Source organism: Psychroserpens sp. AS72 (assembly GCF_038900375.1).
Lineage (GTDB): Bacteria > Bacteroidota > Bacteroidia > Flavobacteriales > Flavobacteriaceae > Psychroserpens.
In genome coordinates, this window is sequence record NZ_JBBMRC010000002.1 from 346,028 (window position 1) to 403,698 (window position 57,671).

General features: G+C 31.9%; 44 protein-coding genes (2 of these 44 running past the window's edge). 27 read left to right on the forward strand and 17 right to left on the reverse strand.

The genetic code is table 11. The features are described 5' to 3' along the window. The 8 genes from WNY78_RS05080 to WNY78_RS05115 form a co-directional block, all read right to left on the reverse strand. On the reverse strand, positions 1–563 hold the 5' portion of the coding sequence (locus WNY78_RS05080; protein WP_342872105.1) for a YHYH protein. The gene continues 544 nt to the left of window position 1, outside the view; only the first 563 of its 1,107 coding nucleotides appear in the window; the start codon lies at positions 561–563; the stop codon falls past the left edge of the window. Positions 564–584: 21 nt separating this feature from the next. Next, entirely contained in the window at positions 585–1,121 is a 537-nt protein-coding gene (locus WNY78_RS05085) for an EF-hand domain-containing protein (RefSeq protein WP_342872106.1), read from the reverse strand. Between the two features lie 63 nt (positions 1,122–1,184). Next, positions 1,185–1,934: a hypothetical protein gene (locus WNY78_RS05090; protein WP_342872107.1), complete on the reverse strand. Its 750-nt coding sequence runs from the start codon at positions 1,932–1,934 to the stop codon at positions 1,185–1,187. Between the two features lie 109 nt (positions 1,935–2,043). Next, positions 2,044–3,465 carry a CotH kinase family protein gene (locus WNY78_RS05095; RefSeq protein WP_342872108.1) on the reverse strand — a complete coding sequence of 474 codons (1,422 nt, stop codon included), beginning with the start codon at positions 3,463–3,465 and terminating at the stop codon, positions 2,044–2,046. A 129-nt stretch (positions 3,466–3,594) separates the two neighbouring features. Continuing rightward, complete coding sequence (locus WNY78_RS05100) at positions 3,595–3,882, reverse strand: EF-hand domain-containing protein (RefSeq protein WP_342872109.1); 288 nt, start codon at positions 3,880–3,882, stop codon at positions 3,595–3,597. Between the two features lie 139 nt (positions 3,883–4,021). Then, complete coding sequence (locus tag WNY78_RS05105; RefSeq protein ID WP_342872110.1) at positions 4,022–4,480, reverse strand: hypothetical protein; 459 nt, start codon at positions 4,478–4,480, stop codon at positions 4,022–4,024. Positions 4,481–4,482: 2 nt separating this feature from the next. Continuing rightward, positions 4,483–4,797: a hypothetical protein gene (locus tag WNY78_RS05110; protein ID WP_342872111.1), complete on the reverse strand. Its 315-nt coding sequence runs from the start codon at positions 4,795–4,797 to the stop codon at positions 4,483–4,485. 131 nt (positions 4,798–4,928) lie between these two features. Then, positions 4,929–5,507 carry an RNA polymerase sigma factor gene (locus WNY78_RS05115; RefSeq protein ID WP_342872112.1) on the reverse strand — a complete coding sequence of 193 codons (579 nt, stop codon included), beginning with the start codon at positions 5,505–5,507 and terminating at the stop codon, positions 4,929–4,931. Positions 5,508–5,826: 319 nt separating this feature from the next. On the opposite strand from WNY78_RS05115, the gene WNY78_RS05120 reads away from it, so the two are divergent. The 5 genes from WNY78_RS05120 to WNY78_RS05140 all read left to right on the forward strand — a co-directional run bounded on the left by WNY78_RS05120 (position 5,827) and on the right by WNY78_RS05140 (position 14,865). Beyond that, positions 5,827–7,044: a methyltransferase domain-containing protein gene (locus WNY78_RS05120; protein ID WP_342872113.1), complete on the forward strand. Its 1,218-nt coding sequence runs from the start codon at positions 5,827–5,829 to the stop codon at positions 7,042–7,044. 4 nt (positions 7,045–7,048) lie between these two features. Beyond that, positions 7,049–8,188 carry an endonuclease gene (locus WNY78_RS05125; protein WP_342872114.1) on the forward strand — a complete coding sequence of 380 codons (1,140 nt, stop codon included), beginning with the start codon at positions 7,049–7,051 and terminating at the stop codon, positions 8,186–8,188. Positions 8,189–8,436: 248 nt separating this feature from the next. Continuing rightward, positions 8,437–10,242: an endonuclease gene (locus tag WNY78_RS05130; protein ID WP_342872115.1), complete on the forward strand. Its 1,806-nt coding sequence runs from the start codon at positions 8,437–8,439 to the stop codon at positions 10,240–10,242. A gap of 142 nt (positions 10,243–10,384) precedes the next feature. Continuing rightward, entirely contained in the window at positions 10,385–14,113 is a 3,729-nt protein-coding gene (gene purL, locus WNY78_RS05135) for a phosphoribosylformylglycinamidine synthase (protein ID WP_342872116.1), read from the forward strand. Next, entirely contained in the window at positions 14,110–14,865 is a 756-nt protein-coding gene (locus WNY78_RS05140; protein ID WP_342872117.1) for a hypothetical protein, read from the forward strand. Before purL ends, WNY78_RS05140 begins: the two co-directional genes overlap by 4 nt. Positions 14,866–14,883: 18 nt before the next feature. Here the strand turns inward: WNY78_RS05140 and WNY78_RS05145 are convergent, their stop codons facing one another. Next, positions 14,884–15,408 (reverse strand): hypothetical protein, encoded by a 525-nt coding sequence (locus tag WNY78_RS05145; RefSeq protein WP_342872118.1) that lies wholly within the window; start codon positions 15,406–15,408, stop codon positions 14,884–14,886. Between the two features lie 199 nt (positions 15,409–15,607). Here WNY78_RS05145 and WNY78_RS05150 point away from each other — a divergent pair, with 199 nt between their 5' ends. The 4 genes from WNY78_RS05150 (at position 15,608) to WNY78_RS05165 (ending at position 20,051) form a co-directional block, all read left to right on the forward strand. Then, positions 15,608–16,408, forward strand: a complete 801-nt coding sequence (locus WNY78_RS05150; protein WP_342872119.1) for a helix-turn-helix domain-containing protein — start codon at positions 15,608–15,610, stop codon at positions 16,406–16,408. A gap of 249 nt (positions 16,409–16,657) precedes the next feature. Continuing rightward, positions 16,658–18,433, forward strand: coding sequence for a long-chain fatty acid--CoA ligase (locus WNY78_RS05155; RefSeq protein ID WP_342872120.1), 1,776 nt, complete (start codon positions 16,658–16,660; stop codon positions 18,431–18,433). A 119-nt stretch (positions 18,434–18,552) separates the two neighbouring features. After that, positions 18,553–18,996 (forward strand): hypothetical protein, encoded by a 444-nt coding sequence (locus WNY78_RS05160; RefSeq protein WP_342872121.1) that lies wholly within the window; start codon positions 18,553–18,555, stop codon positions 18,994–18,996. A gap of 44 nt (positions 18,997–19,040) precedes the next feature. Continuing rightward, positions 19,041–20,051 (forward strand): LuxR C-terminal-related transcriptional regulator, encoded by a 1,011-nt coding sequence (locus tag WNY78_RS05165; RefSeq protein ID WP_342872122.1) that lies wholly within the window; start codon positions 19,041–19,043, stop codon positions 20,049–20,051. Positions 20,052–20,055: 4 nt separating this feature from the next. Here WNY78_RS05165 and WNY78_RS05170 read toward each other — a convergent pair whose 3' ends face one another. Beyond that, a complete protein-coding gene (locus WNY78_RS05170) occupies positions 20,056–20,616 on the reverse strand; it encodes a dual specificity protein phosphatase family protein (RefSeq protein WP_342872123.1) in 561 nt (186 codons plus the stop codon). Further along, positions 20,613–22,562: an LTA synthase family protein gene (locus WNY78_RS05175; protein WP_342872328.1), complete on the reverse strand. Its 1,950-nt coding sequence runs from the start codon at positions 22,560–22,562 to the stop codon at positions 20,613–20,615. The genes WNY78_RS05170 and WNY78_RS05175 overlap by 4 nt, the downstream gene beginning before the upstream one ends. Positions 22,563–22,733: 171 nt before the next feature. Here WNY78_RS05175 and WNY78_RS05180 point away from each other — a divergent pair, with 171 nt between their 5' ends. From WNY78_RS05180 to WNY78_RS05200, 5 genes are read left to right on the forward strand one after another with little or no spacing between them, the layout of a single operon-like run. Beyond that, positions 22,734–23,189: a MarR family transcriptional regulator gene (locus tag WNY78_RS05180; RefSeq protein ID WP_342872124.1), complete on the forward strand. Its 456-nt coding sequence runs from the start codon at positions 22,734–22,736 to the stop codon at positions 23,187–23,189. Between the two features lies 1 nt (position 23,190). Next, positions 23,191–25,599: a 3-hydroxyacyl-CoA dehydrogenase/enoyl-CoA hydratase family protein gene (locus WNY78_RS05185; protein WP_342872125.1), complete on the forward strand. Its 2,409-nt coding sequence runs from the start codon at positions 23,191–23,193 to the stop codon at positions 25,597–25,599. Positions 25,600–25,604: 5 nt separating this feature from the next. Continuing rightward, complete coding sequence (locus WNY78_RS05190; protein WP_342872126.1) at positions 25,605–26,795, forward strand: acetyl-CoA C-acyltransferase; 1,191 nt, start codon at positions 25,605–25,607, stop codon at positions 26,793–26,795. Positions 26,796–26,830: 35 nt separating this feature from the next. Further along, a complete protein-coding gene (locus tag WNY78_RS05195) occupies positions 26,831–27,193 on the forward strand; it encodes a four helix bundle protein (protein WP_342872127.1) in 363 nt (120 codons plus the stop codon). 44 nt (positions 27,194–27,237) lie between these two features. Continuing rightward, entirely contained in the window at positions 27,238–29,046 is a 1,809-nt protein-coding gene (locus WNY78_RS05200; protein ID WP_342872128.1) for an acyl-CoA dehydrogenase family protein, read from the forward strand. A 98-nt stretch (positions 29,047–29,144) separates the two neighbouring features. Here the strand turns inward: WNY78_RS05200 and WNY78_RS05205 are convergent, their stop codons facing one another. Both WNY78_RS05205 and WNY78_RS05210 read right to left on the reverse strand, forming a co-directional pair. Continuing rightward, a complete protein-coding gene (locus tag WNY78_RS05205) occupies positions 29,145–30,431 on the reverse strand; it encodes an N-acetylmuramoyl-L-alanine amidase (protein WP_342872129.1) in 1,287 nt (428 codons plus the stop codon). A 129-nt stretch (positions 30,432–30,560) separates the two neighbouring features. Then, a complete protein-coding gene (locus WNY78_RS05210) occupies positions 30,561–30,941 on the reverse strand; it encodes a BlaI/MecI/CopY family transcriptional regulator (protein WP_342872130.1) in 381 nt (126 codons plus the stop codon). 104 nt (positions 30,942–31,045) lie between these two features. Here WNY78_RS05210 and WNY78_RS05215 point away from each other — a divergent pair, with 104 nt between their 5' ends. The 12 genes from WNY78_RS05215 (at position 31,046) to WNY78_RS05270 (ending at position 50,142) form a co-directional block, all read left to right on the forward strand. Further along, positions 31,046–32,329: a nuclear transport factor 2 family protein gene (locus tag WNY78_RS05215; protein WP_342872131.1), complete on the forward strand. Its 1,284-nt coding sequence runs from the start codon at positions 31,046–31,048 to the stop codon at positions 32,327–32,329. An 83-nt stretch (positions 32,330–32,412) separates the two neighbouring features. Further along, entirely contained in the window at positions 32,413–32,604 is a 192-nt protein-coding gene (locus WNY78_RS05220) for a hypothetical protein (RefSeq protein WP_342872132.1), read from the forward strand. 322 nt (positions 32,605–32,926) lie between these two features. Continuing rightward, on the forward strand, positions 32,927–34,069 hold the full coding sequence (locus WNY78_RS05225; protein WP_342872133.1) for an FIST N-terminal domain-containing protein: 1,143 nt from the start codon (positions 32,927–32,929) through the stop codon (positions 34,067–34,069). Next, positions 34,066–35,124 (forward strand): ATP-binding protein, encoded by a 1,059-nt coding sequence (locus WNY78_RS05230; RefSeq protein WP_342872134.1) that lies wholly within the window; start codon positions 34,066–34,068, stop codon positions 35,122–35,124. Before WNY78_RS05225 ends, WNY78_RS05230 begins: the two co-directional genes overlap by 4 nt. Positions 35,125–35,127: 3 nt before the next feature. Further along, positions 35,128–41,577 (forward strand): ATP-binding protein, encoded by a 6,450-nt coding sequence (locus WNY78_RS05235; RefSeq protein ID WP_342872135.1) that lies wholly within the window; start codon positions 35,128–35,130, stop codon positions 41,575–41,577. A gap of 2 nt (positions 41,578–41,579) precedes the next feature. Continuing rightward, positions 41,580–43,727, forward strand: coding sequence for an ATP-binding protein (locus WNY78_RS05240; RefSeq protein ID WP_342872136.1), 2,148 nt, complete (start codon positions 41,580–41,582; stop codon positions 43,725–43,727). Between the two features lies 1 nt (position 43,728). Beyond that, on the forward strand, positions 43,729–45,957 hold the full coding sequence (locus WNY78_RS05245; RefSeq protein ID WP_342872137.1) for an ATP-binding protein: 2,229 nt from the start codon (positions 43,729–43,731) through the stop codon (positions 45,955–45,957). Positions 45,958–45,992: 35 nt separating this feature from the next. Continuing rightward, positions 45,993–46,367 carry a response regulator gene (locus WNY78_RS05250; protein ID WP_342872138.1) on the forward strand — a complete coding sequence of 125 codons (375 nt, stop codon included), beginning with the start codon at positions 45,993–45,995 and terminating at the stop codon, positions 46,365–46,367. Further along, complete coding sequence (locus WNY78_RS05255; RefSeq protein WP_342872139.1) at positions 46,367–47,407, forward strand: adenylate/guanylate cyclase domain-containing protein; 1,041 nt, start codon at positions 46,367–46,369, stop codon at positions 47,405–47,407. Before WNY78_RS05250 ends, WNY78_RS05255 begins: the two co-directional genes overlap by 1 nt. Positions 47,408–47,548: 141 nt before the next feature. Further along, complete coding sequence (locus WNY78_RS05260; RefSeq protein WP_342872140.1) at positions 47,549–48,028, forward strand: DUF6265 family protein; 480 nt, start codon at positions 47,549–47,551, stop codon at positions 48,026–48,028. Between the two features lie 6 nt (positions 48,029–48,034). Next, entirely contained in the window at positions 48,035–48,793 is a 759-nt protein-coding gene (locus WNY78_RS05265; RefSeq protein WP_342872141.1) for a sugar-binding protein, read from the forward strand. A 17-nt stretch (positions 48,794–48,810) separates the two neighbouring features. Then, positions 48,811–50,142, forward strand: a complete 1,332-nt coding sequence (locus tag WNY78_RS05270; RefSeq protein WP_342872142.1) for a M28 family metallopeptidase — start codon at positions 48,811–48,813, stop codon at positions 50,140–50,142. Between the two features lie 49 nt (positions 50,143–50,191). Here WNY78_RS05270 and WNY78_RS05275 read toward each other — a convergent pair whose 3' ends face one another. Both WNY78_RS05275 and WNY78_RS05280 read right to left on the reverse strand, forming a co-directional pair. Beyond that, positions 50,192–50,989, reverse strand: coding sequence for a T9SS type A sorting domain-containing protein (locus WNY78_RS05275; RefSeq protein ID WP_342872143.1), 798 nt, complete (start codon positions 50,987–50,989; stop codon positions 50,192–50,194). A 513-nt stretch (positions 50,990–51,502) separates the two neighbouring features. Further along, positions 51,503–54,763, reverse strand: a complete 3,261-nt coding sequence (locus tag WNY78_RS05280; protein WP_342872144.1) for a LamG-like jellyroll fold domain-containing protein — start codon at positions 54,761–54,763, stop codon at positions 51,503–51,505. A 559-nt stretch (positions 54,764–55,322) separates the two neighbouring features. On the opposite strand from WNY78_RS05280, the gene WNY78_RS05285 reads away from it, so the two are divergent. Beyond that, complete coding sequence (locus WNY78_RS05285) at positions 55,323–55,886, forward strand: YdeI/OmpD-associated family protein (RefSeq protein WP_342872145.1); 564 nt, start codon at positions 55,323–55,325, stop codon at positions 55,884–55,886. Between the two features lie 9 nt (positions 55,887–55,895). Here WNY78_RS05285 and WNY78_RS05290 read toward each other — a convergent pair whose 3' ends face one another. After that, the gene (locus WNY78_RS05290; protein WP_342872146.1) at positions 55,896–57,362 is read right to left on the reverse strand and encodes a magnesium chelatase; all 1,467 of its coding nucleotides are present in this window, start codon (positions 57,360–57,362) and stop codon (positions 55,896–55,898) included. A gap of 105 nt (positions 57,363–57,467) precedes the next feature. After that, positions 57,468–57,671, reverse strand: the end of a protein-coding gene (locus WNY78_RS05295; RefSeq protein WP_342872147.1) for a VWA domain-containing protein. Its footprint extends 924 nt past the window's final position; 204 of the gene's 1,128 nt are visible here — the last part of the coding sequence; its start codon lies beyond the right edge, outside the window; the stop codon is at positions 57,468–57,470.

Here is a 57,671-nt window from a genome sequence, read left to right on the forward strand (position 1 = left end):
TCTTCTCCAGTATCAAATTTTTCAATTACAGAAGTTGGTGTACCATGATAATGATACGCTCCTGTTGGCTGAACATGTGCATGATTAAAATCTAATCCTAAATCAATCACGTCTTGAAAAGCTTCTACCCTATAATTTTCTCCTGTGTCACAAATAACGACCTCAGCTGTTCCTGGCTCAAACTTAATCCCGTTTAATGCGATTCCTGGTTCTCTAATCCATTGCGCTTGTCCTGTATATTTTGGAGTTACAGGAAACGTATAGGTTTTATTTTGAGCAAAAATAGTATTGGGATTCCCTGGGTTTGGAAAATCGCCAGTTTTATGATTTGGCAACGCGTTTGTTACCATCGTTCTAGTATTTCCTTTAACCGTTACAGTGGTTTTAGTGCCATAAACATTATCATTTAAAGCATATGACCCAAAATAGTCGTTATGACTGTGCGAAATTTCACCATCATGTGAATGCTCTTCATGACTATGCTCTGTTGTGTTTTTCTGACTATTGCAACTTAGCACTATTGTTAAAGCTACAAAACCAATAATATGTTTTAAATTTTTCATTTTACATCTTAGTTATTAAGTCTAATCTCTTTGTTTTCTTTTCTTATTATTCATTTTAGAATAAAAAGCTTTTAACTCTTCTAAATCAAGTTCATTATCCTTATTGGTATCAATATTTTCAAACTCTTTTAAAAGTTGTCGTTTATCCTTTGCTGCAACTTCTAATTCATTTAATGTGCCATCACCATTATCATCTACTTGCTTAATTATTTTTTCTGCGGAAATTTCTTTTGGTTTTCTATTATTTAATGAAGCATCAAGTTCTTCATAATCAACAAAACCGTCTGCATTAGCATCAATTTCATCAAAATCTTCTGAAATTTTCCCTCGTTTATCTTGTGAGGCCTCGTCTTTATCAATTTTATTATCATTATTTGTATCTAATAATTCCATGATTTTAGAAACGCTCGGTTTTTCTCTTTGAGATCTATCTTGTCCGCCTCTTCCTCCTTGTCCACCTCCTGGAGGTCCTTGTGCAAAAAGACCGAAGCATAGTAGCATTGAAAAAATAGTGATTGAAGTTTTTAAGTTATTATTTTTCATTGTTTTGTGTTTCATCTTTAGATGTGTTATTATTTAAAAACTTGTTGTTTGTTTTTTATTTTTTCAATATTTCTACAATTAACTCCCTAACTCCTTGTTTAGTTTTTCTGCCATAATTTGTGTTTTCTCTTTCAAACTTTTGGCAATTGCTAATTGAGTTTCGGTTTGCAAAAGTCTATCTACTAAAGCATTTTGGTAGTCTCTACTATTAAGCAGCTCCTCATAATTTGATTCTTCTAAAAAATTTTGAATTCTCTTATATTCCAAATCACGACCTGAAAGAATATCAATTAATGACACATGTTTTTCTATTGCTGGCTGCAATCTATTAATTACGATATCTTTAATTTTTGTCTCTTGAGTTTCAAAATTATCTAATTCATTTGGGTAAGATGCAATCAAGTCTTTTAACAGAACGCTTTCTATAAATTCAAATTTGTTAGTGCTGTTAATTGAATTAATTGCTCCATTATGCAATTGTATTGGTTTATAATTAACGTTAACAATGCCTACTTTAATTTTATCAGTAAATTCCTCAGGCATCAAACCAATACTTTTAATCGTTGTTCGTATGGTTTTCAAGTTGTTAGTGTAATTAACTATTGAAGAGTCTAAAACTTTTGAATTTGCATCTAATTCTTGTATTAAGGTTTGATATATTTTTAATTCAACTATTTTATTTTTTCTAATTTCATTTAAACTATTAATCTTCCAAGCAATCAAGATTCCAATCACAATTAAAAGAATTTCACCAAAAGCATATATACAATAGCTTTTAGTTTTTCCTGAAGCTAGTAATGTTCTTCTAATTTTTCTGAATATTTTCATACTTAACAACATTTAAAGCATTTAATGCTTCTATTCTGATTAAAAAAAAAGCTTTGCAATCGCTCACGAAGCCTTTAATTACTAACCAATCAAAAAAAACTTCTTTTTATTAATTTAAATAATCACTTACTTCAGCTGCACGAGAGACAACGTGCGAGTTTAATTCGCTTACAGCAATTTGAAATTCTGAACTATTATTTAAAAAGGTATAACCATCAATTTCGGATGTTGCATAAGGTTCTATTAAAGACGAATATGTGGCAAATAAAGACTGAATTGTACTAACATTAAATGTATCATCCACCACGTCTTGAACATACAAATCGTATTGTGTTTTGTATACCTCATCTTGATACACATGTCCTATTAAAGGCCATTCCGTAGCATTTAACCCAGAAAAATCTAAAGGAAGTGATCCACCCATTTTCCCTAGTTGTAATGCTTCATTATTATCCCAAGGAATCCAAGTTAACTTGCTCGTTTCAGGATTATTATATAGAAAATAATTATGCGTCATTTTACCATAGGTATCCCAATTTTGAATTACTGTGTTTACAGCTAAATATTTTAAAAACACATCTGTATCTAAAACAGCATCTAAACTTGTTCTCCAAGCTGCAGCATCTGTTATTCTTGTTTCGTCATTAATAATTGCTAATAAATTAGACACATCACTAAAATCTGCCTCATCTTCATTCGTTTTCTTTACGTATTCATCTTCATCATAAGTACCTGCTGCAAAACTTGCTGCATCTCCATCTGGCTTGTATAAATTACCATCGTCACTTGAAAACTGTTCGTCTATTACTGTATCATCAACTTCTTCTACTAAAGTATATAAACCAAAATATTGAGGTCCATCACCATGATCAACATATAATGTATAAAAAGCGGTATGAGAAGCTGCTAATCCTGCATTTCTAAATACATCTGTCGCTACTTTTTCGCGTAACATTGATTTATCGTCAAAATTATTTTTAAGACTTAATTTTTTAAAACCGTAAAAACGCTGATTATCTATTTGAGGGTAATCATCTTCAAACTCATCAAAATCTAATTTGAATGATAATTTTAAAATCCCATTTTGCCAACTTGTTTGTAAACTAGAATTTCCTTTAAAACGCACACCTACTCTGTACCATTCTACTCCATTATAAAACACTTCTGCAGGCACAAAAATCGGGTTATCGTCAGTTTCTGTTAATCCGCCAGGTTGTCCACCAACTCCAAATGTTCCATATAACTCAGTCATATCATCTAGCATATTTTGCCAACGTGCTTCTGTTATAACTATATCGAGTCTTTTTACTGCATTATCTTCAAAGACTTCATCAAAATTTGGATCTGCATCTTTACTGTGTGTTTCCGAAGTCCAATCTGTAGCTTCAAAGTCTGTGTCAAGAATTTCTTCAATTTCGTCTTCAGTGGTAATAGAATCATCATCATTTGCACATGCATTAAAAGTTAATAATGATGTACCAAAAACTAGTAGGATAAAAAATGTATTGATGTTGTTTTTAATTGTTTTCATATTGAAATTTTTATTTTAATAATCAATGCTATTCGTGAGTTGTATTATTTTGAAACATTTGCTAATTAAAAGCTTCATGATTTCTCACAAAGCCTTTAACAAACAAACTATCAACCAATCAATCAAATTTTATTTATTTCTTTTTTTACGTTCTGGCTTTGGAGCATCCTTCAGTTCTTTTTCTGAAATAAAACCATCTTCATTTGTGTCTATCTCAGTAAAACTATCTTTAAGAGGTCCTTTAACTTCATCTTTTGCAAGCTTACCATCTTCGTTTTTATCCATCTCTTTTAATAACTGCTCAAAAGTTGGAGGTTCTTTTCTTTCTTGACGACCTTGTTGCCCAAAAGAATAATTTGACATAAATAATCCTAAACCAAATATTAATACTACTGTTTTTAATGTGTTACTTTTCATCTTCTTAAATTTTATGTTATATACTTTTAGATGTTATAAAAAGAAAGAACTTGTGGTCATCTTTGTTAAATAAAACACAAAAAAAGACCTTCATTTTTTGAAGGTCTTTTTAAATTTTAAAGAATATATAATTCTATTATTAAGGTCTTGGCGGCATTTCTGGTCCTCTATCATTAAACTCTCTTGCCTTCTTAATTATTGCACTAAATTGTTCTTTCTGTTCTTCATCGCAGAGCTCATATATACTTCTCAATCTAGAAAACAACTCTTTCTCTTTCTGTTGTTCTTTTTCAGAAATCACAACAATTAAACTATCAACAGTAGATTGGCTTATAGAGGTTTCGGTGATTTTTTTGAATAACGCGTCTTTAACCACTTTTATATCATCGCCAACACCTCTCATTTTATTATGATGCTTTGTTTCTAATTCTTCAAATTGTAGCAACTGAGTAGCGTTGAAACCTAATTCTTTTACAATAAAATGCCCAGATTCTTTTGGTCCTTTATGACCAGGTCTTCCTAAATAATTAAATAAGAAAAACCCATTCATTATAATTAGAACAATAAGTAAGAGGTATAAAATGTTATTTCTTTTCATAATTAATTTAATATTGAGGATTCAGTACTTGTAGATAATCCATAAGACTCTGCAAAATTGCTCACATTGGTATCGTAAGTTGTTTCTTGTATATTATTAAATGCCATAAAATTTAAAACGACAACACAAACTAAGGTAGCCATTTGTAATTTTGGTGTAAACCATGACCAAGTTGCATCCTGAATGTCTTCAGAAGCATTACGAATTCTATGCATGACATTTTCCTTAAAAAAAGGAGACACCTTAACTTCACTTATGGACTCAATAGAATCTAAAGTAGCTTTCACTTTTTTATTCATTTCATCATTTGTTTTCATGTGTTTATGTTTATTGTTTTTTTATGGACACATGCTGTTCGCTATTAATCATTCTATATCAGCAGTGAAATTTTGAACATGCTCGTTTCATATTCTAATATATTAGATGCAAAAGTTTTAAAAAACTTGCGCTAATGTTCCTTTTTATAATAATTCTCTAATACGTTTTGTAGATTCTTTTTTGCTCTAAACATTATAGATTCTACAGATGACAAACTCTTATTTGTAATCTCAGCAACTTCTTGATAACTCTTTCCGTCTATTTTATGTAGTGTAAACACAACAGACTGACTTTCAGGCAAACCATTAATAGCTTTAAATAAAGTAGCATTAAGTTCTTTGTTTTCTAACAATATTCCAGGATGGTTCATTTCCGTAAAGTAATCTGTCTTATCAAAAGGGATGACATTACCAGTAATGGATTGCAAAAAAGCAAATCGTTTTTTAGTATTTCTCTTCCTAATAAATTCTAAACACTTATTTGTAGTAATCCTATAAATCCAAGTTGACAATTTAGAATCGCCTTTAAATTTTTTTATAGAATTAAAAACTTCAACAAAAACCTCTTGTGCAATGTCTTCAGCATCTTCTCTATTTGGCACAAATGAAATACACGTACTAAATACTTTTTGCTGAAAATCATCCACAAGCTTGCTATAAGCAGCAGTGCTTTTGTGTTTTAATTCTTCTATAAATTCGGTTTCAGTCAAAAAAATGGGTAGTTAGTTATTCCATAATTGTATTTAGATGCAGTTTAAAATAAAAACTTGCGCTAAATTTATATTTATTTTTTCTGAATAAACTCATCTTTACATTTTGTTTTAAACCGAAAAGTTTAGCTTTTGTGCCATAATAAAAACAGTTTTTATTAGCATAGCATTAGCTACGGTTATAAAAATCGATAAAATTATGGTGTATAATGTAAATTTTGCAGGCAAAAGGAAAAGTAAAGATAAGTTCAATATAACATTTTTTAGAGTCTTCTATATATCAACTTTTAATGTACCTTTGCATGCTTAATTTTTTATAATGCGTTTACACAGAAATTTATGTTTTGCAGTCATCGATGGATTAACTTTAATCCTTAACGAAGGCAAATATGCAGATAAAGTCATCCAGCAACTCCTTAAGCGCGACAAGCGTTGGGGAAGTCGAGATCGTGGTTTTGTTGCAGAGACCACTTACGATATTGTGAGATGGAAACGATTATATACTGAAATTGCTGAAGTCAAAGCACCTTATGATCGTGAGAATATTTGGCGCATTTTTGCAGTTTGGGCAACCTTAAGAGGTATTAAATTACCAGATTGGAGTTATTTTGAAAATACTCCAACTAGAAAAATAAAAGGTCGTTTTGATGAATTGTCTAATACTCGAAAATTTAAAGAATCTATTCCAGATTGGTTAGACGAATTAGGCGTTAAAGAATTAGGAGAATCTGTTTGGACTAAAGAAATTGCTGCTTTAAACGAACAAGCAGATGTAATTTTAAGAGTCAACACGCTTAATACTACAAAAGATAATTTACAGGCTTTATTATTTGATGATGGTATAGAAACAGAAAGCATCAAAGGCTACGCAAGCGCACTTAAACTTAAAGAAAGAGCTAATGTATTTCAAACTGAAGCTTTCAAAAAAGGGTTCTTTGAAGTGCAAGATGCTTCATCACAATTAGTCGCAGAATTTTTAGATGTAAAACCAGGAATGCGTGTTGTTGACACATGTGCTGGTGCTGGTGGTAAAGCACTTCACCTTGCCACATTAATGGAAAATAAAGGTCAGGTTATTGCTCTAGATATTTATGCTAATAAATTAAATGAACTTAAACGAAGAGCAAAACGTAATGGTGCTTGGAATATTGAAACTCGAGCAATAGAATCTACGAAGGTCATTAAGAAATTATACGACAAAGCAGATCGTGTTTTAATTGATGCGCCTTGTTCTGGATTAGGTGTTTTACGTCGTAATCCTGATGCCAAATGGAAATTACAACCAGAATTTATTGACAAAATAAAAGTAACGCAACAAGAGATTTTACAACAATATTCTAGAATAGTAAAAGCAGGCGGACAATTAGTATATGCGACGTGTTCTATTCTTCCTTCGGAAAACAAAGCTCAAGTAGATACGTTTTTAGCATCAGATTTAGGGAAAGATTTTACATTTGTAAAAGACAAAAGCATTTTGTCTCACAAAACTGGATTTGATGGTTTTTACATGGCATTACTAGAAAAGAAAAAAAAATAAACACATGAAACACTTTTACTTTATACTTACTTTATTAATCTCAACTGTTGCTTTTTCGCAAATTCCTGCTGGATACTACGATTCTGCTACAGGAACAGGGTTTGCGCTTAAAACGCAATTAAAAAATATTATTGACAATGATGATGATGGTTTAACCACAGAGTTTATTGCTCAAGATTTAGGATATTCTGCTCTGTATGTCACTTACCAATTGTCTGATGTAGATTTATATTATGAAAATAATGGCACTTTATTAGATATGTATTCTGAAGGTGTAATGCAAAATCCAGATAATACCAATACAAATTTACCAGATGCTTATGAATATACATATGGTATAAATCAAGATGATGGTACCATGGGAACAGCAGAAGGGCAACGCTATAATAGAGAGCATACCATTCCGCAATCGTCTTTCAATAGTGGTTCTCCTATGAGAAATGATGCGCATTTTGTAATCCCATCAGATAAATATGTAAATGGACAAAGAGGTAATTTACCTTACGGGTTTGTAGATACTACAACCCAATTTGATGAATATTCTAACGGCACTAAAAGAGGAGAAAACACAATTACTGGTATTGGTTCTAGTTATAATGGCGATGTTTTTGAACCTATAGATGAATTTAAAGGTGATATTGCTAGAATGTTTTTCTTCTTTGCAACGCGTTACGAAGACCAAATAGGTGGATTTAATTATGTCATGTTTGACGGCTCAGTGAACCAAGCAATTGACCAACCGTTCTTAGATCTTCTATATAATTGGCATCAAAACGATCCTGTGTCTCAAAGAGAAATTGATAGAAACAATGCAATTTTCACGAGACAAGACAATAGAAATCCATTTATTGACAACCCACAATTTGTTTTTGAAATTTGGCAAAGTGCTTTATCTGTAGATGAATTTCAAAATCAGAATATTGTAAAAATGTATCCAAATCCTGCAAAAGGAAATTTTGTAAACATAGATTCTAATAACGACCTTGTTGTAGAAATTTATGATCTTTTAGGTAAAAAGGTAAAAGTTCAAACTATAAATGCTAATCAGAAACAATTACATATTTCTGGTTTATCTAAAGGTGTTTATTTAGTTAAACTTACTTCGGAAAATGGAAGTATCACAAAAAAGTTGATAAAGCAATAATTTTTAGAAGCTTTAAAAAAAAAAGAACAATTCTATTCACTGTGACTAGCTCAGTGAATAGAATTGTTCTTTTTTTGGTTAATAAAGCGTGAATAACTATATGTTTTCAAATTTAATAACTGCTCCTAATATATCTAAAAAGTGTAAATTAGCACTCTCAATTTTTTAAAACAAACTTGATAACATGATTCATTTCTTCGGAAACTGGAAACATTTAGGCTAATGTCTGTTCGATAAAAAACAATATAATGAAACACATATACATTTTATTTACTATTCTATTTACAATTACTACTTCTGCACAAATTCCTGCAGGATATTACGATTCTGCAACAGGATCTGGCTATGTTTTAAAAACTCAATTAAGAAATATTATAACAAATGGTCATAGCCCAAAATCTTATGATCAATTATTTGACCTTGATACAGGTTATAAAGCTACAGATACGGACGATTTTTATGAAAATGATGGTTCTGTAATGGATATGTATTCTGAAAACCCAACTGCTTCAGACCCTTACAACTATAGCTATTATGCAAATCCAAGTGACAAATGTGGTAATTATGACAGTGAAATGGATTGTTATAATGGAGAACATCTAATGCCTCAAAGTGTTTATGGTAGCAGCATGCCTATGGTTGGTGATATTCATCAAGTTATTCCAACGGATGGTTATGTAAATAATGGAAGAGGTAGTTTAGCCTTTGGTGAAACTAACTCACCTTCTACAACTTATTTAAATGGGTCCAAACGAGGGACAAGCAGTATTAATGGTTATACAGGAACTGTATTTGAACCCATTGACGAATTCAAAGGTGATATTGCACGATGCCTACTTTATTTTGCTGTTAGATATGAGAATCAAGTAGCCGCTTGGGATCATCCAATGCTTAATAACACAAGTAATCAAGTTTATGAAGATTGGTTTATTGATATGTTACTAGATTGGCATAATGGTGACCCTGTAAATAACCGAGAAATTAATAGAAATAATGCTTCATATATTCATCAAGGCAACAGAAATCCTTTTATTGACCAACCAGAATACGCTAACTTAATTTGGAACCCAACTCCAGATAATGAGAACCCATCTAAACCAACCAATCTAGTGGCTTCAAACCCAACAGATAATTCTATAGACTTAAACTGGACATCTTCTACTGATAATGTTGGAGTTGTGTCTTATGATATTTATGTGGATGCCGTTTTAACTTTCAATACAACAAACACATCTTCTTTTACAGCTAATGGTTTATCACCAGATACAAATTACTGTTTTACAATTAAAGCAAAGGATGCTGCAGGTAATACGTCTGATTTTAGTAACCAAGATTGTGAAACCACAACAAATAATGGAACTGGATCAATTTGCACAACAGAAACATTTGAAAACATTCCTGCTTCCAATGGTAGTTATACAGATAGAACTTGGATTGGTGACAATGGGTTACAATGGGATGCCACAGAAGCAAGAACTGATCAAACAATAAATAATAGAGCAATAGCTATAGATTTTAGGAACACAACAAATGGTACCTTAACGTCATCTACTATAAATGGTGGTATTGGTAACTTTACAATAACTACATTACAAGTTTTTACAGGTACAGCTGGCTCTCTTAACCTTTACGTAAATGGTGTCCTCAAAGGTGACATACCATTTAGTACATCACCACAAACAACGACTATTAATAATATTAACATTGAAGGTCCTGTAACTGTCGTGATACAAGATGATAACACATCTGGAGGAAGTGCAAGAGTCGCAATAGATGATATTTCTTGGACATGTTACTCACTTTTAAGTGTTGATGAGTTTAATTCTTCTAGTGTTAAATTGTATCCAAATCCTGTTAATGACAACTTGTATATTGATTTAAACACACAAAAAACAACACTTGTTAATATCTATGACATTTTAGGAAAGAAAGTGATTTCTAAAGTAATTAACACTTCTGAAAATATAAATGTAGAACATTTAAATAGCGGAATATATATTGTTAGATTAACACAAGACAATTCTACAATTAGTAGAAAATTAATTAAAAATTAAATCTAAAGCGGCTTTCGAGTCGCTTTTTTTTATGTTTAAAACCTCGTGAATAACTCTAAATTTTCATCATGAAATTTAGATGAAATCAAATTGAAAAAAAGTAAATTTACACTTTCAAAAAATCACTACAAAATACGATATAATGATTCATTTCTTCGGAAACCAAAACAGTAAACTATTTGCTGTTCAAGCAACAAAAGAATTATCAACGGAAACCATAGCTAAATTGACATGGTTATTTGGCAACCAACCAAAACTAGAACAAGCATCTCTCGATGCTTTTTTTGTTGGTCCACGTGCAGCTATGATAACGCCTTGGAGTACTAATGCTGTTGAGATTACTCAAAACATGGGAATTGATGGTATTATCCGAATTGAAGAATTTGAAAGCTGTAAAAAAGAGTTCATAGGATTTGACCCTATGATTTCTGAAAAATATAACAGTTTAAATCAAGAATCATTCAATATTGATATTCAACCAGAAGAGATTCTTAATATAGAAGATATTTCAGCATATAATCAACAAGAAGGTTTAGCGCTTAATGATGAAGAGATTGAGTATTTAGAAAGTGTTGCTAAAAAAATTGGTAGACCATTAACCGACTCTGAAGTATTTGGATTCTCACAAGTTAATAGTGAGCATTGTCGTCATAAAATTTTTAATGGCACATTTGTTATTGATGGAGAAGAAAAGCCTAACTCGCTTTTCAAAATGATTAAAGAAACGTCTAAGCAAAACCCAAATACTATTGTGTCTGCTTATAAAGATAATGTCGCATTTATAAAAGGCCCAAAAGTTGAACAATTTGCACCAAAACGTGCCGATATTCCTGATTTTTACACGACTAAAGAATTCGAATCTGTAATTTCATTAAAAGCAGAAACGCACAATTTCCCAACAACCGTTGAGCCCTTTAATGGAGCAGCAACTGGATCTGGAGGAGAAATTCGTGATCGATTAGCAGGAGGAAAAGGCTCATTACCTTTAGCAGGAACAGCAGTTTACATGACCTCTTACTCTCGTTTAGAAGACAACAGACCTTGGGAACAAAAATTTGAAGCTAGAGATTGGTTATATCAAACTCCAATGGATATTTTAATTAAAGCGTCTAATGGTGCTTCTGACTTCGGAAATAAATTTGGACAACCTCTAATTTGTGGTTCTGTGTTAACTTTTGAGCATGAAGAAAATGCATCTTCTAGCACCTCTCAAGCTAGAAAATTAGGTTACGACAAAGTGATTATGCAAGCAGGAGGCATTGGTTACGGAAAATCTAATCAGGCACTAAAAGACACTCCCAAAAAAGGCGATAAAATTGTAATTCTTGGTGGAGAAAACTATAGAATCGGAATGGGTGGAGCTGCAGTTTCCTCTGCAGATACTGGAGAATTCGCATCTGGAATTGAATTAAATGCTGTACAACGTTCTAATCCTGAAATGCAAAAACGAGCTGCAAACGCTGTTCGTGGTATGGTAGAAAGTGATGAGAACTTTATAGTTTCTATTCACGATCATGGTGCTGGTGGACATTTAAATTGTTTATCAGAATTAGTTGAAGATACAGGTGGAAAAATAGATTTAGATAAATTACCAGTTGGTGACCCAACATTATCTGCTAAAGAAATTATTGGCAATGAGTCTCAAGAACGAATGGGATTAGTGATTGCCGAAAAACATTTAGATACCTTACAAAAAATTGCAGATCGAGAACGCTCTCCAATGTATACTGTTGGTGACGTTACAGGAGATCATAGGTTTACTTTTGAATCTAAAACCAAAGGAGATAAACCAATGGATTTAGCTCTAGAAGATATGTTTGGTTCTTCTCCAAAAACGATTTTAACAGATAAAACTATTGCTAGAAATTATAAAAATTCGCGTTACAAAACGAAGAATTTAAAAATCTATTTAGAGCAAGTTTTACAATTAGAAGCTGTAGCTTGTAAAGATTGGTTAACAAATAAAGTAGATCGTTGTGTTGGTGGAAAAGTTGCAAAACAACAGTGTGTTGGTCCTTTGCAAATTCCGTTGAATAATGTTGGCGTTATGGCATTAGATTACAACGGAAAAGAAGGTATCGCAACGGCAATTGGCCACTCTCCTATTTCTGGCTTAATTCATCCAGAAGCTGGAAGTAGAAATTCTATTACTGAAGCTTTAACAAATATTATTTGGGCACCTTTAAAAGATAATTTACAATCTGTGTCATTATCTGCAAACTGGATGTGGCCTTGTAAAAATGAAGGTGAAGACGCTCGTTTGTATCAAGCTGTGAAAGCTATTTCAGAGTTCTCAATAGATTTAGGTATCAATGTTCCAACAGGAAAAGATTCCTTATCTATGAAGCAAAAATATCCTGATGGTGAAGTTATTTCTCCAGGAACGGTTATCATTTCTGCAGCTGGAAATTGTAATGAAATTTCTAAAGTTGTAGAACCCGTTTTACAACAGAATGGTGAAAACATCTACTACATTAATATGTCTCAAGATGATTTTAAATTAGGAGGAAGTTCTTTTCATCAAACTTTAAATACGATTGGTAATGAAGCTCCAGATGTCAAAAATGCTAGCTTTGTAAAGAACACTTTTAACACCATTCAAAATTTAATTAAGACTGATAAAATTTCTGCAGGACACGATGTTGCTTCAGGTGGATTGATTACGTCGTTATTAGAACTCTGTTTTGCTGATAGAAATTTAGGTGCTGATTTTAATATTTCAGCTTTAAATGAAGAAGATTCTATAAAAGTATTATTTGCTGAAAATGCTGGATTAGTTTTTCAAGCAGACAGTTCAGTAGAAACAATCTTATCAGAAAACGATGTTGAATTTTTCAATATAGGAACTGTAAATACTTCAGAAAAAGTAACTATCAAAAACAACGATGATAATTTTTCTTTTGATGTTTCTGAAATGAGAGCTATTTGGTATAAAACGTCTTACTTATTAGACGATAAGCAAACTTCGAATGGGTTGGCTAAAGCACGATATGAAAATTATGCACAATTACCTCTAGTTTATAAATTTCCGAAGCATTTCACAGGAAAATTAGAAGATATGTTGTCAGGTCGAGCACAGATGAGACCTCTTGACAACCAATCGACTGCACTCAATGAGACAACACGACCTAAAGCTGCTATACTTCGTGAAAAAGGGAGCAATTCTGAACGCGAAATGGCAAATGCAATGTATCTAGCTGGTTTTGATGTTAAGGATGTGCACATGACAGATTTAATTTCTGGTCGTGAAACGCTTGAAGACATACAGTTTTTAGGAGCTGTAGGTGGGTTTTCTAATAGTGATGTTTTAGGATCTGCAAAAGGTTGGGCTGGAGCAATTAAGTATAATGACAATGCCAATAAAGCGATTAAGAATTTCTTTGAAAGAGAAGATACTTTATCGGTTGGGATTTGTAATGGATGTCAGTTATTCATGGAATTAGAGCTTATAAATCCAGATCATGATGTACATGGAAAAATGCTACATAACGATTCTAAAAAGCATGAGAGCGCGTTTACTTCTGTAACTGTTCAAGAGAATAACTCAATTATGTTATCTACATTAAAAGATGCAACTTTAGGTGTTTGGATTTCTCATGGCGAAGGAAAATTTAATCTTCCTGAGAAAGAAAACGAATACAATATCGTCGCAAAATATGGTTACGATAGTTATCCTGCAAATCCAAATGGATCTGACTTTAACACTGCTATGATGTGTGACAAGACTGGACGTCATTTAGTAATGATGCCACATATTGAGCGATCAACGTTTCAATGGAATTGGGCAAACTATCCTAATGGAAGAAAAGATGAAGTATCACCTTGGCTAGAGGCTTTTGTGAATGCTAGATTATGGATTGTAAGACAATGAAAATAATAGTTTATACCTTTTTTTTGTTAGGATGGATTTTTTGTTCTGCTCAGAATGATAAACCTCAAGTCATTTACAAGTATCAAAAAGACACCTTATTTCTTAATGAGACTAACCAACCTATTATTAAAAAATCTTTTAACCTTAAACTTGATAGCCCTTTGTTTTCTAGTCTAAGATTTGAAAATGACACATTAGTTTTATATAAATTAAGATTTTCTCATCTTTTTGGTAAATTAAAAATTTCTCAAAAACATCAATTATTTAGTTTATTAAATTCTCGAAATAATGTAGATACTACTAAAGTGATGATAATTCATTATCAAGACTCACTTAAACCAATAAATGAATTTGCTAAAAAAACAGGCATAGCTTACAACAAAGACAGCACAACTCATCGCCATGTTATGAGTCATAAGACATTTGTTGTAAAACATAAAGATTGTGTTAGAAAACTATCAAAACGAAACAAATCTAACGTTTATCATTATTTTAAAGTAAACAATGGCCATCCTTTAGAATTTAAAAAAGCCAAGTGGTATGAGGATTACTATGGATTAATTGATAAGTTATTTAGAGACTCCTATAGTCGGTTCTTCACTATTGTAATTCATCCAGATGGTAGTTTTTATTGTAAAAACTACAATGATAATAATGGTAAGATATTTAAAGATTTAATTAAAGGAAAACGTTGGAAGCTTCATAAAAAGGAGTTTGAAGAAAACTTAAATTCACTAAATTCTAAGGTTTAAGAATACAAAACTTATTACTTATTCAACAAGCTCGTAAATAGCTGTAACATCACCTGTATAATCTCCGATCGTACCATCTTCATATAAAAATTCATCTGTAAAGAGCTGTTCATTAGGTAGAATTAATGTAAGGATAGTATTGTTTTCTGAAAGATCACCCGAAAATAAAAGTTCTTCACCATAAGTTAAACGTAAACGAGTTTCATTTTGTGTATAATTTAAATATGCTCCATCCCAATGAAAGCAATTTGTTTTTTGAATTGGCGCATCTTCACTTTCAACATCTACATAAGCAGCAAGAAAGTGGCTCGCTGGACTTCCTATTTGAAAATCTTCACGGAAATACATTAAATTCACAAAACAATTTTTCTCAGTTAATAGGTCATTTGAAAAAATCCCGTCAGCATTTAAGTCTACATTGTTCTCTATAATATAATGAGTTAAAACGTAAGCTTTATCTTGAATGTTAAATAAATTAGTTTCATCATCACTACAATTAAATACACAGATAGAAAAAACGAGTAGTAAAGCAATTTTTTTCATAATAATAGTTTTAGTTTTTTTCTTAATAATTATTTTGTTTATATAGAATAGATGATAAAAGGCAAAAAGTTTGCAAGAAGTCTTATCATTATTTTAATCTACTCTATTAAATCATTTATTCAAAAATATAAATATAAATTCTTAAATTTATTAGATATTGTTAATCCAATTTGTATCTTTTTACCTACAAATAATATACATGACCCTTACTTATTTTGACAATAATGTTCCTAATTTAGTTGAAGAGTACTATCAGTTAAAAATCACTGAAGAGTCTGCACCTTTTAATTCAGCTATATTACCTCTTGGTTTCACACATGTAACACATGTATTTTATGGTAAACAAAAAGCTGTTTTAAATAAAAAAGAGATGCCTATCAAAGGCACTACTATTAGTGGTCAATTTTTTAGATCTTACCAATTTCTTGGTCAGACTAAGTCCCTATCTTTTGGTATTAGCTTTCATCCTACCGCATTATTCAAAATTTTAAATACAGATATTTCCAAATTAGACAACAAACACACTTCCTTAGAGTCATTTCACCCAGTATTTTATAAAAGAATTAAACCTGTTTTTGAGAATTATTCAAAACCTGAGGACATTGTCAAAAACTTAAATAAATGTCTTTCAAATCTTGATTTAGCAACAAATAATTCTACTAGTAATATTGACAAAGTGATTGATTTGATTAAAGAGAAAGAAGGTTTAATAAGCATAAATGAAATTTTAGACCACTTAGATATTTCTCAAAAAACTTTAGAAATACAGTTCAAAAAAATTGTTGGTCTAACTCCAGGGAAATATGTAAGATTGTATAGATTTATAAAATTGATGCGTAAATATGAAAGCCAAGAAATCGCAATCAATGATCTTATTTATTTGTTTGATTATTATGACAGGTCACACTTTTCAAAAGATTTCAAATTATTTATGAATGAAACACCTCAATCTTATTTTAAAAAGGATTATCCATTAATAAAAGCAGTTTATAAAAAATAGTTAGCTATTACGATTATTTACACCATTTAACCAATAATAAGTTTTAGTTTTGAGTCTAAAGTGAAATCAAAAAAACAATATAAAAGGGTTTATTAGTTTTTAGATATTTATTTAGTATTACGATTTCAATTTTAGTTAGAATTTAATAAACTAGGAGCTATGTCATTGTAGCTCCTTTTTTTATCTTCATATATGAAATTCACTTTTAATTTCATATTTTGCAATACTACAATCTTATCACTCTATTTAATGACAGAAATAACTAGACTTTTTGATTTTCCATATTATCAACTAGAAAAATATAATTTAGATGCTGCTTTAGTTACCAAGTATGATGGTAAGTGGGTTAAAACGTCTACCAAAGAATATTTAGATAAAGCTAATGCCATGAGTCGTGCTTTATTAAAACTAGGAATTCAAAAAAATGATAAAATTGCTGTAATTTCTACAACAAATAGAACCGAATGGAATATCATGGATATTGGTATTCTTCAAATAGGTGCTCAAAATATCCCAATATATCCAACCATTTGCGCTGAAGATTATGAATATGTATTAAACCATAGCGAATCAATTTATTGCTTTGTTTCTGATGTAGATGTTTTAGCAAAAGTTAGAAAAGTACAAGCCAATACAAAGATTAAAGAAGTATATTCTTTTAATCATATTGAAGGTTGCAAACACTACTCTGAATTATTTGAACTTGGAAAAGATGAAAGCACACAACCTGAAGTAGAAGCTAGAAAAAATGCAGTTTTGCCACATGATTTAGCAACAATAATTTACACTTCTGGCACCACAGGAAAGCCAAAAGGCGTGATGCTATCACATAACAATATAACAAGTAATGCTTTAGATGCTTCTGAGCGTTTACCACTTTTAAAAAATACAGACAAACGAATATTAAGTTTCTTACCTATTTGTCATGTATTTGAACGTGTACTCATTTATTTATATCAGTATGCTGGAGCCACTATTTATTTTGCTGAAGGCATAGATAAAATTGGCGACAATGCTAAAGAAATTAAGCCAAACTTGATGAGCGTAGTACCACGATTATTAGAAAAGGTATTTGACAAAATTATTGCTAAAGGCGAAGATTTAACTGGTTTAAAAAAATCATTGTTCTTTTGGGCTGTTCGTTTAGGAGAAAAATGGGAACCATATGGAGCAAATGGTGCTTGGTACGAATTCAAACTTAAAATAGCCAATAAACTTATTTTTAGTAAATGGAGAGAAGCTCTAGGTGGAGAATTACACACTATGGTGTCTGGTAGCGCAGCTTTACAACCAAGATTAACACGAATGTTTTCGGCTGCAGGCATGCAAGTTATGCAAGGCTACGGACTCACAGAAACGTCACCTGTAGTATCAGTAGAAATGTATGCCAATCATCATTTTAGAGTTGGCTCTGTAGGGAAACCAATCAAAAATGTAGAAGTTAAAATTGCTGAAGATGGTGAACTCTTAATAAAGGGACCAAACGTTATGCTAGGGTATTATAAAGATCCTAAAAAAACCGCAGAGGTAATGACGGGTGATTATTTCCATACTGGAGATAAAGGAATGATTGATGAAGATGGATTTTTAAAAATTACTGGTCGTAAAAAAGAAATGTTTAAAACCTCAGGTGGAAAATATGTAATACCACCACTTTTAGAAAACGATATGAAACAATCGCTATTCATAGAACAAATTATGGTGATTGGTGAAGGTGAAAAAATGCCAGCAGCTATTATACAACCTAATTTTGACTTTATTCGTAGTTGGATAGAGGATAATAAACTTAATATTGGCACTTCAGATGCTGAGATTGCAAGCTCTAATATTGTTATAGAACGAATTCAAAAAGAAGTAACTAAGTACAATAAAAACTTCGGAAAATGGGAACAAATCAAACGTTTTGAACTCACACCAGATGTTTGGTCAATTGATGGTGGCCATTTAACGCCTACCATGAAAATGAAACGCGCTATTATTAAAAATATTTACCAAGATTTATATGATAAGATATATAGATCATAATGTTTTTAATGGTTTTACACGTTTTTAGAACTTTATTACAACCTTTTTCATCCTCATATAATCTCTAGAGTATGTATTGTTAAGATAGTTTTGTAGTATTAACTTTAAATTTAATCTATATGAAACCTTTATTATCTATTTCAATTTTACTATTTGTATTATTTTCTTTTCAAACTTCAATTGCACAGGAAACATCAACTTTTGACTTAAAAAGATCTATAAAATTAACTCCTGAAGATATTGAAGCACAAAACATCAAATTATCTGTTTATGAAAAAACATCTTTTGTCGGACTCAATATAAGTTGTAAAGTAATTTTGGGTAATTTAAAAGTTGAAATCTATGATCCTAATGGTAATAAACAGGGTGAGTTTGCTGTTGAAAGTCAAATTTTAGATAAATCAAATGGTACTAAAGATAATTTTTATGAAAAAGAAACCGTTGAAGGTCAAATAGAAAAATTCTTAAAAAACCCTATGAGAGGAGATTGGATTGTTAAACTTATTCCTATAAAAACTTATGCCGAGGTTGAAATAAATTCTCGTTTTACAACTACAAACTAATCAGCTTGAAAGTAATTAATCATTTAATTTTATCTCAAAAAAAATTGAAATACGTTTTAATTATTTTAGTGCTATTATCTTTAAGTTTAACGATTTCGCATGCGCAAACAAGCAAAGTAAACCAGACTATTGAAGGTACTATTAAACTAGATAGTATTTGGAATCCGAAAATTTACTTATCTCTTATTCCTGAATTTAGCAAAATGTATACCATGTCAAAAAGTATGATTATTGCTGAATCTAAAATTGACAGCTCAGGATATTTTAAGTTTAATTTAGGCTTTTTACCTAAAAACGATAACCTCTATAGAATTCATGTTTCAAAAAAAGGCTCTTCAGAAGCTTCAATTATTATAGGTGGCAAAGACGAAAACCATTTTTTTGTGATTGCAAATAACTCATCAAATATCTTAGTGAATAATAGAAATAGAAGATTTAATGATATATCAGTCATAAACGATGATAAGAATAAAATTCTAAGAAAAATTGATGATATAGTAAGGTATATAGACAGTACAAATTATATTTCCACGAGAATTAAAAGTGAATTTGTAACTAACGCTTTTAATGAACAATTACGTCAAATTGCAGACACTTGTTCTTACCCATTAGTATCATTGTATGCGTTACAAAAAAGTAGTTATGAAAATGATATTATGAATAACACGGCATATTATCAAAAATTCTCAGAAAAATGGGATAATCAAAATTCAATTTACTTCAAATCGTTTAGAGAGAAAATACCAAAACAAAAAGGTAAGACTAGTTCCATAATCTTAATTCCGTTAATTGCTCTAATCTCATTTTTTATAGGACTATTTTTGAATCGCCTTTTGAAACAAAATATTACAAAAGAAATAAACCCTATAAAAGATCTTAGCGTACAAGAACGCAGAATTTTCTCACTACTAAAAGACGGTAAGTCCAATAAGGAAATTTCCGAAAAATTAAATATTGGAGTCAGTACCACTAAATCTCATGTCAGTAATATTTACTCAAAACTCAATGTGAACTCAAGAAAAGATATTCTAAATTTTAAAGAAGAAGTAAAATAAGTTATTAACTACGTTTCTTATAGTTTTTAAGAAATTCACCTTTAGGTTTACCATCATCAAATGAACTCCATTTGACTAAAACTCGAGTTTCATCTCTAGCTTCTTCGTTTGGCATATTTTCATATTCCATTCTATAGATTGCAGAAAACAATGGTGCTCTTCCGTCACCATGATGGCAATGAATCAATACTGGATAATTATCATTATTATCCATAATTTTAAGAAACTTATCTACTGCTTCCTGACTAGGCACTTGCTCTGCTCCAACGTTATAATAATTAATGTTTCCTATTTTTTCAACAGCATTTTTTTCTAATGTTAATTCTTCAGGAATTTCTGGATTGTTTTCAAGATCATCTGTACCTGGAAATCTTAAATCAACAATACTTTTAATATTATACATGTTGACATAATTTTCTATTTCACCTGGTGGTATAACTCCAGATTTATAAACCTTATTCTCTGCAATTGACTTAAAATTGTAGTTTATGTGCACATCATAACAAAATTTTACAACTCCAATAATGACGATAACTAAAACGAGTAATCCTACTTTTTTTTTCATAAACTTAATTTTTTATCGACAATTCTATCATAATAATCTTTGATATAAGCTTTACATATATCTTCGATTTGAGTCATTTCCGAATTTTTGTTTTCTATGAGATTTACCTTTAAACCTTTGTCATAAATATCGTAAAATCCAACTGCTTTATCACCATCAAAAATACAAATATAATTTCCCATCTGAAATTGATAGTAAGAACCACTGTAATTTACAGCAAAAGGTGTTGTTGAATCTGTTGTATCAACCAGACTTCGTCCCCAACTTCTAAACGGTTTTTCATACCCAATCATATCCAATATCGTTGGATAAATATCAATTTGCTGCGCTAACTCCATATCAACAGCTTTCAAAGAATTGTCTGGTTTATAGATCATAATTGGTACAGTAAATCGATTAATCAATTTGTAATATGTATCCATATAATAGACTTGGTTCCCATGATCTGCAGTAATTATAAAAATGGTGTTATCAAACCATGGTTCTTTTTTAGCTGCTTCAAAAAATTGTTTAAATGCATAATCTGTATAGCCAACACATTGGTGCATTGGCACATTTCCGACAGGAAATTGACCTTCATATTTTTCTGGAATCACATAAGGGTCATGAGACGACACCGTAAATACTGTTGAAAAAAAAGGAGTTTCCATGTCATCAAGATTCGTCTTCATATATTGCAAAAAAGGTTCATCCCAAATTCCCCAAAACCCATCAAAATCTGCATCATTCTTATAATCTTCGCGACCAAAATATGAATCAAAACCTAAAATATTACTAAAGCCTAAAAAACCCATTGAGCCTCTTGCTGCACCATGAAAAAATGATGTATTATAACCTTCATCATTTAATACTGAAACCAGAGATTGAATGTCTTGTTTTGAATATGCCGAAGACGTAAAGGCATCTTTAAAAGATGGAATACCAGCCAAAACAGACGACATACCATGTATGGATTTACTTCCATTTGCAAAAGCATTAGGAAAAATCAAACTATTTCCAGCAAGAGAATCCAAAAAAGGTGTATATCCTACATAATCAGGTATATCATATTCAGTATTAAAAGCACCTAGATATTCACGACCAAGGCTTTCTGTAATAATCAATACGATATTTGGTTTTGATTTAGGGTTGTTGGAATACTGTTTTATAGGTTGTGCATAGGCATCCACTAGAGACTCGTCCATTTCATAATCCACCTTTTTAAATGAATTAGCATTAAACGTTCTTATAAAAGCAAATGGTGAGTTCAAAACCAGATCTGCCTGCTCTATTTTTGTGACATGCCTATTTGCATCCACAAGATTAATAGGTCTAGTACTTTTTGCAAAATCTCCACCTCTAATACCTCCAATTGCTAATACAGCAATGACACAAAAAACAACCAAAGACAGTACAACATATTTTGCACCAATTTTTAAGGAGAGTTTTGAAATTTGAGATGGGATTATTTTTACTTTTTTATACAAATAAACCCAAAGTGAAGCAGCTATAATAAATAACACAACAACGTGCCAATATTCTATCAAAAACCTGAACATCATACTCCCTTTATTAGTTTCATTTTCAAGTGTATTAAAAACTACAATTGTTGTACGGCTAAAGGTGTATTTATAATAAATAAAATCTATAAAATTGATAGCGTAAGCGATAAGGTTTGTTATGAAGTAAACATAAAATAATACCGTTTGATAACGCTTTTTTGTATTTATAAATAAAGGCAATAATGACATCAACATGAAAAGGCTGTTGACATATAAAATAGCAGTCGTATCAAATGCTAAACCATGATATTGAATTTTGAGAAATTCAGTCAATGATTCAACATGCAACAAGTCAAAATTATAAAGTAAAAATAAGACCCTAGCAACAAAGTAAAATATATAGGCTAACAAAAGTCTGTAAAAAAACACTTTGTATTCTTGTAATCTATAAACTGAATCGTTCAATATGAAAAGTAATTGGTGGCGAAATGCCATTCATAAAATTAAGTGGTAAATTTAAAGTATTTATTTTAATAAAAATCTCTATCCAAATCTCAAAAAATACGTACATCTTTTTAAAATTTTATTATGCATGCATAACAAATTTTTGTATATTTGAATTTCTTAAACTTTTATATGAAAGATAAAACCATTGATTACGTCTTAAGAACCACGTGGTTAGCAGTCAATAAGATGTATAATGAAGAAGCTTCACAATTTGGTGTCACCATGGCAACTGGATTTGCTTTATTAAGTATTGATCCAGAAAATGGCACACCGTCAACCTCTTTAGGACCTAAAATGGGAATGGAAGCCACTAGTCTTTCAAGAACTTTAAAAATGATGGAAGAAAAAGGGTTGATTGAACGTAAACCTAATCCTGAAGATGGTCGTGGTGTTCTTATTTTCTTAACCGACTTCGGAAGAAAAAAAAGAGCTTATTCAAAAGAAAAAGTGTTGACATTTAATGAAACAATTAAAGCCAATGTATCTCTAGAAGAACTAATGAACTTCTATAAAGTTTCCGAAGTTATAAATAACATGATTTCAAACAAAAAAATATATAATCAAAAAGAACACATTATAAAATAAGATGAGCAAACGTAGAATTAAAAAAATAGCGATTATTGGATCCGGAATTATGGGAAGCGGTATTGCTTGCCATTTCGCCAATATTGGTGTTGATGTTTTATTATTAGACATCGTACCTAGAGAACTTAACGACAAAGAAAAAGCTAAAGGCTTAACGTTAGAAGACAAAGTTGTTAGAAACAGATTAGTAAATGAGGCGCTAACTGCATCTATAAAATCTAAACCTGCACCACTCTATCATAATTCTTTTGCAAACCGCATCACTACTGGAAACTTAGATGATGATATTGCGAAAGTCAAAGATGTAGATTGGATTATGGAAGTTGTTGTTGAACGATTAGATATTAAACAACAAGTTTTTGAAAAGCTAGAAAAATATAGAACTCCAGGAACTTTGATTACGTCAAACACGTCTGGAATTCCTATTAAATTTATGAGTGAAGGTCGTAGTGAAGATTTTCAGAAGCATTTCTGCGGAACTCACTTCTTTAATCCAGCACGTTATTTAAAATTATTTGAAATCATTCCTGGTCCTAAAACTGACAAATCAGTATTAGACTTCCTAAATGACTATGGTGAAAAATTCTTAGGAAAAACATCTGTTGTTGCTAAAGATACACCTGCTTTTATTGGAAACCGAATTGGGATTTTCAGTATTCAGAGTTTATTTCACGCTGTAAAGGATTTAGATTTAACGATAGAAGAAGTTGATAAATTATCAGGTCCAGTTATAGGTCGTCCAAAATCGGCAACCTTTAGAACTGTAGATGTTGTTGGTTTAGATACTTTGGTTCACGTTGCCAACGGAATTAAAGAAAACTGTCCTAATGACGAGCGTAATGAATTGTTTGTCTTACCCGATTTTATCAATAAAATGATGGAAAACAAATGGTTGGGTAGTAAAACCGGACAAGGATTTTATAAAAAAGTTAGAAAAGAGGATGGGTCTTCGGAAATTTTATCACTAGACTTAAATTCTCTTGAATATAGAGCAGCTAAACGTGCCAAATTTGCCACTTTAGAATTGACTAAAACAGTTGACAAAGTTGTAGACCGTTTTAAGATTTTAGTTAAAGGAAAGGATAAAGCAGGTGAATTTTACAGAAAGAGTTTCGCTGCATTATTTGCTTACGTTTCAAACCGTATTCCAGAAATCACAGATGATTTATATAAAATTGATGATGCAATGAAAGCTGGATTTGGATGGGAACATGGTCCTTTTCAAATTTGGGATGCCATTGGTGTTGAAAAAGGAATTGAAATGATGAAAGCTGAAGGTCTAGAACCTAATGCTTGGGTCAATGAGATGTTAGCATCAGGAAGTTCATCTTTCTATACCGTTAAAGAAGGAGCAACTTATGCGTATGATATTCCGAAGAAAAAACAAGAAAAAATTCCTGGTCAAGATTCATTTATAATTTTAGATAATATTCGTAAAACATCTGAAGTATTTAAAAACTCAGGAGTTGTTGTTGAAGATTTAGGAGATGGTATTCTTAACCTAGAATTTCAATCTAAAATGAATACGATTGGAGGCGATGTACTAGCTGGATTAAATAAAGCCATTGATATTGCCGAAAAAGATTTCGAAGGATTAGTTGTTGGTAACCAAGCAGCAAACTTCTCAGTTGGAGCAAACATAGGCATGATTTTCATGATGGCTGCAGAGCAAGAATATGACGAGCTTAATATGGCTATTAAATATTTCCAAGATACAATGATGCGTATGCGATATTCAGCAATCCCAACAATAGCAGCTCCTCACGGAATGGCGCTTGGTGGTGGTTGTGAATTATCAATGCACGCAGATAAAGTCGTTGCAGCAGCAGAAACTTACATTGGACTTGTAGAGTTTGGTGTTGGTGTGATTCCTGGAGGAGGCGGTTCTAAAGAAATGGCCTTAAGGGCTTCAGACACTTTCAAAAAAGGAGATGTACAATTAAATACGCTTCAAGAATATTTCTTAACGATAGGTATGGCAAAAGTAGCAACGTCTGCTTATGAAGCTTTTGACTTAGGAATTCTTCAAAAAGGAAAAGATGTTGTCGTTGTAAATAAAGACAGACAAATTGCTGTTGCAAAACAACATGCAATGCTTATGGCAAATATGGGTTATACACAACCCGTACACAGAAAAGATGTGTTGGTACTTGGTAAACAAGCCTTAGGAATGTTTTTAGTTGGAACTGATGCTATGGAAGATAGTAACTACATTTCTGAACACGATATGAAAATTGCTAATAAACTAGCTTACGTTATGGCTGGTGGTGATTTATCTGAACCAACATTAGTAAGCGAACAGTATTTATTGGATTTAGAACGTGAAGCATTTCTTTCTTTATGTACTGAAAGAAAAACGTTGGAAAGAATTCAACACATGTTAACAAAAGGAAAACCTTTAAGAAACTAAGAAAAATGAAAACAGCATATATAGTAAAAGCATATAGAACTGCAGTTGGTAAAGCACCAAAAGGAGTTTTTAGATTTAAGCGAACAGACGAGTTAGCTGCTGAAACCATTCAGCACATGATGAAAGAGCTACCTAATTTAGACAAAAAGCGAATTGACGATGTTATTGTTGGTAACGCAATGCCTGAAGGTTCTCAAGGATTAAACATGGCACGATTTATTTCATTAATTGGATTAGATAGTGTGGATGTTCCTGGTGTTACTGTTAATCGTTTTTGTGCCTCTGGAATTGAAACTATCGGAATTGCAACTGCAAAAATTCAAGCAGGAATGGCAGATTGTATCATTGCTGGTGGAGCAGAAAGTATGAGTTCTGTTCCAATGACAGGTTTTAAACCAGAATTAAATTATGACACAGTTAAAGCTGGTCATGAAGATTATTATTGGGGAATGGGAAATACTGCAGAAGCCGTAGCTAAACAGTTCAAAGTATCTCGTGAAGATCAAGATGAATTCGCATACAATTCTCATATGAAAGCATTACGAGCGCAAGCTGAAAATCGTTTTCAAGATCAAATTGTACCTATTACAGTTGATGAAACTTATGTAGATGCTAACGGAAAAAAAGCAACAAAATCTTATACAGTTACTAAAGATGAAGGACCTCGTGCAGGAACGAGTAAAGAAGCTTTAGCAAAACTTAGAGCAGTATTTGCTGCTGGTGGAAGTGTTACAGCTGGTAACTCATCACAAATGAGTGATGGAGCTGCCTTTGTTATGATTATGAGCGAAGACATGGTTAAAGAATTAAATTTAGAACCAATTGCACGTTTAGTCAATTATGCAGCTGCAGGTGTTGAGCCTCGTATCATGGGAATTGGTCCTGTGAAGGCTATTCCGAAGGCATTAAAACAAGCAGGTTTAAAACAGTCTGATTTATCACTAATAGAATTGAATGAAGCATTTGCTTCTCAATCCATAGCAGTAATCAGAGAATTAGATTTAAATCCAGATATTATTAATGTTAATGGAGGAGCAATTGCACTTGGTCACCCATTAGGTTGTACTGGATCAAAATTATCTGTACAATTATTTGACGAAATGCGTAAGCAAAATATGCAAGGTAAATATGGTGCTGTAACGATGTGTGTTGGTACTGGTCAAGGTGCTTGTGGGATATTTGAATTTCTGAATTAATCAGAGAAAAGAGTATAGAAAAGAGATAAAAGACAATGTGTGCTAAACAAAGACATAATTATAAAAATTTAAAAATTTGGAAACTCGGTTTAGAGATTACCAATGATATTTCTGATGTGTTATTAGATTTTCCAAAGCACGAAAGATTTGATTTAAGTTCACAAATTAGTAGATGTTCAGTTTCAATGCCAAGTAATATTGCTGAAGGATCCGCTAGAACAGATAAATCCTTTAGTCATTTTTTAGATATCTCCTTAGGCTCTTCCTTTGAATTAGGAACTCAGCTATTAGTAGTAAAACATAGAAACTATATAAACGAAAACAATTTAAAAATACTCGAAGAAAAAATAGAAAAATTCCAAAGAATGACAATGGGATTCCAAAATAGTCTCAATTAGAGTCTATTCTCTATTTTCTATCTTCTTTAATCTATTAATAAAAAATGGAAACTAAAGACAAAGAATTATTAAGAGGCGGACAATTCCTAGTAAAGGAAACTAACTGCGAAGACGTTTTTACTCCTGAAGATTTTTCGGAAGAACAGACGATGATGAAAGAATCCGTAATGGAATTTAATGATCGTGAGATCATTCCTCATAAACCTCGTTTTGAAGCTAAAGATTATGCACTAACTGAAGAAGTTATGCGTAAAGCTGGAGATATGGGCTTTTTAAGCGTCGCTGTTCCTGAAGCTTATGGTGGAATGGGAATGGGATTTGTTTCTACAGTATTAACTTGTGATTACATTTCTTCTGGAACTGGTTCATTTAGTACTGCTTTTGGTGCTCATACAGGAATTGGTACTATGCCAATTACATTATATGGTACAGAAGAACAAAAACAAAAATATGTACCAAAATTAGCTTCTGGAGAATGGTTTGGAGCATATTGCTTGACTGAACCTGGAGCAGGATCTGATGCGAACTCTGGTAAAACAACTGCTGAATTGTCTGCAGATGGAAAATCATACAAAATCAACGGACAAAAAATGTGGATTTCAAATGCAGGTTTCTGTAGTTTGATGATTGTTTTTGCTCGTATTGAAGATGATAAAAATATTACGGGTTTCATCGTAGAATATGATGGTAAAAATCCAAATGGTATTGTTTTAGGTGAAGAAGAACACAAATTAGGTATTCGTGCTTCATCTACTCGTCAAGTATTTTTTAATGACACTGTAGTTCCTGTAGAAAACATGCTTGCTGGTCGTGGTGAAGGTTTTAAAATTGCAATGAATGCTCTAAATGTTGGTCGTATTAAATTGGCTGCTGCATGTTTAGATTCTCAAAGAAGAATTTTATCTACTGCTGTAAATTATGCTAATGAGCGTAAACAATTTAAAACACGTATCTCAGATTTTGGTGCTATTAAAACCAAATTAGCTGAAATGGCTGCAAGTGCTTATGCTGGTGAATCTGCAACGTATAGAGCTTCAAAAAATATTGAAGATCGTATCGCAATGCGTGAAGCTGCAGGAAATACACATCAAGAAGCAGAACTTAAAGGTGTTGAAGAATATGCCATTGAATGTTCTATTCTAAAAGTAGCAGTATCAGAAGATGTACAAAATGCTGCAGATGAAGGGATTCAGATTTTTGGTGGTATGGGATTCTCTGAAGAAACTCCAATGGAGTCGGCTTGGAGAGATGCACGTATTGCTCGTATATATGAAGGAACAAATGAAATCAACAGAATGTTATCTGTTGGTATGCTAGTCAAAAAAGCCATGAAAGGTCATGTTGATCTTTTAGGACCTGCTCAAAAAGTTCAAGAAGAATTAATGGGAATTCCTTCGTTTGAAACTCCAGATTATTCTGAATTATTTTCCGAAGAAAAAGAAATGATTAAGAAGTTGAAAAAAACGTTCTTAATGGTTGCTGGTGGAGCAGTTCAAAAATATGGACCTCAATTAGAAGACCATCAACAATTATTGATTGCTGCTGCAGATATATTAATTGAAATCTATATGGCTGAATCTGCAATTTTAAGAACAGAAAAAAATGTTAAACGTTTTGGCGAAGAAGCTCAATCTGCTCAAATTGCTATGGCGAAATTATATTTATATCATGCAGTAGATATCGTTGAAGAAAAAGGAAAAGAAAGTATTATTTCTTTTGCTGAAGGCGACGAACAACGCATGATGTTAATGGGTCTTAAGCGCTTTACAAAATACGCTAACTATCCAGATATCGTAGACTTACGTATTGAAATTGCCGAAAAAGTAAAAGCAGAAAACAAATACTGCTTCTAATGATTCAATAATTAGACTAACTCTCAAATAATTCTAATTATAAAGCCAATTCTTCCAAAATAAAATTTGGATTGAATTGGCTTTTTTAATTTAAACTTTTATTGTAATTCTCTAATCTCTAGTAAACTTTCATATAAAGACTTAGCTATTTCTAACTGCTTTTCTTTATCAGTTAGCACTGCTCTATCGTTTTCATTAGTTAAAAAGCCTAGTTCTAAAACAATTCCTGGTACAGTTGTATTTTTCAAGATATAGAGACTTGCTGTCTTTACACCTCTGTTTGAAAAACGATCTAATTGATGTTCAACTAAAATTTCAGCATAATTAAGACTTAATTTATTATGCTCATTAATTGAGTTATAATACGCTTCTACTCCACTAACAGACTTATTATTAGCAGCATTACAGTGCAAACTTAAAAATAAGTCTGGTTTTTTAGTATTAATAAATTCTACACGTTCTTTTAAAGTTAAAAATTCGTCTTGGCTTCTCGTGAGAATGATTTCAACGTGTTCGTCACTCAATGAAGCTAACGTATTTGTAAGTTCTAAAACAATTTCTTTTTCGTTAGAATTGCCAGAATCTTTTCCACCATGGGCAGCATCTATAACAACAATTAATGAATCTTTATTCATGTCATTATACGTGCAACTTAAGACGAAAATGCATGTAAAAAGTAATACAACTGATGAGATTTTTAAAGTTCGTTTTAAAAGAGATGATTTTGATTGATGTAACATAATGATTCGATTTTTGATTTGAATGAAATTAAATCCGCTAGTTAAAGGAACGCGGTATTCCTTGAGACCCGATTTTATGATGGTTTGAGAATAGTCTTCTATATCAATTCCAGAATTAACGGTTTTGCTATCTGCAATAAACTCATGATTTTGAATTATGGCTTGTTTGTACAACCATATAAATGGATTAAACCAGAATACACAAAGTAACAATTCAACAAAAATCACATCTATTGTATGCCACTCATTGCAATGCACAAGTTCATGTTGAATCACACTTTTAGAATACGTTTCATCATTTAAACTTTCAGAATTAACAAACAGATAATTAAAAAAACTTGACGCATTTTTATGATCGTTGGTCTCTACTAATTTTAAATTCCCAATTTGCGAATGCTTTTGCTTTGTGAGTTTTATAATGTCAATTAAATTCTTGAAAAATCTAAAAAGGAAGCCCATAGAAATCACGAGATACAAATACCAAAGTATGCTAGAAAATGTAAAATTAGAAGTTTCGGTTTGGACTTGTGTACCTAGAGTTATTATCTCTTTGGAAATAGTTTGCTCTTCGGAAACTTGCAAAGAAATATCAGTTATGCTAGGTACAGCTTCAAAAGTATTAATCTCTAGGATTGGTGCTAACAAACAAAGCGACACACTTGTTAAGAGGAAGAAGCGATTAAACTGAAATGTTTTTTGGTTTTTCAGAAGAAAAAAATAAACCAAGAACGAACACCCTAAACTTATAACGGTATAAAAAATGTAATCGATCATTTACTTCTTTTTATTGTTAATTTTCTCTTGCAAAAGCTCTTGAAGCTCTTCTAATTCTTGCATTGATAAATCAGCGTTTTTTGTGAAAAACGAAGCAAATTGAGATTTAGAATCATTAAAAAAGTGCGTTATCATCCCATTAACTTGCTTTGAAAAATAATCGTTTTTCTTTAATACAGGATAATATTGCTTATCTCTTCCTAACCTCTCAAAACTTATGTAATCCTTGTCACACATGCGTTTAAGCAATGTTGAAATTGTCGTGTAAGCTGGTCTAGGTTCCGGAAATTGCTCAACAATATCTTTCATAAATCCTTTTTTAAGAATCCATAGATATTTCATGATTTGTAATTCGGTTTTATTTAACTGTTTTATATCCACAATTATAGTTTTAATACTACAAATGTAGTAATATAATTTAATTGACCAAATATTTGTAAAAAATCAAATTAAAACTTTCATATCTTTATCATAAATCATCACACATGAAATTCATTACTACCCTATTCTCTTTTTTTATTGGTTGTATTTTGATTAATGCTCAAGCCAATACAGAAGTTTTCTTATACGATATAGTAACTAATACTTCAAAAATTGAATTAAAAAACCCTAAAAATCTATCTAATAATGAAGGATATGACAATCAACCTTCATTTTTAAATGATCGTTATATTCTATTTGCTTCTACAAGAAACGGACAAACAGATATTGCTAAATACGATACGCGTTATGATTCTAAATCATGGCTAAATTTTAGCGAAGGAGGTGAATACACACCTTTAAAAATTCCGAATAAAAATGAAATTTCAGCTGTAAGATTAGATACTGATGGCAAACAACGTTTGTATGCTTATAACATGAGTAATGGCAGCTCTACTGAGCTTATAGACAATTTGGTTGTTGCCTATTATTCTTGGTTTGATGAAAACACAATCGTATCTGCAGTGATCGAAGGAGACGATTTAAACTTGTATGTTAGCAATTTACAGGATGGTACGAATCAAAAACTGGCTTCTAAAGTTGGACGTTCATTTCATAGAATTCCAGATTCTAATCTCTTGAGTTTTATTTCAAAAGAAAATGAAAATCAATGGCAAATCAAATCTCTTAATCCTAAAACAGGCGCAACTAAAATTATTGCAAATACCATGTCAGGTGTTGAAGATATTTGCTGGTTAGATGCTCATACTATGTTCAGCGGAAAAGATAACCTACTCTATAAATTAAGGTTGAAGAGAGATCATGATTGGAAACAAATTGCCGATTTTTCTTCAGAAGGCATTATTAAAATCACACGTCTGGCGACTAATCCTGAAGGAACAAAGCTGTTAATTGCTGGCGATATAAATGTTGAAACTCAAGTTTCCGAAGAGACACAAGACACAACCCAAAATCAAACTACAGAAACTGAAGAATCAACAACTCAGACTTCAACTGAAACTTCTCAAATTGAAACCATCGTTCAAAGAAACCTTGATGCTTATAATGCTAGAGATATAGATGCTTTTATGGCAGATTATGCAGATGATGTAAAAACATATGCGTATCCAAACACTTTACGAACAGATGGTAAAAAGGCTATGAGAAAAGGATATAGTGAATGGTTTGAAAATGTAAAAGATTTAAGAGCTTTTATAAAAAAACGTATCGTTATAGGAAATAAAGTTATTGATGAAGAACAAGTAACTGCAAATGGTAAAATTTTTAATGCTGTAGCTATATATGAAGTAGAAAACGGCAAAATAACTAAAGTGACATTTATTCAATAATGTAACAATTGTAAACATTTACAGACCTATAAGTATATAACCCTCATCTACTTACTCTTCCTGCTTTTAAAAAACTAACCACAATGGGATTATTTTGGGATTTAATACAACAAAGCGAACTAGAAGATCAAAAAGGTAAAGCAGAATCATTAGAACAACGTGTTACTGATCTTGAAACTGAATTGTCTTCTTCAAAAGCATTATTACTAAAAACACTTCACATACTTGAGAAAAGTTCTGGACTAGATATAAATGATGATGGCAAAATAGGCTGATTTATTTATTAAAAACGATACGTTAACTTCTAAAAGGTAAAATTCACACTCTCAAATCCTACACTAAGTAGGTTATCAATATCACATTAAGATGTGATAGAGATTTTCTATAAATTTTACTAATTTTAAGCAAGTAATAAAGGTGTCTTACAGTTTTGTTTTAACAGAACAAATCTCAATTACCTACAATTTTGATTTCTAATAACTTATAGATTTTTATTAGACGTACTGACGCGATTTTTTACTAAATTTAGCATTCCCTTTTGTCCTAAGTTGATTAATAACATTTAATATTAAAACTAAATGAATTACTCAAATATATATGAAAGCAAAATCCATAAAAGGGAAATCACCAAAAGCTATTCAAGAAGCCATTGAACATAGTTTGCTAGACGGTTTTAAACCAACTTTAGCTATTGTTTTTCTTTCGATAACTCAAGATCGAAAAGCCATTACTCAATTTTTAGATTTAAAAAACATAACCGTATTTGGAGTTACCTCTAACGGTGAGTTTATTGATGAAGAAACAGAAAAGCAATCGACTGCTATTTTGTTGCTAGATATAAAGCAAGAACATTTTAAAATTTATCTTGAAGAATATCCTGAAAAAAACTATCGAGAAATTGCACAACACATAGCTTTAAAAGCAAAAAAAGAATTTAATGAACCTGCATTTTTTATTGCTGCAAGTCATCTAGAAACTGATGCCGAACAATTGCTTTTTGGGTTTGAAGACATAATAGGAAAGCATGTTAACGTTTTTGGTGGAATGGCTGGAGATGATTACACCTTTTCTAATCAGTTTGTTTTTACAAATAAAAATGAAAGTAATAAAGGCACCTTAGTATTAGCATTAGATGAAGATAACATAAAAATTAAAGGAGTAGCCACTTGTGGTTGGAAAGCAGTAGGGACAGAAAAAACAGTCACTAGAAGCGAAGGCAATCATGTTTATACTATAGATAATGTTCCTGTACTAGATATTACCACAAAATATGGTGGTTTAGAAAATGTTACGCCAGAAAATGAAGAGTTATTACTTGAAATAGCTGCCAATTTCCCATTACAACTACAAAGAGAAAAAGGAGATCCTGTCATGCGTCCTGGATTGCTTGTAGACTGGGATGATCATTCTTTTTATTGCAGTGGCACAGTACCTCAAGGCTCTAAAATTCGTTTTTCATTACCTCCTGATTTTGATGTGATGGACAAAGTAATCAAAGGAGTTCAAACTTTAAAAAACACCGAAATGCCAGAGGCAGATGCTTTAGTTGTTTTTAGTTGTGCAGGTAGGATTTTATCACTTGGACCACTCATGAATCAAGAAATAGAAGGTATCAAAACCGTTTGGAATGTTCCAATGGTAGGTATGTTCTCTAATGGAGAATTAGCAAGAGCAACAGGCGGTAATTTAGAAATGCACAATTTAACAACTTGTTGTGTAGCACTTAAAGAAAAAGCATGAACCAAAACCTACAAACCATATTAGATTTTGTAAATCAATCTACGCAATTAACAGAAGATGATAAAGTGAGTTTGATAGCTTCCATTAAAAAAGCAGATAAGGATTTGGTAATTTCTGACTTTATGTTAGAACGCACTAATAAAGTCAAACGAACCACAGCAATTCTATTAGAAGAAACCATTGAAGAACTCGAACAAAAACGTGCTGCAATAGAAGAAACAAATATCGCTTTAAATAAATCTTTAAAAGAATTACAATCTGCACAAGCTCAGTTAATACAAGCAGAAAAAATGGCAAGTCTTGGTGAATTGACTGCTGGAATTGCACATGAAATTCAGAATCCACTCAACTTCGTCAATAATTTTTCCGAAGTAAGTAAAGAATTATTAGAAGAAATGCTAGAAGAATTACAAAAAGGCGATACCGAAGAAGTTAATGCTATAGCAAATGATGTCATTCAGAATCTCGAAAAAATATTACATCATGGTCAACGTGCAGATGGTATTGTAAAAGGAATGCTACAACACAGTAGAAAAAATTCCGGAGAAAAAGAAGCTACAGATATTAATCTATTAGTAGACGAATATTTACGTCTGGCATATCACGGCATAAGAGCCAAAGACAAAACTTTCAATGCTAGTTTAGAAACCATTTATGACGATGCAATTGGCAAAATAAATATAATCCCACAAGATATTGGTCGTGTGGTTTTAAATCTCATTAATAATGCATTTTATGCAGTTGTTGAACAGAAAACTGTTATGGAGAAGGACCAGTCAAGTCTAGATACATATCAACCATCAGTCAATATAACCACTAAAAAAGAAAACAACCAAATTGAGATAAAAATTAGTGACAACGGTAATGGCATACCAAAACATATTATCGATAAAATATTTCAACCTTTTTTCACCACAAAACCTACTGGCCAAGGCACTGGACTTGGTTTAAGCTTAAGTTATGATATTATTAAAGCACATGGAGGCACTTTAAACGTACATTCCGAAACAGGCAAAGGCACAAGTTTCACCATCAACATTCCCACAAATAATTAAATTATGCAACTCACCAAAACATTAGAAAAAGAAATTCTAGAGAGCTACAATACATGGTTGCACAGTTACCTTAATGGTGATGTAAAAACCTACGATTCTTATTTTGATGATTGTTATCATTTTATAGGATCTACTGATAATGAGGAATTTTTAAACCGAAAAGACACCACAAATTTCTTTAAAGAAACCGCAGAACAATTCTCAGGTAAAACCGATTTAAGAAACGAAATTAAAACAGTAGAGCTATTTGATAAACTCGTTTTTATAACTCATGCTTTTGATGCTTGGTTTTTAACCGGTAATGATTGGACTTATTATGGACGATTTCGATTTTCGTCAGTTATGCAGGAAAAAGAAAACCATTGGAAATTTATCTATCAACATTTTTCTACCACAGATTCTAAAACTGACGATGGAGAATCTATTGGTTTTGATAAAGTAAATTTAGAAAACCAAAAACTTCGAGAAGCTATAAAACGTAGAACTTTTGAACTTGAAGAAAAGAATAGAGAATTAGAAATTGAAGGCGCTTTAGAACGCATTAGAGCACAGGCTGTTGCCATGAAACAATCCACTGACCTACTCGAGATTGTAGTTTCTATGCGTAACGAATTTATCAAACTAGGACATGAAGCGCATTATTTTTGGCACATGATGTGGTTACCAAATAAATACGAAAAAGCCATGACTTCTGGCGATGGTACCAAAATCGGTTTTGTAATGGAATTACCTAGACATATGCATGGTGATATTCCATTATTAGCAACATGGGAAAAGAGTAAAAAACCTACCGTTGTATATGCTATGGATGTCGAAGCAGCCATAAATTATATTGACAAAATGGTCCATTTGGGTAATTTTAAAAATATTGATCCTCAAGCTCCAACACACGATGACATTAATCACATTGGTGGATTAACCTTCATTATGGCAAGAACTACACACGGCGAAATTGGGTATAGTTTACCTGGAATTGTAAAAAACCCACCAGCTGAAGATATAGATATTTTAATACAATTTGCTAGTGCTTTTGATTTAGCACACCGACGTTTCTTGGACTTACAAAAAGCAGAAAAACAAGCTAGAGAAGTTCAGATAGAATTGGCTTTAGAAAAAGTAAGAAGCCGAACAATGGGTATGCAGCGAAGCGATGAATTAAGAGATACCGCTTTGCTTCTATTTCAACAAGTTGAAGAACTAGGCATAAATTCCTTTGCTTGTGGTTTTAATATTTGGGATAAAGACAAGAAATTTGCTACTGCTTGGATGGCAGGTAAAGATAGACTTCAACCACCATTTAGAACAAATTCTAGTGAAGACGTGTATCTACTTTTTCGCGAAGCAGAAAAAAGAGGAGACGCTTTATTTGTTTTAGAGCAGGAAGGTAAAGCACTAGAAGATCATTACAAGTATTTGGTTTCTATTCCAGAGGTGAAAGCATTAGCTAACGATGGACTTTCGTTTCCGACTTTTCAAATTATTCATTGTGCCTATTTTAACGAAGGGTATCTTATGTTTATTACACATGAACCTGTCACAGATGCACACGATATTTTTATACGTTTCGCTAAAGTCTTCGAACAAACCTATACCCGGTTTTTAGATTTACAAAAAGCAGAAGCGCAAGCCAGAGAATCAGAGATTGAATTAGCATTAGAACGTGTTCGTGCTCGTACCATGTCTATGCAACATAGTGATGAATTGCAAGAAGCATCCTTCTTATTAGATCAACAAGTAAGAGCATTAGGCATTAAAACTTGGGGTTGCGCATTCAATATTTATGGAGAAAATGATTCTAACGAATGGTTTGGCAATGAAGCAGGTGTTTTACATACGTATACCGTTCCAAGAGAAGGTGTATTTAAAGAATATTATCAACAAGGTCAGAAAGGAAAATCATTAGTTATAAAAGAATTTTCAGGTGATGCATGTGTGGAACATTACGAATATATGAGTTCGCTTCCAGTGATTGGAGATGTATTAAAAACCCTAAAAGAAACAAATAATGGATTTCCTACCTACCAAATAGACCATGTCGCTTTTTACAAATACGGCTATTTACTATTTATTACAAGAGAAGATGTTCCTGAATCACATGATATTTTCAAACGTTTCGCTAAAGTCTTTGAGCAAACTTACACACGTTTTCTTGACCTTCAAAAAGCAGAAGCACAGGCAAGAGAATCTCAAATTGAAGTTGCGGTTGAGCGTATTAGAGCGCAATCTATGGCAATGCATCATCCAGATGATCTCAAAAATGTAAATTCTGAAATTTATAAGCAATTACAACTTTTAGATATTAACGGCTTAACAGGTGTCAGTATTTGGTTGGTCGATAAAAATGATTACGTAAAAATTTGGGACCTCTCTAGTCCAGGGAATATGGGTAATCCCAATAGCTATAGTGTTGCTTACGATGCGTCAAAATATGATATACTTGGTGAACCTATACGAATTCTAAAAAATTTAAAGGAAGATTATTTTGAATTAGATTATCCTTTAGAAAAATTACATAAAGCAGTAAAAGAATGGTTTTTGGCTGACAAGGCTGTTGGCAATGATATAAAAGATGCCATAACAACAGGTAAACTTTCACAGCAATGGAACCCGTTTGCTCGACATAATAATGGTCTTTTTTCTATTGATCTTTTAGCACCACCAAATGAAGACACAAAAAAGATTGTAACTAAAATAGCTTCAGCATTCAATCAGGCCTACACACGGTTTTTAGATCTTCAGAAAGCCGAAGCGCAAGCTAGAGAAGCACAAATAGAAGCGGCTTTAGAAAAAGTAAGAAGCCGAACTATGGCAATGCAAAAAGGCATAGAACTTCAAGATGTTGTAGTGCTTTTATATAAAGAACTAATAACACTTGGAGTTACCAACTTTGCAACTTGTGGTTATGTAGAGATTAATGAGGAAACCAACAGACAAGCAACTTGGGTTACAAGTCCTGGTGGAGATTCTCTAGGCTTATTTCATCTGCCTTTAACTGGAGATGTTCATTTTGATGCACGTTATGAGGCATGGAAAAAGCAACAAACAGTGTTTCATCAAACAGTTGCTGGTAAAGAACGACGAACACATCTCGAATATGCCATTACAACCTTCAACTCAAAAGAGGCTGAAGAAATGGTGCTAAATCAGTTTCCTGATCCAACAGTATTTTATTGCTTTAATTTTTCACATGGATACCTTCACTTAGTTTGTGGTGCGCGCCTTTCAAAAGAAGAAGAATTATTATTAGCGAGATTCACCAAGGTTTTTGAACAAACCTATGCACGTTTCTTAGACCTAGAAAAAGCAGAAGCACAAACACGTGAAGCGCAAATAAATTTAGCTGTAGAGCGCGTAAGAGCAAAAGCATTAGCCATGCATAAATCTGAAGAGATTATGGAAGTGGTTGCCAAACTTAAAGAAGAAGTAATGTCCTTAGAAATTCCAGATGTGATTGCTGCAACTATTTTCTTAAAAGAAGGAGAGGATAAAGTAAGAATGTGGGATTTATCAACGCTTGAAGAAAACAACAATGGTTACGAAATACCATTTGACATTACGTTTAAACTTAAGAAAAAAGATCCAAATTTATATGTAAAACGAGTTTGGGAAAATCCAGAAGATTACTTTTTGGAAGTACAAGAAGCAAAAGATTTTAAGAGAATAGTCGCATGGTTACGAGAAAATAATCAAAACCAAATTGCTAATGAAGTTGAAGAATATACTGAATCCACAAAATTAGAACGACTACATCATGCGGTAAAAAAACTGAATAATGGAAAATTGGTAATTGACCTTTTAAATAAACCTTCCGAAGAAATGGAAACCATTTTAACTAAAATGGGAGCTGCGTTTGATTTGGCTTATAAACGTTTTGAAGACTTACAGAAAGCAGAAGCGCAGTCAAGAGAATCACAGATTGAAGTTGCTTTAGAAAAAGTACGCTCACGTTCTTTGGCCATGCACAAACCAGATGAATTACAAGAAGTGGTTGCAGTTGTTGCCGAAAAATTGCAGGAATTGGGAGTTATATATGATGCAGGAGGCGTAATTCTTTGTACTTATTTTCCAGATAATAAAGATGTCGTACATTGGATTGCTGTTGAAGATTTTTCAACTTCGGGTCGGTATTTTTTACCTTATTTTGATAATCCAATTTTTAGTGAAGCTTGGGAATCTAAAATTCGAGGTGATGAATTTTTCTTTAAAGAATTCCCTGTAGAAGCAAAAAATCACTTTTTTGAATATGCATTTGAAAATAGTGATTACAAACACATGCCAGAAGACTATAAACAATATGTCCTCAAATCTGATCAACACAATCTTTCAGCCGCTTGGTCAAAAAATTCGGCAATTATAATACCTTCTTTATCTGGAGCTATTCCTTCGGAAAGCGATGCCGAAATAATGAAACGGTTTGCCAAGGTATTTGAGCAAGCATATATCCGTTTTATGGATTTACAAAAAGCTGAAGAGCGTGCACGAGAAACACAAATAGATATTGCTTTAGAGCGCGTGAGATCACGAAGTATGGCAATGCATAGTAGTGAAGAACTATTAGATGTGATTTCTGTAGTTTCTGAACAATTACAAATATTAGATTTCAAATTTGCACACGTGAGTTTTGCCAATAATGATCGAAGCCTAAATTATAAATTTTGGGTTTCTGCAAAAGGTCAACCTAAACCAATGCGCTTTACAATTCCTTATTTAGATATCCCTATGATGATTAACGTGAGAACTGCTCAAAAAAAATCTATTCCATTTCACACGGACATTCTTACGATAAAAGAACATAAGCAATGGCACCAGCATTTACTTAAACATGGTGGATCTAAAATATTTACAAAAGAAGAGAATGAGTTTACAATGAGCAGAGGACTTTCTCGATCTATTGCTATTAATCCCAATATAATGTTGATTCTTGCCAACTACGCGTCTATTCCATATTCGGAAGAAGAAAACAAAATCATTGCACGTTTTGGAAAAGTTTTTGAGCAATCTTACACTCGTTTTCTAGACCTTAAAAAAGCAGAAGGACAAGCCAGAGAAGCGCAAATTGAAATGGCTTTAGAAAAAGTTAGATCGCGAACCTTGGCAATGCAAAAATCTCATGAGTTAGCTGAAACTTCAGTTATTGTTTTTAAACAACTCTTAGAATTAGGCATTGCACCCAACCGTTTGTTTATAGGTCTTGTTAAAGGTAAAACCAGTAAAATTGAATGTTGGGCGACTAATGAAGATGGCAGTAAATTGGCGAATGAATTTATGGCGGATGCTTCAAAAAGCAAAACTATAAAAAGAATGCTTGAGGGTTGGAAACAGAATAATCAATCGCTAACCATAGACCTTATAGGTAAGGAATTAAAAGATTATTTCGAGTATTTAAGTAGCGAAATGAACATTCCTTTTATTCATGGTTTAGAACAAAAACGACGTGTTCAAACCGTAGCCTATTTTTCTGGTGGTTTTATTGGTATGGCATCACCAGAAGATCAACCAAAAGAAACCATACAATTACTAGAACGATTTGCTAGCGTTTTTAATTTAACATACACTCGATTTAAGGATTTAAAAGTTGCTGAAGCACAAGCCTTTAAAGCAAAGGAAGATTTGATAAACCTACAGCTTGCGAAAAAAAGTGCAGAAAAATCATTATCAGATTTACAACAAACTCAAAAACAATTAATTCAGTCTGAAAAAATGGCGTCGTTGGGCGAACTTACCGCAGGCATTGCTCATGAGATTCAAAATCCATTAAACTTTGTCAATAATTTTTCTGAAGTAAGTAAAGAGTTGTTAGATGAAATGATCGAAGAAATTGAAAATGGTGATATAGAAGAAGCTAAAGCAATTATGGTAGATGTCATTCAGAATCTAGAAAAAATAAATCATCATGGTAAACGTGCTGATGGTATTGTAAAAGGTATGTTACAACATAGTCGTGCTAGTGGTGACAAAAAAGAATCAACAGATATAAATGCTTTGGTAGATGAATATCTAAGGTTAGCTTATCATGGATTAAGAGCCAAAGACAAATCTTTTAATGCAACTTTAGAAACTGATTATGATAAAAATATTAAAACTATAAATGTGATTTCTCAAGATATTGGTCGCGTAATTCTTAATCTATTTACAAACGCATTTTATGCTGTAGATGAAAAAAAGACGAGTTTAGAAGCAGAAGATTATAAACCAACCGTATCTGTCATTACCAAGAAATTAAAAAATAAAATTGTAATTTCAGTTAAGGATAATGGAAATGGCATTCCAAAACATGTCATTGATAAAATCTTTCAACCCTTTTTCACCACCAAACCAACAGGAAAAGGAACTGGTTTAGGCTTATCCATGAGTTATGATATTATAAAAGCCCATGGTGGCGAATTCGAAGTTGAAACTAACGAAGGAGAAAGCACTACATTTATGATAAAAATACCTATCAAAAACCAATAACTATGACAAAACTATTTCATAATAGTGTACTTATCATCATACTTTTTTTCTTAGGAATAGCCCATGGACAAGATTCACTGTATGTTTTAAAAGCTTCAGATATAGATAAAAATGGGTATTACAAAATACCTGAACTCACTGAATGGGAATTTAAAAAAGGAAATGACGCGTCTTGGGCAAAGTCTGATATAAATGATAAAAGCTGGACTAAACTGGATTCTACAGCCATTTCTAAATTTAAATATGACGATGATGGTTATTTTGAAGCTTGGTTTCGTATAAAATTAAAAATGGATACAACGTTAACCAAGCAACCATTTTTCCTTACGGCTTATAGTACCGCTGCACAAGAAATCTATTTAGATGGGAACTATGTTGGCAGTTTTGGAAAATCTAAAGCAAACCGCAGTGATTATCAGGGTAATTTTATTCCAGATTTTGTGTATCTACAAATGCAATTAGGAAAAACGCATCAAGTTACCATACATTTTCTTGCTAAATCGCCACCATTAAAATGGAAAGACTCCGACGATTCGATTCTTGAAAATTCTCGCTACTATTTTACAGATGCAGTTACCTCAAATAGTTTTGTTAAGGATTTTATACAAGCGGAAACAATGTTATTTTTAACTGTTTTTATTATAGGTGTTTTTATTATATTTATCTCAATTGTTACCTTTTTAAATCCTGCAGAAAAACATCTCAAATATATTTTAGTATACACATTAATCATTTGGATTTCGGTTTCTGCTCTTTTAGTTATTAGTACTTCTAGTAATCTCATTCTAAGAGCAATTGCTGATTTTGTTTATACTCATATTTTTGGTACTGTTCCAATTATTCTTCTTCCGCTTTTGTGTGCTCAAGTGTTTTACGACCGTATCCCAAGATGGGTAAAAATTAGTACTATCGCATTATTTGGCTTATATGTGCTAGGTTATTTTATAGATCCTGAAAGTATTTTTCTATTATATATTATAATTGCTATTTCTGTTTTTTGTGGATTTGTAATAATCTATAAAACTCGTAAGACTATTACCACACCCAAATGGGCTATCGCCATAGGTGTTTTTGGAGCACCATTAATACTGTTTTTAGCACTTCTGCTGGGAGCTTTTGAGATTATTGATGGATATAATTTTGCTAACTTTTATGTAATAGCGTTTATGTTTCTACCTTTTTGCTTAATGTTATATATCATTTTGTGGTTAAGAGAATCCGTATCCAATGAAAAAGAAAAATCGAAAAAAGTTATTGCTTTAACCGAAGAAAAAAAGAAATTTCTACAAGATCAAAATGAAAAATTAGAATTAAAAGTAACAGAACGTACTACTGAACTAAATCAATCTATAGAAGAACTAAAAGCCACGCAATCACAATTAATTCAATCTGAGAAAATGGCAAGTTTAGGAGAGTTGACTGCTGGTATTGCTCATGAAATTCAGAATCCGTTAAATTTTGTCAATAATTTTAGTGAAGTAAGTAGCGAACTTATTGATGAAATGCATGAAGAATTAGATAAAGGCGATATGGAAGAGGTAAAAGCCATTTCTAATGACATCAAACAAAATCTTGAAAAAATTAATCATCATGGTAAACGCGCAGATGATATTGTAAAAGGGATGTTACAACACAGTCGCACAAGTGGTAACAAAAAAGAACCTACAGATATTAATGATTTGGCAGATGAATACTTAAGGTTAGCTTATCATGGTTTAAGAGCCAAGGACAAAAGTTTTAATGCGACTTTGGAAACAGATTTTGATGATTCTATTGGAAAAATTGAAGTAATTCCACAGGATATGGGAAGGGTAATTTTAAACTTAATCACAAATGCCTTCTATGCTGTGAATGAAAAAAAGCAGACTTCGAAAAATTCAGAATATAAGCCAACGGTTTCAGTTTCAACTAAAAAAGAAAATGACCAAATCATAATTTCAGTAAAAGACAATGGTAATGGCATTCCAATTTCAGTAAAAGAAAAGATATTTCAACCATTTTTCACCACCAAACCTACAGGACAAGGAACTGGTCTTGGCCTAAGTATGAGTTATGATATTGTTACTAAAGGTCATGGTGGCGAATTAAAAGTGGAAACAAAAGAAGGAGAAGGTACACTATTTTTAATCCAATTACCTATAAATGAATAATATGAAACAAATCAATACCTTAAATTTAATAATTGCACTATTATTTTCAATGGTATGCATCACTACAGGTTTTGGACAAAACACCAAAACTCAAGATAGTGTGGTTACAATTTCTAATCAAGATGCCCAAAACCGGCACCTCTATTACTTTAATAGCGAAACACCTTGGCTTTACCATAATGGAACTAATAAAGCTTGGTCGCAGCCAAATATAGATTTAGAAGGATGGAAAAATTTTAGTCCTAAAGATTTAAATGAAACCTACGCAGATAAAAACGGAATTATTGAAGGTTGGTTTCGTATTAAAATTAAACTAGACGATAGTTTTAAAAATGAACCTTTACGTTTAAGATATAGCGGTATGGCAGCTGCCGAAGTTTTTGTTGATGGAAAACTATATGGCACTTATGGAAATTTGGGTTCTGAAACTCAAGATTTTCGATTTTTTAGCGAAAACGATCCGTCATCTAGAATTGATTTATCCCTTAACGAAACGCACACCATTGCCATTCATATTAAAGATAAATTAATCTATCCGACACAAATATCTGGCTCAATGATTGGGTTTCAAACGGGATGGAGTAAATGTTTTTTCTTAATACTTCAAACAGATAATGAACATTATCTAGGCTTATTAAACAAGTCAAGAAGTACTATTTATTTTACGCTTTGGGCTGCCATTAATCTCATCATTGGTTTTTTATTCCTATTTTTATTTACACTCAATAAAAAAGAAAAAAACATATTAATTTACTCAGGTGTTTGCTTTAGTTTAGGTGTAAATGGTATAACAACTTACCTTTTCAACTTTGCAGGTTTTTTAGATTTTCAACCATCCACGATACTCTGTCTGTCCTTAGCAAGCGGTTTAACTTTCAGTTTGATATTTATATTGTTATACTTTTCTATCTTCAAAATTTTTGCCATCAAGTTTACTGGACTAAATCGTTGGATTCATTACACGTACCTCATCTTAATAATTACTAACATAGTTGGTAACTTTATAAGTGTATATACCAGTAAATATGACGATGTAATATCTTTATTTTCACTTATAGTTGTACTTGTCTTTATCTTGATCATAATTTACTGGACTATTGTTTCATTTAGGCATTTAAGTTTACCTCAGAAAGTAATAGCCTTTGGCATCATTTTATTTGTGTTATTGTGTGTTATTTTTCTCATCGCTGTTAGTGTATTCAATATGTATTTAGGATCTACTATTGCTTATAATTTGATATCAGCACTCTATTTCTGTTTTCCTATTGCTTTATTAATTTACGTTGTACTACGTTTTCAAGAGATAAATAAAAATGTTGTATTGAAAGCTGAAGAAATCCTAACGCTTTCCGAAGAAAAAAGAGAAATGGCAGAAGGACAGCAAAAACTATTGGAACATCAAGTTGCCGAACGTACTGAAGATTTACAAAAAAGTTTGATCGATTTAAAAGCCACTCAAAGTCAGTTAATACAAGCTGAAAAAATGGCAAGTTTAGGTGAGCTGACTGCTGGAATTGCTCACGAGATACAGAACCCATTAAACTTTGTCAATAATTTTTCGGAAGTAAGTGCTGAGTTAATTGATGAAATGCACGAAGAACTAGATAATGGTGATATGGAAGAGGTAAAAGCCATTTCTAATGACATAAAACAAAACCTTGAAAAAATCAATCATCATGGTAAACGCGCAGATGATATTGTAAAAGGAATGTTACAACATAGTAGAAAAAATTCAGGAGAAAAAGAACTCGTTGATCTCAATAAATTGACTGATGAATATTTAAGGTTAGCTTATCATGGTTTACGAGCAAAAGACAAAAGTTTTAATGCGACTTTAGAAACCGATTTTGATTCTAATTTGGTAGAAATAAAAGTAGTAAGTCAAGATATAGGTCGTGTGATATTAAATTTATTCACAAATGCCTTTTATGCTGTGAATGAAAAAAAACAGACTTCGAAAGATTCAGAATTTAAGCCAACGGTTTTCGTTTCAACTAAAACAATAAATGAACATATATTAATTTCAGTAAAAGATAATGGTAATGGGATTCCGAAAGCCATTCAAGATAAAATATTCCAACCCTTTTTCACTACAAAACCAACAGGAAAAGGAACAGGTTTAGGATTGTCTATGAGCTTTGATATTATTAAAGCGCATGGAGGAGAATTACGAGTAGAAAGCAAAGACAAAGAAGGGACCACTTTTATAGTGAGCCTTCCAATATTATAAATTAAAAAGGGGGATTAATTTAAAAACTTAGTACAATGAAAATTTTAGTAGTAGACGACGAGCAGGATGTAAAAATATTATTTCAGCAACGCTTTAGAAAAGAAATAAGAAAAGGTGAACTCAACTTTGTGTTTGCATTTTCGGGTGAAGAAGCCTTAGAAGCACTAAGCAATATGGCACAAGAAGCCGTTTTAATATTGTCTGATATTAATATGCCAGGTATGAGCGGACTTCAGCTTTTAGAAAAAATAAAGAAAGATTATATTGCTCCACCACCAGTAGTAATGATGGTAACAGCTTATGGTGACGAAGAAAACTTTAACACAGCCAAAGCATTGGGAGCAGATGATTTTCTTACAAAACCTGTCGATTTTAAATTATTAAAAGAAAAACTAATCCAACAAATATAATGGCAAAGATACTAGTAGTTGATGACGAAACGGATTTAGAAGTGCTTATAAAGCAGAAGTTCCGAAAAAAAATCAGAGCCCAAGAGTATGAATTTCTATTTGCTATTAATGGAAAAGACGCTCTAGAGAAAATCGTTCAAAATCCTGAGGTAGATATTGTTTTGAGCGATATCAACATGCCAGAAATGGATGGTCTTACATTGCTATCTGAGCTCCATCAATCGAGTCCGTTAATAAAATCAGTAATTGTTTCGGCTTATGGTGATATGGAAAATATAAGAACTGCAATGAATAGAGGTGCGTTTGATTTTATAACCAAACCCATCAATTTTGAGGATTTAACTCTTACGATGGAAAAAACCATCAAACATGCACAACATATTAAAGATACACTACAAGCCATTAAGGAAAATAACATCCTGAAGATGTATGTAGATGAAAACGTCCTTAACTTTATGGGTAATCGTGAATACGAATCCACTATTATGGCAAATGAATCTATTGAAGCTACTGTAGTATTCATTGACATATGTGGTTTTACCAAAATCAGTGAAAATGTTGATGCTGATAAAGTTGTTAAATTACTTAATTCATATTTTGATGAAATGGTAAAAGAAATAATGCAGCAAAAAGGTTATATCGATAAATTTATTGGTGATGCTATTATGGCCGTTTTTAAAGATGAATATCATTTAGATAGAGCTATTGATGCTTCACTTGCAGTTTGTGAAAAAATAAATAATTTACCAGCTATAGAAGGCAACTTAGAGTATAAACCTAAAGTGTCTATTGGCATAAAAAGTGGTGAAATGATTTCTGGAAATATTGGATCTGTTAGTCTTAAACGATTAGACTATACAGTCATTGGAGATACTGTAAACACAGCTGCTCGATTGCAAGATGCTGCAAAAGAAAATCAGATTATTATTTCAGAAGATTGTTATAACCAAGTAAAGGAATCTTTTAAATGTGAAAAAGTAGGCAGTATAACATTAAAGAACAAAGCCAATCCAGTTACTATTTATCAGGTTATAGAATAATTGTAAATGAAAAAAATATTTCAGATTGTAAATTTAAAAATATTAAACTTACAATTAGTCTTTTGGTAATATGACTTATTATATTATTTTTATATTAAACTCATCAATCTTATTGTATAATAACAAAAATATTACTTAATAATGAAGCTATTATTTATCTTTTTATTCAGTTTAACTATATCTGCTCAAACTGAAAATAATTTAGAAATTAAAGATTCACTTGCTCCAAAATTAGAAAACATCAAGTGGATTTCAGGTAACTGGAAAGGTGAAGCATTTGGAGGTCAAACCGAGGAAAATTGGAGCGAACCTTCTGCTGGCTCTATGATGGCAACTTTCAAACTTATTAATGATGGTAAAGTTTCATTTTATGAAATAGAAATTATTAGAGAGGTTGGAAACTCGTTAGTGCTTCAGTTAAAACATTTTGATAACGATCTAAAAGGATGGGAAACTAAAAATGAAACTGTTGATTTCCCATTGAAAAAGATTACAGCAACTCAAGTTATTTTTGAAGGTATGAGCTTTGAAAAAGTAAGTGAAAACGAAATGAATGTTTATGTTGACCTTGAAAACGAAGAAGGCGAAATTGAAATTGTGAAATTTAAGTATACGAAATAATCCTAAATGAAGAACATCTTATACATCACATCAATTTTTATTATTTGCTTTGGGTGTAAAGAAAATTCAACTACTGTTTCATCTAAAATTTCAAAACAAGAAAAACAACTCATAAAAGTTAATAAAACAAAAACAATCATTGTAATTGATGGTATAGCAGAAGAAAACGGTTGGAAATCTTCAAACTGGCATGCTTTAGATCAATTATGGTTAGGTCATCCGTATACAGCAACAGATTTCTCTGGTAGATATAAACTCACATGGTCTAATGACGCACTATATCTTCTTGCAGAAATTAAGGACGATATCCTTATGGATAAAGAAACAGATCCCTTAAAGTTTTGGTGGGACGATGATTGTCTAGAAATTTTTATTGATGAAGATAACAGTGGTGGCAATCACCAATTCACACATAACGCTTTTGCATATCACATTGCATTAGATGGGAATGTTGTAGATATGTCAACAGAAAAAAAAGGCAAACTGTACAATTCTCATCTTAAATCTAAACGCATCACCAATGGTAACACCTCAACTTGGGAAATAAAAATCTCATTGTTTGATGATACTTATATAGACGATGAAGCAAACTCAACCGTTAAATTACAACCAAATAAACGTATCGGTTTTGCTTTAGCTTACTGCGATAATGATCAAAGTAATGAACGAGAAAATTTCATTGGTTCTATAGCTGTTGAAGGTGAAGACAAAAATCAAGGATACATAGATGCGAATATCTTCGGAACTTTATTATTGATAGAATAACATTATAAAGACACAACATGAAACATTTATTTACATTAACTTTTTTCACATTTACGGTGTTTGCAATTGCTCAAACCAATCAGAAAATATATGATATTATTGATAATGTTTCCGAAGAAAGAATACGACAAGATGTAAAAACGCTCACAGAATTTGGCACCAGAAACACGTTTAGTGATACTGTGAGTACAACACATGGAATTGGAGCTGCAAGACGCTGGATAAAATCTGAATTTGAGACCATTTCTAAAGATTGTAATAATTGCCTCAATGTATTTTACCAAAAGGATTTTGTAACCAAAGAAGGTAATCGTCGTGTACCTCATGATGCTTGGGTAGTTAATGTTGTTGCAATCCAAAAAGGAACGAAATATCCAAATCGTTATATCATTATGAGTGGTGATATTGATTCTCGTGCTAGTGATACGATGGATTTCACAACTGATGCTCCTGGAGCAAACGACAATGCATCTGGTATGGCTGGAGCTATTGAAGCTGCCAGAGTTTTATCTAAGTATACATTTGAAAGTAGTATTATTTATGTTGGTTTATCTGGTGAAGAGCAAGGCCTATTTGGTGGAGCAGGATTAGCAAAATATGCGCAAGATAAAGGTTGGGACATTATTGGTATTTTAAACAACGATATGATAGGAAATATTGAAGGTGTAGATGGTGTTATTGATAATCGTACATTCAGAATTTTCTCTGAACCTGTACCTCCTAATGAAACTGAACGTCAAAGAAATGCTAGACGTTTTTATGGTGGTGAGGTCGATGGTATTTCTCGTCAGTTAGCACGCTACGTTCATAAAACTGTAAAAACATATATGCCAGAAATGAATCCCATGATGGTCTATCGATTAGACCGTTTTGGTCGTGGTGGACATCACAGACCATTTAACGATCTAGGATTTCCAGGTATTAGAATTATGGAAGCACACGAAAATTACACGCAACAACACCAAGATATTAGAACCGAAAACGGAATCAACTATGGAGATACTTTTAAGCATGTAAATTTTGGATATGCAAAAAAATTGACAGCAGTAAATGCTATTAATATGGCAAGTTTAGCTTCTTCTCCTCCTGCTCCAACTACGGTTGCAATTGGTGGTATTGTCGAAGCATCTGCAAAATTAAAATGGAATGCTGTAGATGGTGCAAAAGGCTATAAAATTTATTGGAGAGATACTACATCACCAACTTGGGATCATAGCAGATATGTTGAAAATGTTACCGAATTCACATTAGAAGGTATTGTGATTGATAATTTTTACTTCGGAATTGCGTCTGTAGGTAAAGACGGTTTTGAAAGTGTTGTCGTTTTTCCAAATGAAATTATGAGATAAAAAAAAAGACTGCTCGAAAGCAGTCTTTAGACTAACAAAAAAAAACTAACTAATTAACTAAAATCTTCTTTGAATTAATACCGTTTTCAGTATTTATAATAACTACATATGTTCCAGTACTGATTGAATTAGTATTGATACTTATTTTATTATTTACCTGTGAAGTATTTGACTTATAAACTGATTGTCCTAAAAGAGAATACACATCTATACTTTCAATATTTACATTAGAATTATTTACAATTTCGATAGTATCAGTAGCATAATCAAAACGAATATCTAATTGATTTTCATTTGTTTGAAATTGAGATACACTTAATGTTTCTGGTTGAGAAAACACGATTTCAAATCTGTTTAAATAAACACCAGCTTCTAAATACACCTCAAAAGATTCATTTTTAATATTATAATATTCACCAAGAACTTTATCATGAACAAATATTTTCATTGTACTAGGTATGTTCTCAAGTTTGTGAATTGAAATTGTATTATAACCATTGGTGTCAGTATGTAATCCTAGTTTAATAACTGTTTCTTCAACAATTTTTTTAATACCTTGATCTATAAACTTTCCTGAATTAATTAACCAATACATATCCTCGTCTTGGATATTATCAATTTCAGTATCAAAATCAGAATCATATCCTGAAGTTGCATTTTCATCTGCCATAACAAATAATTCTCGTTCATAAGTTCCTGCAGAGTTAAGCATTAAACTAATCTTCATTCTTTCATCTGAATCATCAGAATCTGAAGGGTTAGTTGCAAATAAACATGCTGTACTTAGAATTAAAATAAATGTAGTTGCGAATGATTTGGTAATAGTTTTGTGTAAAAATCTTTCCATAGTTTTCATAATTGTAGGTTATTAATGATGATTAACATCAATGCTTAGTTAAATTCTCTTCTTTAAAATGGTTTTGTGTTCCTTATGGTTTATTTCTTAACCTGAACACTTGAGGGAGAATACTTTGCGTTATGAAAAGTATTTGGATTAATCTAGTATTGAAAAATATTTTGAAACTTAAATGGATAATAAATCTCAAAGGCTTGGGGCCAAATATCTAATTGTAAATACTACAATATCAATACAAGTCCAAATGTATAACCAATTAGGAATTAGCGGGTTATATACTCGGTAATTTGCTTAAAATTCTCGTTAAAAAGAGTAAAACGGTTAATATTATCGATTATGTGAACTTTATGTAAGCGTTCAATATGTCTAAAAACACTATTGATTTCCAGTAATTTAACATATCATGCCACCTATTCAATAATACTATTATTTAAAAAAAAGCTAAAAACACAAAAAGGCTACCTCTAAGAGGCAGCCTTTTGCTGACATAAATTTAAAAACTAACTAATTAACTATAATTTTCTTTGAGATTTCTTCTCTATCGGTTTTTACATTGACAACATAAACACCACTACTTAATAATTTTGTATCTAGCTTTATTTCACTCGCTGTAGTAGAATCATTTGAGATCAATACACTTTGGCCTAATAAAGTTATCACCTCATAGCCTTCTATACTTAAGTTTTGATGATTTAAAATTGTTATGTGTTCATTATCTTTATCATATAATATTTCTAAGATATCTGATTCTAACTCTGCTGTTTCTACACTTAAAGTATCTTCATTACTAAATACAATTTTAAAACGCTCTAAATGTGTACCTGCTTGAGATGTAAAATTATAGTCTCCTTCTTTTAGGTTATGAAATAATTCTAATTCCAAATCATGTACATAGATGTCCATCGTATTAGGTATGTTTTCTAACTTATCAATGGATATCTTATTAGAACCATCTTCTGTTGTATGAAAACCTAATGGAAGTGAAGTTTCAATTGTAATGTCATTAATACCTTGAATAACATATTTACCTTCATCAATCAACCAGTACATATCTTCAGATTGATTATCATATAATTCTGCATCGTAACCCCAATCATATCCCATTGTCGCTTGTTCATCTGCGGTTATTAATATTTTTCTTGTATAGGTATTAACAGAATTAAACTTCAATCTTATCTTCATTCTAGTATCCACGACTTCTTCTTCTCCTTCTTCAGCATCTTCTGAAGTAGTTGATGAACTATCATTTCTCATAAATGTAGAAGCACTTGTTGCTTCAGTTTTAAATACACGTTGGCTATTTTTAAATTTAATAGTTCCAGTATTTTCTCCTACAACAAAAAATCCTTGTCCTACTGGTATATATCTTCCTGGTAATTTTGTTCCTACAGCAGAACTTTGATCTACATCTGGATCTGCAGTTCCATAAGCTACGGCTGGCACTGCTCCAGATAAATTGTAGGTAGCATAACCTCCTTGATATTCTGCTAAATTGTGAGATCCTCCTCCCCAATGTTCCCAGAAATATAAGGTTCCTGTTGTATTACCTGATCCTTCTATTGTTGGAGCATTATCCATGATAAACTCATGAGCATCAATTGCAGAAGCATAAGGGTTTCCAATCAAGTAATCATTTCCTGCCGATAAAGGCAATGAGATATCTCCATTGTTAGGTTTTCCTCTTAAGGTATAATTTTGTTCTAATGATACATTTCCAGAGGTATTAGTTACACCTTTCATGGTAAAACCTTCTCCAGGTCTAATTATTCCATTGCTTTTAACATGTTGCCATGCAGAATACGTATCATCAGGTTGATTAGCAAATTTCCAAATCCAGTAATCTGCAATACTTATTGGGTTACCAGTACTACCATTATAACCATTAGTTATAAAATTAATGTTTTGCGGTGATGCTGTGTTTGTCCCATCTTTGAAAACTGAATTTACAGAATAAGTCGTATTATTTGTTATTGTGCTCGTGTTACCTACTGGTGACGACCAATAATTGTATGTGTACATATCTCTAGTCCCTTGCTGATCTTTCTCCACACTACCAGAACTCGTTACTGCAAGTTCACTATCTTTAGTTTGAACCAATTGAGACTCGCCTTGTAAATCTATAATACCATCTAATTTTAAATACCATGAATTAGATAATCCAGTGTCTCCATTTATTTCTAATTTAACTCCATTGTCTATAATCAATCCCACAGTATTATGATCTTCATCTGTTTTTAAATCTTCTGAAATCTTAATAATTGCACAATCTGTATGTTTAATTGGAATATCCCAAACATCACCATGTAGCCAATTATTACTGTCTTCCCAGTTTCCTGTACCTCCAGGTTTTGTAACATATGGTAATGGTGCTGTGTAATCTTGATATGTACGCATACCATGAAGGTTACCATTAGTACTTCCTGATGAAAAATCTGATGTTTGACCAACAGTATCAAGAATGTCCATTTTATAATACAATTCTAAATCACTCCATAATAAATCATCAATATCTTTAGGTATAATAACACCTCTAACAACTCCTCCGTTATTTTCAATTTCTTGATAAATTTGTCGTTCAAGTTGATTTGTAGTTAAAGCTTTATTATAAACTCTTGTTTCATATATTGAACCTTCAAAATAATTATTATCATTTTCACTATTTCGTCCTATTTCAAAATCATGATTTGAGTTCCAAGAATTTGTGTTATTTAGGGCATTTCCGTCAAGTAAATTGTATTCCCATATTAAATCTCCATTGAGATACATCTTAACACTATCTTTTGGTCCATCATAAACTGCAGAAACATGATACCACATTTCTGTAGCTAGAATAGGTGCAGAAAGAGATGGTGTATAAGTATAACTCAACAACCCACCATTTGTTTTAATTTGTGTTCTTAAGTGTTTATTATTATCTAAATATATTCTAAAGTTTCTTTGACCCATGATATCTCCACCATCAAATGAGCTATCTAGTTTAAACCAAGTCATCATTGTAACTTCTGTCTTACCTCCTAAAAAAGCGTCTCTATTTATATAATCATTATCACCATCAAAATCTAGTGTTAAAGATTGTACTTCACTAAAAGCTATTTCAAATCTATCGTTTACTATAGTCGTTGTACCAACCGCATCCATTGATAACTCAAAAGTTACAGTATTAAATACTCCATTTAATCTAATACTTCCTGATGCTGTACCATCCAATGGTGGTCCACATTCAGATGGTAATGAATTATATATTTGGCCTGGATCTCTTCCAACTGTTGTTGAAGTTGTTACAAAATGTGAATCGTTTCCTGACAATTCAGTAAATGTTATCCCAGGAGTAATTACTTTAATTAACGTTGAAGATGTTAATGAACTAACTTCTCCACCACCAAGTCTATCAAGATGCATTACAGGACTCTCTACAGCTTTACTAAAATTAAAAGTTATTTGAGCCGTTTTTGGAAAAGTGTGTCTAACACTTAATGAAGGATTTCCTACAATTGTATTATCACTATAGGCACTATTATTACAACCCATATTATCATTAACAAAATCATTTAGTGTGAAACCAGTACCTGAACCATAATCGGTTGCAGATGCGGTAATATTTATTCCACCTGCAGTTGAACTCCAGGTTGTTGTGGCTCCACTACCACTAGCAGTCCATGTACCAGATTTTTGTGCGAATACTGCAATCGTATTGAAAACAAAAAATACAATTAGCAAAAATAATTTTGAAAGCGTAGGTTTTCCAAAAATATAATTGTGTTTCATAATAATAGTTTTTAATGATGTGTCTCATCATTGGTTAAGTAAATTCCCTTACTTTTTTATTAATAAATGAAGTGCAAATACCAAGTATAAACTTAGCTTTAAACACAATGAGGGGAAATACTTCGTTATTACGAATGTATTTTTGGATTAATTAGATATTGAAAAAATAATATGAAAACTTCTTACCACTTGGCAAAACGTAATTGAGCTATAAAATTCTTGAAATTCTGTATAAACAGAGGTAAGGAATGAAATAACATAACGTCGCAGAAATTTCTGCTTTTAAGTAGGTAAATTTGTTTCATAGGCTTGGGACCAAATATTTAAGTGCGATATATACACAACTTCAATAACTTGGTAAATGTAGATTAGTTTTAATTGCCTACAAAGAAATATCCGATAAAATGTACAAAATATTCGACCAAATACACTAAAATGTTAAGTTTATGGATTAAAATCAAATATTAATTCTTAACTTTCTACTAATTTAAGTCTTAGAAATTCAATAAATTAAAAGTAATTTGCATATATAAATTTTAAAAAATAGAAGAAACCCTTTATGGAACTCTACTTTAAAACTGATAATGAATGGAGGCAATGGCTTCATGTAAACCATACTAAAATAAACGGAATCTATTTAATATTCTATAAAGTAGAAAATGTAGAAACCTCTATGCGGTGGGAAGATGCTGTCAAAGTTGCTTTGTGTTATGGCTGGATTGATTCTACAGTAAAAAGCTTAGGTAATGGTAAACGTAAACAATATTTCTGTCCAAGGAAACCTAAAAGTGTTTGGAGTGCATTAAATAAAAAGCACCTAAAAGCACTTATGAAAGAGAATCTTGTTCATCAAAGTGGACATCAATCTATTAAAACAGCCAAACAAAATGGCAGTTGGACTGCTTTAGACAATGTTGAAAAAGGCATTATTCCTGTAGAATTACAACAAGCATTTGACAATAACCCAATAGCTTTTGAGAACTATAATAACTTTGCGCCTTCTTACAGAAAAAGCTATCTCTATTGGTTAAATCAAGCTAAACGCGAAGAAACAAGACAAAAAAGAATCGCAGAGATTATCAAACTCTGCGATGCTAATATTAAAAGTAGAGATACAAGATGAGTTCAATGATTAAATCCCACTTATATAACTTCCATAAGGATCTTTAAATTGAATCCCTTCAGTAAAACGATATTTACTCAATTGCTTAAATTCAACCAAAGCCCAAAGCACAAATTCTTTAACAAAATAGCTATCTTCTTTTGATAACTTAGGTTGATATTCTGCTAACAAATCATCTATAGGAGATACACTATCTAACAATGCTTTATACTCTTTATCTCTCAAACCGTCAAGGATTTCAAATCCATCTTGTTGGTTAAAAAACCAAGATATGATATCATCATAAGGTGTCTCTTCATCTTCTTTCTTTAACTTTTCTATCTTCGGAAAAAACTCTGAAAACAAACTTTTAACTGCTTCGCCAATTAAATTAAATGCCACCATAGCTGCGCCTTCCTGTTCACCTTCATAAACGAGTTCCACCTTACCCGTAATTGACGGAATGATGCCAACAAAATCACTTAAACGTACCATTGTTTTATCATCTCCTGCTCTTAAAGCACGACGTTCTGCAGTACTCAACAAATTCTCTAAGGCTGTAATACTCAAACGTGCACTTACACCACTTTTTTCATCAATGTATTCACTATCTCTTGCTTCAAACACAATTTGTTCTAGTAAGTCTCTAGCTAAATCTGGAATTATTACTGTTTCCTTTTGACTCACAACCAATTTCGCTTCCTGCTCTGTAATTAAACGAGCAGTTTCAATATCTGTTGGGTAATGTGTTAAAATCTGACTACCAATTCTATCTTTCAAAGGCGTGACAATACTACCTCTATTGGTATAATCTTCAGGGTTTGCTGTAAAAATAAACTGAACATCTAAAGGTAGTCTCAATATGAATCCGCGAATTTGAATATCACCTTCTTGCAAAATATTAAATAATGCCACTTGAATTCTCGCTTGTAAATCTGGTAATTCATTAATCACAAAAATACAACGGTTGGCTCTTGGTATCATTCCGTAGTGAATCACACGATCATCTGCATAACTCAATTTTAAATTGGCTGCTTTAATCGGATCTACATCTCCAATAAGATCTGCAACTGTTACATCTGGAGTTGCTAACTTTTCAGCAAAGCGTTCACTTCTATGCAACCATGAAATTGGAGTATCATCGCCTTTTTCAGTAATTAATTCTCTAGCAAAACGAGATATTGGGTTTAAAGGGTCATCATTAATTTCTGAACCTTCAACCACAGGAATATATTCATCCAATAAATTAAGCATCAAACGTGCTAAACGTGTTTTTGCTTGTCCGCGAAGACCGAGTAAATTAATATTATGTCTTGATAAAATTGCTCTTTCTAATTCTGGTATTACTGTATTTTCGTAACCATGAACACCTTCAAAAGCAGTGTCGCCATTTTTTATTTTCTGAATCAAATTATCACGCAATTCATCTTTAATAGATTTTGATTGATAACCTGCTTTTTTTAGTTCACCTAAGTTCTTTATAGTTTCTATTTTCATATTACTTTTTTAAAAAAGAGATTATAGATAAAAGAAAATAGACTCACTCACAACTGAGCAAATCATAGCTTTCTTCTTTTCTCTATACTCTTTCTTCTTTTTTAATTATCCTTTAATTCTTTTTTTTCTATTGGTTTCATAATCTTCAAAAATCATTTCACCCAATCCTTTTAAGCCAGTATAAAATGCCTTGCCTTGATTAGCTCTCGTAAATTCTTCAACAAATTGCATCAAATAACGATCTTGGGCAATCATAAAGGTTGTAATTGGGATATGCAATTTTCGAGCTTGTTGTGCCATTGCATAACA

Coding starts and splice junctions, on each gene's coding strand:
- WNY78_RS05170 (WP_342872123.1), bottom strand. CDS start 20,616: ATGAAAAAAAAAGTAGGATTACTCGTTTTAGTTATCGTCATTATTGGA.
- WNY78_RS05280 (WP_342872144.1), bottom strand. CDS start 54,763: ATGAAACACAATTATATTTTTGGAAAACCTACGCTTTCAAAATTATTT.
- WNY78_RS05190 (WP_342872126.1), top strand. CDS start 25,605: ATGAAAACAGCATATATAGTAAAAGCATATAGAACTGCAGTTGGTAAA.
- WNY78_RS05285 (WP_342872145.1), top strand. CDS start 55,323: ATGGAACTCTACTTTAAAACTGATAATGAATGGAGGCAATGGCTTCAT.
- WNY78_RS05110 (WP_342872111.1), bottom strand. CDS start 4,797: ATGAAAACAAATGATGAAATGAATAAAAAAGTGAAAGCTACTTTAGAT.
- WNY78_RS05255 (WP_342872139.1), top strand. CDS start 46,367: ATGGCAAAGATACTAGTAGTTGATGACGAAACGGATTTAGAAGTGCTT.
- WNY78_RS05155 (WP_342872120.1), top strand. CDS start 16,658: ATGACAGAAATAACTAGACTTTTTGATTTTCCATATTATCAACTAGAA.
- purL (WP_342872116.1), top strand. CDS start 10,385: ATGATTCATTTCTTCGGAAACCAAAACAGTAAACTATTTGCTGTTCAA.
- WNY78_RS05090 (WP_342872107.1), bottom strand. CDS start 1,934: ATGAAAATATTCAGAAAAATTAGAAGAACATTACTAGCTTCAGGAAAA.
- WNY78_RS05230 (WP_342872134.1), top strand. CDS start 34,066: ATGAACCAAAACCTACAAACCATATTAGATTTTGTAAATCAATCTACG.
- WNY78_RS05240 (WP_342872136.1), top strand. CDS start 41,580: ATGACAAAACTATTTCATAATAGTGTACTTATCATCATACTTTTTTTC.
- WNY78_RS05265 (WP_342872141.1), top strand. CDS start 48,035: ATGAAGAACATCTTATACATCACATCAATTTTTATTATTTGCTTTGGG.
- WNY78_RS05085 (WP_342872106.1), bottom strand. CDS start 1,121: ATGAAACACAAAACAATGAAAAATAATAACTTAAAAACTTCAATCACT.
- WNY78_RS05145 (WP_342872118.1), bottom strand. CDS start 15,408: ATGAAAAAAATTGCTTTACTACTCGTTTTTTCTATCTGTGTATTTAAT.
- WNY78_RS05105 (WP_342872110.1), bottom strand. CDS start 4,480: ATGAAAAGAAATAACATTTTATACCTCTTACTTATTGTTCTAATTATA.
- WNY78_RS05125 (WP_342872114.1), top strand. CDS start 7,049: ATGAAACACTTTTACTTTATACTTACTTTATTAATCTCAACTGTTGCT.
- WNY78_RS05215 (WP_342872131.1), top strand. CDS start 31,046: ATGAAATTCATTACTACCCTATTCTCTTTTTTTATTGGTTGTATTTTG.
- WNY78_RS05150 (WP_342872119.1), top strand. CDS start 15,608: ATGACCCTTACTTATTTTGACAATAATGTTCCTAATTTAGTTGAAGAG.
- WNY78_RS05235 (WP_342872135.1), top strand. CDS start 35,128: ATGCAACTCACCAAAACATTAGAAAAAGAAATTCTAGAGAGCTACAAT.
- WNY78_RS05120 (WP_342872113.1), top strand. CDS start 5,827: ATGCGTTTACACAGAAATTTATGTTTTGCAGTCATCGATGGATTAACT.
- WNY78_RS05095 (WP_342872108.1), bottom strand. CDS start 3,465: ATGAAAACAATTAAAAACAACATCAATACATTTTTTATCCTACTAGTT.
- WNY78_RS05200 (WP_342872128.1), top strand. CDS start 27,238: ATGGAAACTAAAGACAAAGAATTATTAAGAGGCGGACAATTCCTAGTA.
- WNY78_RS05185 (WP_342872125.1), top strand. CDS start 23,191: ATGAGCAAACGTAGAATTAAAAAAATAGCGATTATTGGATCCGGAATT.
- WNY78_RS05270 (WP_342872142.1), top strand. CDS start 48,811: ATGAAACATTTATTTACATTAACTTTTTTCACATTTACGGTGTTTGCA.
- WNY78_RS05140 (WP_342872117.1), top strand. CDS start 14,110: ATGAAAATAATAGTTTATACCTTTTTTTTGTTAGGATGGATTTTTTGT.
- WNY78_RS05275 (WP_342872143.1), bottom strand. CDS start 50,989: ATGGAAAGATTTTTACACAAAACTATTACCAAATCATTCGCAACTACA.
- WNY78_RS05130 (WP_342872115.1), top strand. CDS start 8,437: ATGAAACACATATACATTTTATTTACTATTCTATTTACAATTACTACT.
- WNY78_RS05160 (WP_342872121.1), top strand. CDS start 18,553: ATGAAACCTTTATTATCTATTTCAATTTTACTATTTGTATTATTTTCT.
- WNY78_RS05225 (WP_342872133.1), top strand. CDS start 32,927: ATGAAAGCAAAATCCATAAAAGGGAAATCACCAAAAGCTATTCAAGAA.
- WNY78_RS05260 (WP_342872140.1), top strand. CDS start 47,549: ATGAAGCTATTATTTATCTTTTTATTCAGTTTAACTATATCTGCTCAA.
- WNY78_RS05180 (WP_342872124.1), top strand. CDS start 22,734: ATGAAAGATAAAACCATTGATTACGTCTTAAGAACCACGTGGTTAGCA.
- WNY78_RS05290 (WP_342872146.1), bottom strand. CDS start 57,362: ATGAAAATAGAAACTATAAAGAACTTAGGTGAACTAAAAAAAGCAGGT.
- WNY78_RS05220 (WP_342872132.1), top strand. CDS start 32,413: ATGGGATTATTTTGGGATTTAATACAACAAAGCGAACTAGAAGATCAA.
- WNY78_RS05245 (WP_342872137.1), top strand. CDS start 43,729: ATGAAACAAATCAATACCTTAAATTTAATAATTGCACTATTATTTTCA.
- WNY78_RS05195 (WP_342872127.1), top strand. CDS start 26,831: ATGTGTGCTAAACAAAGACATAATTATAAAAATTTAAAAATTTGGAAA.
- WNY78_RS05250 (WP_342872138.1), top strand. CDS start 45,993: ATGAAAATTTTAGTAGTAGACGACGAGCAGGATGTAAAAATATTATTT.
- WNY78_RS05100 (WP_342872109.1), bottom strand. CDS start 3,882: ATGAAAAGTAACACATTAAAAACAGTAGTATTAATATTTGGTTTAGGA.